49 protein-coding genes, 2 tRNA genes and 1 riboswitch (2 of these 52 cut by a window edge) are annotated in these 57,671 nt (G+C 53.9%); of the genes, 5 read left to right on the plus strand and 46 right to left on the minus strand.

Annotation, left to right across the window (positions count from 1 at the left end; genetic code table 11):
• The 30 genes from HMPREF2958_RS06710 to rpsB form a co-directional block, all read right to left on the minus strand.
• On the minus strand, nt 1–315 hold the 5' end (the start) of the coding sequence (locus HMPREF2958_RS06710) for an epoxide hydrolase family protein (protein ID WP_070697463.1). Its footprint begins 759 nt before the window's first position; 315 of the gene's 1,074 nt are visible here — the first part of the coding sequence; it begins with the start codon at nt 313–315; the stop codon falls past the left edge of the window.
• A gap of 152 nt (nt 316–467) precedes the next feature.
• Complete coding sequence (locus tag HMPREF2958_RS06715) at nt 468–1,799, minus strand: M16 family metallopeptidase (RefSeq protein ID WP_070697464.1); 1,332 nt, start codon at nt 1,797–1,799, stop codon at nt 468–470.
• A gap of 174 nt (nt 1,800–1,973) precedes the next feature.
• A complete protein-coding gene (locus tag HMPREF2958_RS06720) occupies nt 1,974–4,193 on the minus strand; it encodes a polyribonucleotide nucleotidyltransferase (protein WP_070523159.1) in 2,220 nt (739 codons plus the stop codon).
• Nucleotides 4,194–4,473: 280 nt separating this feature from the next.
• Nucleotides 4,474–4,743, minus strand: a complete 270-nt coding sequence (rpsO, locus tag HMPREF2958_RS06725; protein ID WP_004006251.1) for a 30S ribosomal protein S15 — start codon at nt 4,741–4,743, stop codon at nt 4,474–4,476.
• 207 nt (nt 4,744–4,950) lie between these two features.
• A complete protein-coding gene (locus tag HMPREF2958_RS06730) occupies nt 4,951–6,393 on the minus strand; it encodes an amino acid permease (RefSeq protein ID WP_070697465.1) in 1,443 nt (480 codons plus the stop codon).
• 228 nt (nt 6,394–6,621) lie between these two features.
• The gene (locus HMPREF2958_RS06735; protein ID WP_070697466.1) at nt 6,622–6,927 is read right to left on the minus strand and encodes a hypothetical protein; all 306 of its coding nucleotides are present in this window, start codon (nt 6,925–6,927) and stop codon (nt 6,622–6,624) included.
• 166 nt (nt 6,928–7,093) lie between these two features.
• A complete protein-coding gene (gene mtnN, locus HMPREF2958_RS06740; RefSeq protein WP_210400885.1) occupies nt 7,094–8,011 on the minus strand; it encodes a 5'-methylthioadenosine/S-adenosylhomocysteine nucleosidase in 918 nt (305 codons plus the stop codon).
• Complete coding sequence (locus HMPREF2958_RS06745) at nt 8,008–8,469, minus strand: S-ribosylhomocysteine lyase (protein WP_070553654.1); 462 nt, start codon at nt 8,467–8,469, stop codon at nt 8,008–8,010. The genes mtnN and HMPREF2958_RS06745 overlap by 4 nt, the downstream gene beginning before the upstream one ends.
• A gap of 236 nt (nt 8,470–8,705) precedes the next feature.
• A complete protein-coding gene (locus tag HMPREF2958_RS06750) occupies nt 8,706–9,647 on the minus strand; it encodes a hypothetical protein (RefSeq protein WP_246828068.1) in 942 nt (313 codons plus the stop codon).
• Between the two features lie 386 nt (nt 9,648–10,033).
• Entirely contained in the window at nt 10,034–10,999 is a 966-nt protein-coding gene (locus HMPREF2958_RS06755) for a bifunctional riboflavin kinase/FAD synthetase (RefSeq protein WP_070553659.1), read from the minus strand.
• Between the two features lie 105 nt (nt 11,000–11,104).
• The gene (locus HMPREF2958_RS06760; protein ID WP_070697468.1) at nt 11,105–11,803 is read right to left on the minus strand and encodes a DUF4345 domain-containing protein; all 699 of its coding nucleotides are present in this window, start codon (nt 11,801–11,803) and stop codon (nt 11,105–11,107) included.
• A gap of 28 nt (nt 11,804–11,831) precedes the next feature.
• Nucleotides 11,832–12,317: a hypothetical protein gene (locus HMPREF2958_RS06765; RefSeq protein WP_141755799.1), complete on the minus strand. Its 486-nt coding sequence runs from the start codon at nt 12,315–12,317 to the stop codon at nt 11,832–11,834.
• 105 nt (nt 12,318–12,422) lie between these two features.
• Nucleotides 12,423–12,794, minus strand: coding sequence for a hypothetical protein (locus HMPREF2958_RS06770; RefSeq protein WP_013398736.1), 372 nt, complete (start codon nt 12,792–12,794; stop codon nt 12,423–12,425).
• Entirely contained in the window at nt 12,791–13,870 is a 1,080-nt protein-coding gene (truB, locus tag HMPREF2958_RS06775; RefSeq protein ID WP_070697469.1) for a tRNA pseudouridine(55) synthase TruB, read from the minus strand. The genes HMPREF2958_RS06770 and truB overlap by 4 nt, the downstream gene beginning before the upstream one ends.
• A 4-nt stretch (nt 13,871–13,874) precedes the next feature.
• The gene (gene rbfA / locus HMPREF2958_RS06780) at nt 13,875–14,315 is read right to left on the minus strand and encodes a 30S ribosome-binding factor RbfA (protein ID WP_048753064.1); all 441 of its coding nucleotides are present in this window, start codon (nt 14,313–14,315) and stop codon (nt 13,875–13,877) included.
• Nucleotides 14,316–14,430: 115 nt separating this feature from the next.
• Nucleotides 14,431–17,229 (minus strand): translation initiation factor IF-2, encoded by a 2,799-nt coding sequence (gene infB / locus HMPREF2958_RS06785; RefSeq protein ID WP_070697470.1) that lies wholly within the window; start codon nt 17,227–17,229, stop codon nt 14,431–14,433.
• 230 nt (nt 17,230–17,459) lie between these two features.
• Nucleotides 17,460–17,753 carry a YlxR family protein gene (locus HMPREF2958_RS06790; RefSeq protein ID WP_083313718.1) on the minus strand — a complete coding sequence of 98 codons (294 nt, stop codon included), beginning with the start codon at nt 17,751–17,753 and terminating at the stop codon, nt 17,460–17,462.
• A gap of 176 nt (nt 17,754–17,929) precedes the next feature.
• The gene (gene nusA, locus HMPREF2958_RS06795) at nt 17,930–18,967 is read right to left on the minus strand and encodes a transcription termination factor NusA (RefSeq protein ID WP_004006237.1); all 1,038 of its coding nucleotides are present in this window, start codon (nt 18,965–18,967) and stop codon (nt 17,930–17,932) included.
• Between the two features lie 130 nt (nt 18,968–19,097).
• A complete protein-coding gene (rimP, locus tag HMPREF2958_RS06800; protein WP_070697472.1) occupies nt 19,098–19,763 on the minus strand; it encodes a ribosome maturation factor RimP in 666 nt (221 codons plus the stop codon).
• Nucleotides 19,764–19,828: 65 nt separating this feature from the next.
• Complete coding sequence (locus tag HMPREF2958_RS06805) at nt 19,829–21,646, minus strand: proline--tRNA ligase (protein ID WP_070697473.1); 1,818 nt, start codon at nt 21,644–21,646, stop codon at nt 19,829–19,831.
• Nucleotides 21,647–21,808: 162 nt separating this feature from the next.
• The gene (locus HMPREF2958_RS06810; protein ID WP_070697474.1) at nt 21,809–22,795 is read right to left on the minus strand and encodes a GNAT family N-acetyltransferase; all 987 of its coding nucleotides are present in this window, start codon (nt 22,793–22,795) and stop codon (nt 21,809–21,811) included.
• Between the two features lie 143 nt (nt 22,796–22,938).
• A complete protein-coding gene (gene ispG, locus HMPREF2958_RS06815; RefSeq protein WP_080974366.1) occupies nt 22,939–24,081 on the minus strand; it encodes a flavodoxin-dependent (E)-4-hydroxy-3-methylbut-2-enyl-diphosphate synthase in 1,143 nt (380 codons plus the stop codon).
• Nucleotides 24,082–24,307: 226 nt separating this feature from the next.
• Nucleotides 24,308–25,741, minus strand: coding sequence for a M50 family metallopeptidase (locus HMPREF2958_RS06820; protein ID WP_070697475.1), 1,434 nt, complete (start codon nt 25,739–25,741; stop codon nt 24,308–24,310).
• Between the two features lie 136 nt (nt 25,742–25,877).
• On the minus strand, nt 25,878–27,206 hold the full coding sequence (gene dxr / locus HMPREF2958_RS06825) for a 1-deoxy-D-xylulose-5-phosphate reductoisomerase (RefSeq protein WP_070697476.1): 1,329 nt from the start codon (nt 27,204–27,206) through the stop codon (nt 25,878–25,880).
• A 62-nt stretch (nt 27,207–27,268) separates the two neighbouring features.
• Nucleotides 27,269–27,862, minus strand: a complete 594-nt coding sequence (locus HMPREF2958_RS06830) for a DivIVA domain-containing protein (protein WP_004006230.1) — start codon at nt 27,860–27,862, stop codon at nt 27,269–27,271.
• A 90-nt stretch (nt 27,863–27,952) separates the two neighbouring features.
• On the minus strand, nt 27,953–28,831 hold the full coding sequence (locus HMPREF2958_RS06835) for a phosphatidate cytidylyltransferase (RefSeq protein ID WP_070697477.1): 879 nt from the start codon (nt 28,829–28,831) through the stop codon (nt 27,953–27,955).
• Nucleotides 28,832–28,840: 9 nt separating this feature from the next.
• Nucleotides 28,841–29,398 carry a ribosome recycling factor gene (gene frr / locus HMPREF2958_RS06840; RefSeq protein ID WP_070697478.1) on the minus strand — a complete coding sequence of 186 codons (558 nt, stop codon included), beginning with the start codon at nt 29,396–29,398 and terminating at the stop codon, nt 28,841–28,843.
• Between the two features lie 201 nt (nt 29,399–29,599).
• On the minus strand, nt 29,600–30,343 hold the full coding sequence (gene pyrH / locus HMPREF2958_RS06845; RefSeq protein WP_004006227.1) for a UMP kinase: 744 nt from the start codon (nt 30,341–30,343) through the stop codon (nt 29,600–29,602).
• A gap of 377 nt (nt 30,344–30,720) precedes the next feature.
• Nucleotides 30,721–31,551: a translation elongation factor Ts gene (gene tsf / locus HMPREF2958_RS06850; RefSeq protein WP_004006226.1), complete on the minus strand. Its 831-nt coding sequence runs from the start codon at nt 31,549–31,551 to the stop codon at nt 30,721–30,723.
• 131 nt (nt 31,552–31,682) lie between these two features.
• On the minus strand, nt 31,683–32,477 hold the full coding sequence (gene rpsB / locus HMPREF2958_RS06855; RefSeq protein ID WP_004006225.1) for a 30S ribosomal protein S2: 795 nt from the start codon (nt 32,475–32,477) through the stop codon (nt 31,683–31,685).
• An 814-nt stretch (nt 32,478–33,291) separates the two neighbouring features.
• On the opposite strand from rpsB, the gene HMPREF2958_RS11160 reads away from it, so the two are divergent.
• Nucleotides 33,292–33,768 carry a M23 family metallopeptidase gene (locus HMPREF2958_RS11160; RefSeq protein ID WP_246828069.1) on the plus strand — a complete coding sequence of 159 codons (477 nt, stop codon included), beginning with the start codon at nt 33,292–33,294 and terminating at the stop codon, nt 33,766–33,768.
• Nucleotides 33,769–33,869: 101 nt separating this feature from the next.
• On the opposite strand, the gene HMPREF2958_RS06860 is transcribed toward HMPREF2958_RS11160, so the two are convergent.
• The 12 genes from HMPREF2958_RS06860 to HMPREF2958_RS06915 form a co-directional block, all read right to left on the minus strand.
• The gene (locus tag HMPREF2958_RS06860; protein WP_070697479.1) at nt 33,870–35,936 is read right to left on the minus strand and encodes a hypothetical protein; all 2,067 of its coding nucleotides are present in this window, start codon (nt 35,934–35,936) and stop codon (nt 33,870–33,872) included.
• Between the two features lie 12 nt (nt 35,937–35,948).
• Complete coding sequence (locus HMPREF2958_RS06865; RefSeq protein WP_239652986.1) at nt 35,949–36,947, minus strand: Yip1 family protein; 999 nt, start codon at nt 36,945–36,947, stop codon at nt 35,949–35,951.
• Nucleotides 36,948–37,194: 247 nt separating this feature from the next.
• Entirely contained in the window at nt 37,195–38,550 is a 1,356-nt protein-coding gene (locus tag HMPREF2958_RS06870; protein WP_070697480.1) for a hypothetical protein, read from the minus strand.
• Between the two features lie 218 nt (nt 38,551–38,768).
• A tRNA-Ile gene (locus tag HMPREF2958_RS06875) sits at nt 38,769–38,842 on the minus strand.
• 73 nt (nt 38,843–38,915) lie between these two features.
• Nucleotides 38,916–40,127: a glycosyltransferase gene (locus HMPREF2958_RS06880; protein ID WP_070697481.1), complete on the minus strand. Its 1,212-nt coding sequence runs from the start codon at nt 40,125–40,127 to the stop codon at nt 38,916–38,918.
• A 191-nt stretch (nt 40,128–40,318) separates the two neighbouring features.
• Nucleotides 40,319–41,182 carry a phage holin family protein gene (locus HMPREF2958_RS06885; RefSeq protein ID WP_037231903.1) on the minus strand — a complete coding sequence of 288 codons (864 nt, stop codon included), beginning with the start codon at nt 41,180–41,182 and terminating at the stop codon, nt 40,319–40,321.
• 546 nt (nt 41,183–41,728) lie between these two features.
• Nucleotides 41,729–41,801: transfer RNA gene (locus HMPREF2958_RS06890), tRNA-Asn, on the minus strand.
• Between the two features lie 89 nt (nt 41,802–41,890).
• Nucleotides 41,891–43,921, minus strand: coding sequence for a DNA primase (dnaG, locus tag HMPREF2958_RS06895; RefSeq protein WP_070697482.1), 2,031 nt, complete (start codon nt 43,919–43,921; stop codon nt 41,891–41,893).
• A gap of 99 nt (nt 43,922–44,020) precedes the next feature.
• A complete protein-coding gene (locus HMPREF2958_RS06900) occupies nt 44,021–45,382 on the minus strand; it encodes a deoxyguanosinetriphosphate triphosphohydrolase (protein ID WP_070697483.1) in 1,362 nt (453 codons plus the stop codon).
• Between the two features lie 110 nt (nt 45,383–45,492).
• Complete coding sequence (gene dusB, locus HMPREF2958_RS06905) at nt 45,493–46,659, minus strand: tRNA dihydrouridine synthase DusB (protein WP_070449133.1); 1,167 nt, start codon at nt 46,657–46,659, stop codon at nt 45,493–45,495.
• A 141-nt stretch (nt 46,660–46,800) separates the two neighbouring features.
• Nucleotides 46,801–47,865: a GNAT family N-acetyltransferase gene (locus HMPREF2958_RS06910; RefSeq protein WP_070697484.1), complete on the minus strand. Its 1,065-nt coding sequence runs from the start codon at nt 47,863–47,865 to the stop codon at nt 46,801–46,803.
• 82 nt (nt 47,866–47,947) lie between these two features.
• Nucleotides 47,948–49,327, minus strand: coding sequence for a glycine--tRNA ligase (locus HMPREF2958_RS06915; RefSeq protein ID WP_070697485.1), 1,380 nt, complete (start codon nt 49,325–49,327; stop codon nt 47,948–47,950).
• Nucleotides 49,328–49,570: 243 nt separating this feature from the next.
• Here HMPREF2958_RS06915 and HMPREF2958_RS06920 point away from each other — a divergent pair, with 243 nt between their 5' ends.
• Complete coding sequence (locus tag HMPREF2958_RS06920) at nt 49,571–49,783, plus strand: RNA-binding S4 domain-containing protein (protein ID WP_070697529.1); 213 nt, start codon at nt 49,571–49,573, stop codon at nt 49,781–49,783.
• Nucleotides 49,784–49,877: 94 nt separating this feature from the next.
• On the opposite strand, the gene HMPREF2958_RS06925 is transcribed toward HMPREF2958_RS06920, so the two are convergent.
• Nucleotides 49,878–50,642, minus strand: a complete 765-nt coding sequence (locus HMPREF2958_RS06925) for an alpha/beta hydrolase (RefSeq protein ID WP_070697486.1) — start codon at nt 50,640–50,642, stop codon at nt 49,878–49,880.
• Between the two features lie 95 nt (nt 50,643–50,737).
• Between HMPREF2958_RS06925 and HMPREF2958_RS06930 the strand changes: the two genes are divergently transcribed.
• On the plus strand, nt 50,738–51,553 hold the full coding sequence (locus HMPREF2958_RS06930; RefSeq protein ID WP_070697487.1) for a MerR family transcriptional regulator: 816 nt from the start codon (nt 50,738–50,740) through the stop codon (nt 51,551–51,553).
• Nucleotides 51,554–51,678: 125 nt separating this feature from the next.
• Here HMPREF2958_RS06930 and HMPREF2958_RS06935 read toward each other — a convergent pair whose 3' ends face one another.
• From HMPREF2958_RS06935 to HMPREF2958_RS06945, 3 genes are all read right to left on the minus strand, one after another.
• Nucleotides 51,679–52,962: a homoserine O-acetyltransferase MetX gene (locus HMPREF2958_RS06935; protein WP_070697488.1), complete on the minus strand. Its 1,284-nt coding sequence runs from the start codon at nt 52,960–52,962 to the stop codon at nt 51,679–51,681.
• Nucleotides 52,963–53,057: 95 nt separating this feature from the next.
• Nucleotides 53,058–54,404: a bifunctional o-acetylhomoserine/o-acetylserine sulfhydrylase gene (locus HMPREF2958_RS06940; RefSeq protein WP_070697489.1), complete on the minus strand. Its 1,347-nt coding sequence runs from the start codon at nt 54,402–54,404 to the stop codon at nt 53,058–53,060.
• A gap of 109 nt (nt 54,405–54,513) precedes the next feature.
• Nucleotides 54,514–54,627: riboswitch (SAM riboswitch) on the minus strand.
• Between the two features lie 143 nt (nt 54,628–54,770).
• On the minus strand, nt 54,771–55,121 hold the full coding sequence (locus tag HMPREF2958_RS06945; RefSeq protein ID WP_070697530.1) for an ArsR/SmtB family transcription factor: 351 nt from the start codon (nt 55,119–55,121) through the stop codon (nt 54,771–54,773).
• A 143-nt stretch (nt 55,122–55,264) separates the two neighbouring features.
• On the opposite strand from HMPREF2958_RS06945, the gene HMPREF2958_RS06950 reads away from it, so the two are divergent.
• Together HMPREF2958_RS06950 and HMPREF2958_RS06955 are read left to right on the plus strand one after the other, a co-directional pair.
• Nucleotides 55,265–56,473 (plus strand): MFS transporter, encoded by a 1,209-nt coding sequence (locus HMPREF2958_RS06950; RefSeq protein WP_083313720.1) that lies wholly within the window; start codon nt 55,265–55,267, stop codon nt 56,471–56,473.
• Between the two features lie 398 nt (nt 56,474–56,871).
• Nucleotides 56,872–57,671 carry the 5' portion of an ABC transporter ATP-binding protein gene (locus HMPREF2958_RS06955; RefSeq protein ID WP_070697491.1) on the plus strand. The gene runs 202 nt beyond the window's last position, so only the first 800 of its 1,002 coding nucleotides appear in the window; its start codon is at nt 56,872–56,874; its stop codon lies beyond the right edge, outside the window.

The raw sequence follows: 57,671 nt of genomic DNA on the forward strand, positions 1-57,671 counted from the left end.
ATACCGTAAGAAAGAATCGGGCCAGCCGTGAATCAGCAGAACTGTACCAAGATTTTGTGGGCTTTGCTCATGAAGGGCGTGCAGCTCTTTGCCCTGTATTGTATAGATGCCATGCCGATACGAGTTCAATATTTTCTGATGTGCCGCCCAATTGTACTCGGTAAGCCAATAGTCCACGAGATTTTTCATAAACTCGACCGAGATTCCTGCGTTATTCTCCTGTTCATCTAGAACAACAGGAAAACGTGCACCCCGCAAGCGGATCTTCAGGTCTTCAAGTACTTCGTGCGATGCGTCAATATATAGGTCTCGCATAAGCTTCTTTCCTCCCCCAGCCTTCTCTCTATGAATACTCCTTACCGTATTACATGCCACCATATAACAAATCCCGCAGGGACATAGACGTTTTCGTCATCAGACACGAGAACATCTACGCACTGCGGGATTTTCGGGAATAATAAAGGGCGTTAGCGCACAATCGTAGTGATCATCTGCTGTTGCCCCAGATACCTGGCAAGGTCGTGCACATCGTCAAGGGTAACCGCACGAATTTTTTCCAATAGCTCATCGGTGCTCGTGAACTTGCCTGAATCCAGTTCGGCACGCCCCAGTCGGGACATCCGAGATCCCGAGTCCTCACTGCCCAAAACAGTTGAACCGGCCAGCTGCCCGCGTACTTTACTAAGTTCTTCCTCAGTAATTCCTGCGGACACCAACTTATCAAACTCATACTGCAAGAGTTCGCACACCTGCTCAGTTTTAGCGGGCAGGCACCCTGCGTACATGCCGAAATATCCCGCATCGGAGTAGGCGCCCGAGAACGCAAACGTGCTGTATGCCAGCCCGCGTTTTTCGCGAATCTCCTGGAAAAGCCGCGAAGACATGCCCGACCCAAAAGCACTCGACAGCACACTCATCGCGTAGCGGCGCTCATCCCCAGCAATAATACTCGGGCACCCCATCACAATATTGGTCTGTTCAAAGCCCTTCTGCACCTCGTGCAGCTCGGAAAACGGGACAATACCGCTCTCCGTGCGCACACGACGCGGTACCGGAGCCACACCCTCAAGAAGGTTCCATCCGTAACGGGTGAGCGCATCCAACACAAGGTTTACGATGTGCGAGTGCTCCAGCGACCCAGCCGCCGAGATGACGAGGCGATCTGGCGTGTAATACTTTTTGTAATGTTCCCACACAGCATCCCGCGGAACCTGCATAATCTCCTGCGGAGTACCACCAATCGGGCGACCCAGGGGGTTCTGGCCCATAAGCTGTTCTACAAAATTCTCGAAGGCAACGTCCGTAGGATCATCCTGGTCCATGGCAATCTCTTCCAGAATTACCCCGCGCTCCTGCTCCAGATGCTCTGGATCGAGCAAAGCGTTACTCACCATATCAGCTAGGACATCAACCGCCATCGGGGTATCATCGTCAAGTACACGCGCATAATAGCAGGTATGTTCCTTCGCGGTGAGGGCGTTTGATTCGCCTCCCACCGCATCGAATGCCTGGGCAATATCAAAAGCAGTTCGAGACGGAGTTCCTTTAAAGAGCAGATGCTCCAAAAAGTGGGTAGACCCCAACATACCGGGTGCTTCATCCCGGGAGCCAACCCCCACCCAGAATCCGAGGGAAACGCCGCGGGTGCCAGGCATCCGCTCCGTTATCACCCGAACACCACCGGGCAAAATCGATCGACGAACTTCATTACCATTTACGCCCTCGTACACCAGGCGACCGCGTTCATAGTCGAGCTCAGCGGTAATCTCATCACGCGCAACGGGAAGAGAAATAGGCATCAGTGAATAATCCTTAGCAAACCAAATGTATATAGCGAGACGTACAAGTCAGAGTAAACGCCAGCCCATCATGAGAACAACCCTCAGGAGTCTCAGGACGAGCTGGCGCTGCTTATCCGACAGAAAAACCAGCAAGTTCCTTAGTCAAGGTGCGGTTTATATCGGGGAGAGTTTCTACTCGGCATCCTCAGCATCAATCACCGGGGAGAGCGAAAGCTTGCCGCGATCGTCAATCTTAGTGATCTCAACCTGCACCTTCTGCCCCACCGAAACAACGTCTTCGGCATCCACCACACGCTTACCACCGTTGAGCTTGCGCATCTCAGAAATATGAAGCAGACCGTCCTTACCGGGGGTAAGCGAAATAAACGCACCGAAATCGGTCACCTTCACAACGGTACCCAGGTAGCGCTCGCCGACCTCGGGAACCTGCGGATTCGCGATCGCGTTGATAGCGGTGCGTGCAGCCTCAGCCGAAGGACCGTCGGTTGCACCGATAAAGACAGTACCATCGTCTTCAATCGAAATATCGGCACCGGTATCTTCCTGGATCTGGTTAATCATCTTGCCCTTCGGGCCGATAACCTCGCCGATCTTAGCGACCGGAACCTTCACCGAGATGATGCGCGGCGCAAATTCGCTCATCTCATCGGGTGCGTCAATAGCTGCGGTGATCACATCCAAGATGTGCAGGCGAGCCTCACGTGCCTGGGTCAGTGCACCCGCCAGCACAGATGCAGGAATGCCGTCGAGCTTGGTGTCCAGCTGAATAGCAGTCACAAATTCGCTGGTACCGGCAACCTTGAAGTCCATATCGCCTAGGGCATCTTCGGCACCCAGAATATCGGTCAGTGCGGCGTAACGGGTTTCGCCATCAACCTCATCAGAGACAAGACCCATTGCGATACCTGCAACGGGCGCGCGCAGAGGCACACCGGCATTGAGCAGCGACAGGGTCGAAGCGCAGACCGAGCCCATCGACGTGGAGCCGTTCGAGCCCAGAGCCTCAGAGACCTGGCGGATCGCGTAGGGGAACTCCTCGCGCGAGGGCAGCACCGGGGTAAGCGCACGTTCCGCAAGTGCACCGTGACCGATTTCGCGGCGCTTGGGCGAACCAACACGGCCGGTCTCGCCGGTAGAGTACGGCGGGAAGTTGTAGTGGTGAATGTAACGCTTGGACGTGACCGGGTACAACGAATCGAGCTGCTGCTCCAGCTTGAGCATATTCAAGGTGGTCACGCCCATAATCTGGGTTTCGCCACGCTCAAAAATCGCCGAACCGTGCACGCGCGGCAGTACTTCAACCTCGGCGGTCAACTGACGAATATCGGTGAGTCCGCGACCATCAATACGCACCTGTTCAGTGAGGATGCGCTGGCGCACGGTGTGCTTGGTAAGAGCCGCAAACGCCACTGAAACTTCATTAGCGCGTTCCTCAAACTCTTTACCTTCCCCGGTGAGGGCTTCCATCAGCTCGGCTTCAAGCTCAGCGGCAGCAGCTTCACGGTCCTGTTTACCCGCGATGGAGTAAACTTCCACGAGGCGCTCGCCCGCGAAGTCCTTCACGGCGGCGTCAACGTCTTCACCATGCCCGCCGAAGTAGGGAAGCTCCAGATCGGGTTTACCGGCACGCTCAACAAGATCAGCCTGCGCCTTGCACAGAGCAGCAATAAAGGGCTTCGCAGCCTCCAAACCTTCAGCCACGATCTCTTCGGTGGGAGCAGCGTGTCCGTCTTCCTTGATGAGCTTCCAAGAATTATCGGTTGCCTCTGCCTCTACCATCATGATCGCAACGTCTTCGCTGCCATCCGCCTTGGTCACGATGCGACCGGCCACAGCCATATCGAATACGGCGTTTTCCAGCTGAGAGTATTTGGGGAAGCACACCCATTGCCCATCGATAAGAGCCATACGCACACCGCCGATAGGCCCGCTAAAGGGCGCACCCGATAGAGCAGTTGATGCGGATGCCGCGTTAATCGCAAAGGTATTGTAAATTTCGTCTGGCTCGATGGTCAGAACGGTTACGACAACCTGCACTTCGTTACGAATGCCCTTGGTAAAAGCGGGGCGCAGCGGACGGTCAATTAGACGTGCCGCAAGAATCGCCTCGGTCGGGGGCCGTCCCTCGCGGCGGAAGAACGAACCGGGAATTTTACCGGCAGCGTACATGCGCTCTTCAACGTCTACGGTCAGCGGGAAGAAGTCAAAGCCCTCGCGGGGAGATTTACCAATTGCGGTTGCTGAAAGCAGCGTTGTTTCGTCATCGATCGTGACGAGCACGGATCCTGCCGCTTGCTTGGCGAGGCGGCCAGTTTCAAAACGTACATGGCGTTTGCCATGAATACCATTGTCAATTTCTACTTCAGAGAATTGGATTTCGGGACCTTCCACGATTCCTTCTTTCTGTGTTCGTGTGCCCGTCGCCGTTTTCGCCCAATCTATCGGCCTTCGATAGGAAACCACGGACGTCGTACCCTGAACCTCTGTTGTGCACAGGAGTATTCCGTAATTCGCTACCGAGGACCGCGCCGGGGCGTGTCTGGAACGAGCACTTTTTATAAACTGTTTATCTGAAAAATGGACGGGTTTCCGTACATGATAACGCGGGCGCATCCCCCGCCGTGCGACGGAGGATGCGCCCGCTTAGCGTTACCTGCAAGGTACGAAAACCTTAGCGACGCAGACCAAGACGCTCAATGAGCGAACGGTAGCGTTCAATATCAATATCCTTGAGGTAGCCTAGCATATTGCGACGACGACCCACGAGGATCATCAGACCACGACGGGAGTGGTGATCGTGCTTGTGGAACTTCAAGTGCTCAGTCAGGTCGGAGATTCGACGAGACAGAACTGCAATCTGCACCTCGGGAGAACCAGTGTCACCCTCGTGAGTTGCGTATTCCTTGATGATTTCCTGCTTGATAGCGGGATCCAATGCCACTGTATAACTCCTAGAGTTAGTGCCGCGTAGCTGCCCGCACGACCGTATGTCGCCGGGGTTTTGGGCGTATGCCCCTCACGTCTTCTGCCGCGGACCGCAGACACGCGTTTAACATATTCTACGCTACTTTTACAGGTTTTGAAAGATTACCGCCGCAGCACATTCCATCCGTATTTAGGCCTAGCATTTCTGCCCGTATTACCGCCTTTATCCGTCCTGAGCATCAGATGCGATCGCCAGTTTTGCATTCTTTGCCAACCGTGGCGCTACCGCTAGGCGATAGTACGCGAGAAGGAAAACACACCATATAGCGCCAACAACAAGAGCCAAACGAGTGTCATCAAAGAACCCAAAGAGCACGACGATGAACGCCATAAATGCAAGCGTTATATAGCTGACGACAAGAGGAAGTCGCACGGGCTGCACTTCGTCTTCGTATCCCCCACGTTTAAAGGCGATGTGCGCCAGCAGAATCATAACCCACACGAAAACGGTCGCGAATGTTGCCAGCGAAGCGACTACTTCAAAAGCATTCTCGAACGCGATATTCACGATCACGCCCACCGCCATAACCACGATCATCAGAAGAGTCGTCATCCAGGGCGCACCGTTTTTTGCAACCTTGCCGAATGATTTCGGGGCCAGCCCCTGCTTTGCCAGCCCGTACATCATACGCCCGGCACCGTAAACATCGGCATTCATCGCAGACACGGCGGCGGTAATAATAACCACGTTGAGGATTGATCCTGCCGCCGGAATTCCCAGGTTCTCGAAGATCTGCACAAAAGGCGAGTTCTCTTTAGTGACAGAATACCAAGGGTAGAGCGACATAATGACGGAGAGAGTCAGCACATAGAAGATCAGGATGCGGAACGGCACAGTACGAATAGCCTTAGGAATCGACGTGCGCGGGTTTTCCGCCTCCCCCGCCGCGATACCGATATTCTCAATACCACCGAAGGCAAACATCACCACGGTAAAACATGCCAAGAAACCAGTAAACCCTTCGGGCATAAAACCGCCATCGAGAGCCCACAAGTTTGTGACGGACGGCTCCACCGAGGTGTGTGCCTGCACGCCGACGAAAAGCAGAATAATTCCGCCCACAATCATGGCGATAATAGCGCTTACCTTGACAATAGTGAACCAAAATTCTGTCTCGCCAAAGGCTTTCACCTTGGCAAGGTTAATGGCGAGCAGAACGAGCAGCACCGATACGATCCAGATCCACGAGGGCGACTGGGGGAACCAGAATTTCATATATACTGCAAATGCTGTCACATCCGCGATGGCAACGAGCGCCATCTCCAGCGCATAACTCCAGCCGGTGACGAACCCCGCCCAAGGTCCCAGATACCGGGTTGCGTATTCCGAGAATGCGCCAGATACAGGGTGTGCCAGCGCGAGCTCCCCCATAGCGCGCATCACCATGAAAACAGCAGCTCCGCCAATCACATAGGCGAGTAGCACAGCGGGGCCCGCCAGTTGAATAGCGGAGGCGGAGCCGTAAAAGAGTCCGGTGCCAATTGCCGAGCCAAGCGCAATGAACATGATGTGACGCAGGGAGAGTCCGCGCGATAGCTGGGGCGCATCCTCGGTGGAGATAGCGCCATTTGCGGTGGTTGCCGCAGAGTTAGCGTTATTCTTCATTTTTCCTCACCTCGCGGGTTAGCGGTGTAACCTCTCGAAAATCTTGTGTTCTGGTTGGTTCTGCGGTGTGGCTTTTGTTGCCGTATGCCGTGCACCTCCCCTATCGAGGTTGTGGGATGCGCCCAGCGTACTCCCCGTGCATCCTTGCGATTTCTTGGTTGCGGTGAACCGTAACGCAAAAAGACGGCGGGTTTGGCAACGATAGCCAACCCGCCGTCTTGTTGAAGACTATTTCTGTTTACGCTTACGTCCTACGATGAGCGACAACAGAGCGGTTACGCCAGTCACGGTATAGACTGCCGGCCACGCGCCAATTTTCTTGGCGAGTGGATGGGAGTAACCAAAGGCAGAAAGGTAAACGCCGGTGAGGAACGTAGCACGCCCAACCCCAGCTTTACGCTTCCAGTTCTTGAAAGCAATAAAACCCGCAAGACCCAGCACGGCACCACCAAGAGGCCGGTTGCCGGTTGTAGATGCGACCCTGTAACCGCCAAGAAGACCAGCCGCAGAGGCTAAGGTCGGGCAGATTTTCATGGTGCTCTCCTGAGTCACGAGTACGTTATTGCTGTGTTAACCATACGCTATGACGGCTTAAATGTGAATTCTCTCGGAATTTTTCTTGTAATGAGTGTTTCTGTGCAACCGTCTGAACGCTTGGGATCTGAAAAGCATCATGGTCTTCTTAAGTAGATCCGTCCACTTAGTCTTCAAGGTTCAACTCAAGAGCGGGTAATTCCTGCTGCGTCCAGAGCTCAGCGGCGATCTGCAGCGCATATCGTGCCGAGCGGGGAGCCACCACATCGACTGAAAGATGAAATTCTTGATCTGCTGCTGGGCCGCATAAATCAGAGATGCAGCGTACCGCCATAAAAGACACATCATAGTTACTGCAGATCTGCGCGATCGCTGTGGTCTCCATATCGGTGCTGAGTGCCGTGTCGAAGGCCTCTCGGGTGTCCTTCACGTTGTGCTCAGTCACGAATGAGTTACCCGCAAGCATCCGCCCTTGGTGCACCGCCCAGGAACCTTCCTCCTGTGCCGATTTAAGAGCTGAAAGCGCCGCTTCAATAGCCTCTTCCCACTCCGAGTCACGATCGCCATAGGATACAGGCATCCCGGGAATCTGCCCACGTTCGTACCCGAAAATGGTTGCGTCAGCATCGGTGTACAAGTAATTTGACCCCAGTACTATATCTCCAACATTGACATGCTGCGCAAGACCGCCGGCGGTTCCTGCACTGATCACCCCTAAACAGTTAGTCGCGTAATTGATAGCTTCCGTGACGGCGGATGCGGCATTGACTAACCCAATTTTGGAACGGACCAGCAGAAGGGGAACCTGGTCTTCTTCAAGCATGAGATAGCGTGGGTAGAATTTTGCCACGCCTTCGGTAAAGGAAGGCTGTGCCTGCTCAGTCGCGGCAAGGAACGGGGCGAGTTCTTCATCCATCGCAACCTGAATAACGATCGCGTTTGAGAAGCTCATCATGAGGTCGTTCAGGTTCTCCAGGTCGGCATACATTTCGTTAAAAATATCCGCCGGAGTAAAGTCTGTGGGGAACATCTGCGCAGCTTCTTTGGAATGCCCCTGTTCGTCAGAGTGATGCTGTTCACTCACGCCGCCATCACCTGCTCCCAGTCAGCACGTGCGGCGAGGAATTCACGTGCAGCATTCTGCGCCCCTTCAAGGGTGTGGTTAGCGCCCCAACCGCACTGTATTTCATTCGCGGCGGGTACCTCGGTAGCCGTGAGAATATCGCGTAGAGTCGCTTCCAGGATGGGCAAGAACTCCTGCGGCTCTAGCCCCAGGGTGAGGGCGTAAAACCCAGTCTGGCATCCCATCGGTGAAAAATCGATGAGCTTATCGGTGTGGTTGCGCATGTGCTCTGCGCTCATATGCTCGATCGAATGTACGACGGGCATTTCAAGATGGCTCTTGTTAGGCTGAGTGAAGCGGACATCGTATTTGATGAGGGTATCTCCACCGGGCAATTCCTTGCGGTCTGCAATCCGCACATAGGGGGCCACAACGGCACGATGATCAAGGTTGAAAGACTCGACGTTCATTTTTTTCATGCTTATATTCTCTCTTAAGCACCCGCTTCGTCGGAACCCTATAAGATGCTCTCCCTAAGAGAGTTCCTGTATTCTCACTGCATAAATGCCGCTGAGCTCGGTCTCATGACGCAAGAATACGGCGGCATCGCGTTATTGCAATACCGCCGTATTCCATGTACAGAATGCACTGCTGCACTAGCCCTCTTTATATAAGTGCCAAACAGCTTGATGGTGCATAGCTTTGCTGGAGGATATTACTCTTGGGTCCAGTTACCGCCGAAAGCCCAGTATCCACTAATCGGCACCGCATGCTTATTGGCAGAACTACTGCACTCTGCAACACGGGGGTCTTTGAGTGCGTACGAGTATGCGCCCACCACGCCAACCTGATCGTTATCTCCAGCCCAACGTTTGGGGCCGCCGTTATAGGTTGAATTGCAGTTGTTGTTGTAGTAGCGCTGATTAATGTACGAGGCGGACATTTCTTGAAGCGAGTACACACGAATAGTCACCGTAATAACTGTTCCTGCACTTACCGGTCCGAAGTCAAGGTACACCTGTCCGCGCCAGCGGCTACCCTCTACTACGGAACGTGCCTGAGAACGGGAGAAAGGGTAAAACTTGCGGTCCTCATAACAGCCGTAAGACCCCGTATTTTTTGACGGCATACCATCAATATTTCTGTAGTTGAAGCTCCCCCACCCAAAGGTTCCCTGCTTGATAGGTTGGGCACCAGTAACTTTATACCCAACACCGTTAAATTGGGTATCGAGTACAGCATTATTCTTTGCATTTTGTTCACCTACTGGAGTTGCCTGATTAACCCAAGGAGTCGCCTTAAAGCTCCGCAAATCTTCTGTGATGCGGTAGGTAAAGGTGAAATCATGGTAAGGGTTTCTCTCAATGGGTGTATTAACAGCATAAGGGTTACGACCATTGTCATATGTATCGGCAAATTTATAAGATACACCAGCACCCCCTTGGTTCCCCCAGTCCGCGACGGTAATATTCGGATTACCATTGTCCGAGAATTCATTAGAAACGCTCGTTTCCACAACATTCTGAGTCGCAAGCCATGAACAATCCGGCACGCTGGACGCATATGCGGGTATAGCAGAGGAGGCTAGTACAACAGGGGCAGCCCAAGCGGTACCTTTTGCCAAGGTACGCCGGGACAGTGTTTTCGAGGTATTCACAATATTCCTTTGTGTTGAGTAGGTGATTGCCATCCCTGATTTACGCAATAAGTCAGGGATATATTCTCCAGGTAGATTACTCTCTAATATATCTTATGTCATCAAAGACCCAAGATATATTGCATGTATCAATAAGCTATCGGGAATTTGTAATTTTTAGTGTATCTCATGCACACATCAGCAAGAGACGAAATTAGATATTTCTCTCGAAGTAAACAAAAATATTACAATTAAATTCTCAGGGTGCGGTTTATCTATACACTTATACAATTAATATAAAAAATATTTTAGACCTTCACGATAAACATGAAAGTTGCAGAATCAGTTATGTTTTATTTTGGTCTTCATAAGATTACAGACGGCAGAAAACGCCAGAGTCTTATTACCTAAGCGTAAGACCCTTCGGCAAGCACATCGCGCGCCTGCGCAACGTCCTGATTAATCTGTTCGATCAAAGCATCAATGCCATGGTACGCAACCATAGGGCGCAGGTGCTTCACAAATTCCACGACCACATGCTGCCCATAAAGGTCAAAGTCCTCAACACGTTCTTGAGGGCGGTTAATAACATGCGCCTCAACCTGACGATTTTCAATGCCGTCAAAGGTTGGGTTTGTACCCACGGATATAGCCGCCGGATGCTTTTCACCAGATTCATCGGTCAACCATCCGGCATACACACCATCAACCGGGATAAAGCCGCGCGCCTCCAGCTCCAAATTTGCTGTAGGGAACCCCAGTTCACGCCCACGCGCTAAACCGTGCACGACTTCCCCGTACATCAGGTGCGGACGACCAAGCAGCCGAGCCGCACCTTCCATGTCCCCCGCGTTCAAATATTCGCGGATGCGGGTTGAAGAGCATCGGGTTTTTTCATCGGCCATCAAATCATCAACCACGATGACCTCAAACCCGTATTTCTTGCCCAGTTCGCGCATTGTGTTTAAATCGCCCGAATTCTTGTGCCCGAAACGCACATCATCGCCGATCACGACATAACGTGCACGTAGGGCATCAACAAAGACGGACTTCACAAATTCTTCGGGGCTCTGCTTCGCAAACTCTAGGTCGTAATGCAGCAGTAGGTAGTTCTGCAGGCCAAGCTGGCACATGAAATAACGTCTTGACCCCTGACCCATGATTTCCTGATGCTTCAGTTCAGGATGATGCACCTGCATAGGGTGCGGATCAAACGAAACAGCAACCGAAACGAGCCCGTGCTCATTCGCTACCTCGACAACACGTGAAATAACACGAGCATGACCAATATGCACGCCATCAAAATTGCCGATAGTCACTACGGACGGACCGAAATCCGCTGGAATATCGCTCAACTCGGTATAGAGGGTCACGGGCTCTCCTGGTAAGAAATAATGTACCTATACATCCTAAACCAGTCTGAAGACGTATGTAGAATTACCACCCCGATAAACCTGAAGGATTTTCGAGACCCAACGCTAACGAGAGGATTTCCCCTGTTGCGAAGCCTGAAGCATATCCTGTCGAATCTTATTGGACTTATTAATCCAGGCGTACCAAATCAACAGGCATGGAGGAATGACCAGCTCAGTCACCATCAGCACGATCAGCGACCAATGCGGAGTACCGTGGGTAGCCCACGACATAATACGTCCCACGCCGCCCAAGAAAACCACCAAACAGGATATCACCAGCATATTGACCCACTTGAACTTCACTGCGATAACGAGGAATGAGAGCCCCAAACCGAAGTATATTGCGGCGAAAAACGCATAATTTGATTCCAGAGAAGCATTTGCCGCCAGACCATCATTCTCTGGCACAGCACGGGCGCCTGAGAAGATCTGCCACCCCGCATAGAGCATAACCAAAGCACCGTAAAGTGCGGTCACAGCACGAAAAACCCCTTGGTTCTGAGGCTTGGCGACGTCCTCCACCGTACGCACGGCCGTCGTTTTCTGCGATCCTGCAGGGGCAGCAGTATTTTTTGTTCCGCGAGCAGATTTCTGAGCATTAGATTCAGATCCGATTTTCTGTGCAGGCTGTTGAGCCGATGCAGTGCGCGCTTTCTGCGGATACTCCGACTGCGCTGAAATCACCGGCTGCGGCTGAGTTACCGGTTCAGAGGTTGAATGCGGTTTTTTCTCGGCCTTCTGCGAGTTCTTATCACGAGTCATAGTTCTCTCCTTTTAGTTTTCGCTATCCTCACCGAGAATTCTGCGACCTGTTCGTAGTGCGATGCGCTGCCCGGTACAGCCACCACAACCCCACCACTGGCAGTACCAAGGGGATATACCCATATCCCTGCCCGAGATGCGACCACACGGATGCTAAGGGGAAAAACTGCGGAGCGACATACGAGAAAATTCCTATGCCAAGGACCCCAAGAAGCTCCACTACGATGGTGATAACCGCAAGCTGCCTAGCACGTTCTCCACGCTTTGCTAAAGAAACAGCAGCAATAGCATAAATAATTGCGGAAAGAAGCGAAAGCAGAATCGCCAAGGGCGCCTCATCAAATTTACGAATCAGCTGATAACACGCGCGAGCGCCCGCCGACAGTGTAAAAATCCCGTACACCACAGCGATAACTTTACCCGGACCGGAGGCATGCCCAGCTGAGGAAACAGCATCGGATTTAGAATTGCCTTTTGTGGTGCGGGAACCCCAAGGGTTCAAAGTATTATTCACATCGTGTCCTTCCCAAGGTGTGTGCGCAGAAGGTGTCTCTAGATGCTTGCGTACGTGCTCTATGTTCAGGCTCTGTGTCCCAGCTATGTGGAGTAAAACCTGTGTCTAATAGTAATACCACAGCATATTCATTCGGTGAACCATCACGATGAGCACGGGCCCTGGAACCGCCAGTAGCAGAGTCGCCCATCGCGTACGCTCGCTGAGAGAATAGAAGAACGCGCCGGCGGGAATAAGCATGGCAGTAACGAGGTACCCGTAATACTCCAGCCAGTCACCACGAGGTCCCGGTCCCACAGCCTGCATGATAATCGACCCTACCAGGTATACCACTAAAAATGCTTCAAGAATGAGCATCGGGCCTTGTGAATAGTCATCGGGTTCATAACCACGGAAATACTGTACCAAAGAGGCCAGGCACGATAACGTACCGAGTACCACAGTAATCCAGAACCACCAGTCCAAACCAGCGATCATAGCCGCTCCCCCGCTTCCCGCGAGAAGTCAATTCCTGCTTCAAATACGAGCACGGGCGCCGCACATCGGGTTCCCCGAAACTTCACATTCTCTATAAGAGCCACTAGTGTTCCGTCCGGCGCAAATGCGGCAGTTATCCCCTCGGTACTGGCATGCTGAGACTCCGGGCGTGTACCTAAAGCAAGAATATCTGAGCCTTCCTCACCGGCTGTAATGCGTCGACCAAATGAAATATCGGTCGCCTCTTGCGTCGAAAGCTGCCGAACGTTGAACAGACGCCGTGCCGCCTCCTCAAGAGAAAGTACAGGTAAATCCAGCGGCCCATCAGCGTTCTCACGCTCCTTCATGAGTTCAGCTAAATCAAGCGCCTCACGCTGATACACATTCCCTACACGAATGCGGTTCAAAGCGCTCAGATGGCCCCCAACGCCCAACGCTGTACCCACATCGCGAGCAAAAGCACGAATATAGGTTCCAGAAGAGCAGGAAACCGTAATATCTACCTCAACAACTGGTACACACGCAGGAATATCAAGCCCCTCGGCAACAGTATATAGTCGAGTATCAAGTTCGCTATCGCGCACCTCATGAACAGCGGCCTCATGAATCGTGATCTTTCGGGCAGCAAGTTCAACATCCTCGCCGTCACGAACCCGAGCATAAGAACGCACGCCCTTAACCTTAATCGCCGAAACGGCAGAGGGAACCTGCATAATATCGCCCGTCAAAGATCGTACAGCGTCTTCAATCTTCTCCCGAGTCAGAGCCCTCACAGCCTCCGCGCGAGCAATCCCGGTGAGCTCTCCCTCAGCGTCCTCTGTCAGAGTTGCGGCCCCTAACACCAGGCGAGCCTCATAAGTTTTATCCTGACCAACTAAATACGTCAAAAGCTTTGTCGCTTTATTCAAGCCCAAAACCAACACACCGGTCGCCGCCGGATCAAGAGTACCTGCATGACCAACACGCCGCGTACCGGCAATCCAGCGGATCTTCGAGACTACATCATGGCTCGTCATGCCAGCGGGTTTATCCACCACCAGTAGACCTGACGGTCCACGTTCCCGAGCTTTCGCCACTGTATTAGTCTTCCTCTACTTCGGCCTGCTCAGGTTTCTTGTATGGGTCTGCCTCGCCCGCGTACTGGGCCCCTGCGGATGCGGCAGCAAGTTCAGCATCGCGCTCACGGGTTTTCTTTAAGAGGTCTTCGAGGTGGTAAGCGTTAACCGGTACTTCGTCTGGTACGAAGGTGAGGGTTGGCGTCAGACGCGCGGTAATATTTTTTCCCACCTCAGAGCGCAAAATGCCTTTAGCGGATTCCAACGCCTTTTTTGTGTTTTCTTGTTCTTCTTCAGAACCGTATACGGTGTAGTACAGGGTTGCGTGCTGCAGGTCATTCGTGACCCGGGCATCGGTAACCGTCACAAAACCGAGGCGGGGGTCTTTGACTCGGCGTTCAAGCGCCTGCGCCACAATCACCTTAATACGGTCAGCGAGACGGGCTGCACGTGCTGCATCAGCCATAGTTTTCTCCTTGTGGTCAAGTACAGATAGGGAAGCGCCCGCCCCGCATCCCGCATCTTCCGGTACAACACCGGAACGAAGCGAGATACGGGGAGCGGGCGCGTTTCTGCGGGTCTTAGACGCGCGGTTTCTCGCGCATCTCCCAGGTTTCGATGACGTCGCCTTCCTTGATGTCGTTGAAGGAACCGAGTCCAATACCGCACTCGAACCCTTCACGTACTTCGGTAGCATCGTCTTTGAAACGACGCAGCGACTCGATGGTGAGGTCTTCTGACACCACAACACCGTCACGTACCAGGCGTGCCTTGGAATTACGCTTGATAATGCCGTTCTTGACCATCGAACCTGCGATGTTACCCCACTTGGAGGAACGGAACACTTCACGGATCTCCGCCGAGCCGAGTTCGACCTCTTCGTATTCGGGTTTGAGCATGCCCTTGACAGCCTGCTCAATTTCCTCAATCGCACGGTAGATGACCGAGTAGAACTTCATCTCGACGCCCTCGCGGTCTGCAAGCTCAGAGACACGCTCTGCAGGACGAACGTTGAAGCCAATGATCACTGCGTTGTCCACGGTTGCCAGGTTCACATCGTTCTGAGTAATAGCACCTACACCGCGGTGGATGACGCGTAGCTGAACTTCGTCGCCGCCCACATCAATCTTCATGAGCGACTCTTCCAGAGCTTCAACAGCACCGGAGACATCACCCTTAATAATCAGGTTGAGGGTATCCATCTTGCCCTCAGCCACAGCGGCATCGAAGGATTCGAGGGTTACGCGCTTACGACGCTTCGCGAGCTGTGCGTTACGGTCTGCGGCCTCACGCTTCTCAGCAATCTGGCGTGCGGTGCGTTCTTCTTCGGTCGAGAGGAAGGTATCTCCCGCACGGGGCACGGTCGAAAGACCCAGAACCTGAACGGGACGGGACGGACCGGCTTCTTTCACTGCATGACCGTTCTCGTCGAACATTGCGCGCACGCGACCGTGTGCCACACCGGCGACAATCGCATCGCCCACATGCAGAGTACCGGACTGCACCAAGACGGTGGAGACCGCACCGCGGCCCTTATCCAGATTCGCTTCAATGGCAACGCCACGAGCTTCCTTATTCGGATTAGCGCGCAGTTCCAGAACGTCGGCAGTCAAGGTTACGGCTTCAAGCAGTTCGGTAATGTTTGTGCCATTCCGAGCCGAAACGTTCACAAACATGGTGTCTCCACCGTAATCTTCAGGTACCAGACCGTACTCGGTCAGCTGGCCCTTGACCTTATCGGGCGATGCGCCTTCCTTATCGATCTTGTTGATAGCCACGACGATCGGCACATCAGCCGCCTGAGCGTGGTTCAGCGCCTCAACGGTCTGCGGCATCACGCCGTCATCCGCAGCGACCACAAGAATGGCAACGTCGGTAACCTTCGCGCCGCGGGCACGCATAGCGGTAAACGCCTCGTGACCGGGGGTATCGATAAAGGTAATCGCGCGGTCTTCACCTTCGACGGTGGTGTGTACCTGATACGCACCAATATGCTGGGTAATGCCGCCAGCTTCACCCTCAATGACGTTGGTATTCCGAATAGCGTCCAGCAGTCGAGTTTTACCATGGTCAACGTGACCCATCACAGTCACAACCGGAGGACGCACTTCAAGAACGTCATCACCTTCCGCCTCTGCTTCGGCTTCAAGGTCGATGTCAAAGGATTCCAAGAGCTCGCGTTCTTCGTCCTCGGGAGACACGATCTTTACGACGTATCCCAACTCGGCGCCCAATAGCTCGAAGGTTTCTTCATCGAGCGACTGGGTTTGAGTAGCCATTTCGCCCAAGTGGAAGAGCACGGTAATCAGCGAAGCCGGGTTAGCGCCAATCTTCTCGGCAAAATCCATAATGGACGCACCGCGACGCAGGCGGACCTCAGTCGAGCCATCACCGCGAGGTACTACCACACCACCAGGTGCGGGTGCATTCATCTGCTCGACTTCATTGCGGCGGGCTGCCTTCGACTTACGGTTCTTACGCTTAGAACCGCCACGGCCGAAAGCACCCTGTGCATTTCCACGGCCACCGGGACCCGGACGCGAAGGACCGCGGTTATAGCCGCCTCCGCCACGACGGTTACCGCCTCCGCCACCACCGCCGGGTGCACCGGGACCGGAACCAACGTTCGAGACCTTGGACGGCATAATGGACGGGCTAGGACGGTTGCCACCGCCGGAACGAGGCGCGTGCGAGCGCGACCCCGATGCGGAACGGGGACCGTTGCCCCCACCGCCGGGACGAGGGGCATTATTGCCTAAACGCTGACCGCGGGGTGGACGAGGACCACCAGAACGCTGTTCGCCGCGTTCGGGTCGTTTCATTCCCTGCTGTGAGGAGAAGGGGTTGTTGCCCGGACGAGGGCCAGGCTTCGGGCCCGGTTTTGGAGCCGATGCACCAGGTTTCGGTGCGGGCTTTGGAGCAGCAGGCTTCGGTGCCTCTGGACGAGCCATTCCCTGCTGTGAGGAGAAGGGGTTGTTACCCGGACGAGGACCCGAAGAAGATTTAGCGGCGCCCTTGGCACCGGGCTTGGGAGCCGCAGATTTAGCTGCAGGTTTTGCACCCGGTTTAGGGGCAGGTTTCGGTGCCGTAGGTTTAGCGGCAGATTTCGCGTCCGCCGACTTCTTTGGAGCGGCGGGATTAGCACTAGCAGTTTTAGCTGTGGAAGCTGCAGACTTCCCTGACGCTTTAGTTGGTTTTTCAGCTTTTTCAGGTGCCTGAGCGGGGGCGGGGAACGCTTCACGCAGTTTCTTAACCACGAGCGGGTTAAGGGTCGAGGATGCGCCCTTTACGAATTCGCCTTGTTCGGCTAGTTTTGCAATAACTTCTTTTGACGTTACACCAAGTTCTTTAGCAATCTCGTGTACGCGAGGCTTAGCCAAATTTTCTCCTGTCCTGGCTCGCACCAGGACGGTGCGAACACTAGTGATGTGTGTATGCGCGCACTAGGATCTCGGTTACGCCTAACACACGCGTGGGCATAAATTTGCCGGGGTGTGAGCACAGATGGGTACTCATGTCGCGGCACTCATTAGATATCCATCAGTTTTCTGACTCGCTTTCGTAATCTGCAAGAAGTCGTCAAACTCGTTGACTTATAGGGATGTGAGTTTCACTCATAGCCCGTAGTTTCGGGCTTGCGCTGAGCGAAGTATTCGGTCAAAACCATAAGGTCTGCGCGAGCAATTGAAACTTTAAAGGCGCGGGCGAAAGCATTTTTACGAAAAGCCTGTTGCTGGCAGGATTCACGCATATGCAGCCACGCACCGCGACCGGGCAAGGCGCGGTGCACATCCGGAAGGATGCGCATCCGTTCTCCGTCGCCGCCGAAACGGACGATACGGAGCATATTCCGCGGACTATCGCGGAGGCGACAGCCAATACAGGTACGGAGAGGTTCACTCATTGCTCTCCCCTCTTCCCCATCAAAACTGTCACAGTCGTTTAGGCACACCACTGAGGTGCACGCACCAAACGCACATCTTAAGTGTAGCCCCTCATCTGGGTCACGTCCGTATTCGGTTTCACGAATGCGGAAGACCCTTCAGGGGCTACAGGGTACTCCTACTAGAATACCGGTTACTACTCGTTTTCGTCTAAATCAAGGCTGCGGGCTACTCGCTCAGCCACCTCTTCTTCGGCACGAATCTGAGCATATTTTGATTCCGCCAAGATATCAATACGCCAGCCGGTTAGTTTCGCGGCAAGGCGCGCGTTCTGGCCTTCCCGCCCGATTGCCAACGAAAGCTGCTCATCGGGGACAATCGCACGAGCAGAATATTCGCGGGGGTCCGCAATAATAACTTCGGTCACCTTAGCGGGCGAGAGCGCAGCCGTAATAAACTCCGCAGGATCCGTCGAGTAATCAACAATGTCGATCTTCTCGTCGTTAAGTTCAGCGGCAACAGCACGCACGCGAGCGCCCATATCACCGATGCAGGCACCCTTAGCGTTGATACTGGGGTTCGTTGCGCTTACCGCTATCTTCGAACGATGCCCTGCCTCGCGAGCAATGGAGTTAATCTTGACCGATCCGTCGGCAATCTCTGGAACCTCATGCTCAAACAGGCGAAGCACCAGGTTCGGATGCGACCGCGAGAGCACAATCGAGGGCCCTTTCTGCCCGCGGCGCGCCTCTAAGAGATATGCACGAATACGGGTTCCATGGGGATATTGTTCTCCGGGAACCTGCTCATTCGCGGGGAGTACGGCCTCAATAGTTCCCAAATCGACTTGAACCATGCGGGGGTTATTCCCCTGCTGGATAACGCCAGATGCTAAGGTTCCTTCTCGGTCTTTAAATTCACCGAGTACGGATGCATCTTCGGCATCGCGCAGACGCTGCGATAAAACCTGACGCACCGTCGCCGCAGCAATGCGCCCAAAGTTATTGGGCGTATCATCGAACTCATCGATTTTCTGGTTGTCGTCGTCAAGTTCCGGCGCAAGAATAGCGAAGTCGCCGGTGGTTCGATCGATGACGGCTCGGGAGCCTTTAATGGCGCCGGGCTGCTTCATATAGGCAAGCACCAGAGCATTTTCAACCAGCGAGAACAGTTCCTCCAAAACGAGACCTCGTTGCTTTGCAAGTGCATGCAGAACGCCTAAGTCGATCGTCATATTGTTGTCCACGCTCTTCAGCCTTTCCCTGTAGCACGGCGCCGGGACGCTTTTTCTGCGCCCCGGCTCCCGAACGGTTTGCTTTATGTTTGTTGAGTGTGAAAAAACAAACAGAAAGCCTATTTTGTACCTATTCTACAGTCTCTTGAGTAGAATTGAAATCAATTTCAACATTAGCGTGCCCAATATTTTCCCAGGGCACAATCATAGCGTCATGGTACGTCTGCTTCTGCCCTTTCTTAGTCTGTTTCTTACGCCGGAGCACAGGGCCTTCGTCCGTAATCTCGTCAAGACGAGCCACGTATTCCGTGCCGTCTGTCTGTGTCACCGCCACAAGTCGGGTGCGAGCACGTTTCCAATGACGGCGCTCGGTGAGTTCTCGGGTAGCTCCAGGAGAGGAAACTTCCAACATGTAGGGGAAGAACTCATCATGCTCATCAGCTTTATCCAGAGCCTGTGAGATAGCCCCCGAGATTTCCGCAAGGCTGTCCAGAGAAAGAGAATCTGTCCGATCTTCCGTATAGTCCACGGTAATTTCTACCGTTCGGTTAGCTGCCGGACCACTGATCTTAATCCTTTCAAGCACTAACGAAAACTCGCTGAGCACAGGTTTGATAGCTTCGTTTACCTCGTCCTCATGTAGAGAGCGTGTCCCAATTTTTGCCGGTGCCGATTTTTCCGACTCTGCGGATTCGAAGAGACGAGTCACACCCCTGGCGGTTCGTGATGCGGCACGGCGGGAGCGAGCATTGGGGGTACCGTCTTTCTTACCGGACCGTTTAGGTTTATACGCCATATCTTCCTTCTCTTCTCGATAATCTTGTCGAGGATGATGAACGCGTCTATGCCTGGGAATAGGACCTAAGACCGGATCTCGGCGAGGATTTCGCGCACCGCATCCGATACAGCAATATCGCGTGCCTCTCCGTTTCGCCGGTCTTTGAGCTCCAAAGTACCGTCTTTGAACCCGCGACCAATCACTAAGATGGTGGGTACGCCCAGAAGCTCGGCATCGCCGAATTTAACGCCCGGGCTGGTTTTCAGACGGTCGTCCAAAAGCACCTGCACCCCGGTGCCTTCAAGTTCGGCGCTCAAGGTTTCTGCGTACTCGTGGGATTGAGCGTCTTTATTCGTGATGACGATGTGCACATCGGCGGGTGCCAAGTTACGCGGCCAGATCAGACCCTTCTCGTCATGATTGCCCTCAGCGATTGCGGCAAGCGCACGGGTTACGCCAATACCGTAAGATCCCATCGTCACGGTCTGGAGTTTACCGTTCTGATCGAGTACTTTCAGGCCCAGTGCCTCGGCGTATTTACGACCAAGCTGGAAGATATGTCCCATCTCAATGCCGCGTGCGGCAATAAGCGGTCCGGAGCCATCCGGTGCTGGGTCGCCTTCGCGTACTTCACACGCTTCCAAAGTACCGTCTGCATTAAAGTCTCGCCCGTAAACGAGATTTGCCACGTGTTTGCCGTGCTCGTTAGCGCCAGTAACCCACGAGGTACCGCGAACCACGCGCGGATCAACGAAAAACGGAATACCGGTAGCAGTTTGACGCTCTTCGGTATTCTCACCCAACATGGGCTGATCGAGAGTAAGACCCGGGCCAATATAGCCCTTGACGAGCTGCGGGAATTTCTTTAGATCTTCCTCAGAAGCTGCCTCAACCTCGACTTCGCCGCCGATACCCATGAGCGCACCAATGTTAACCTCGACGCGTCCCAGATCAACTTCGCGGTCACCGGGTACGCCCACGGCAAAGAGTTTACGCTCCCCAGCGGGGGTAATGACTGCGCCCACAAAACATTTGAGCGTCTGTTCAGCGGTAAGTTCACCACCGGTCACCTGCGGGTGCAGCTCGTTCATCTGGGTTACAAGAGTTTCAATCGTGGGAGATTCGGGGGTATCGAGCACGATAGCTGCGGGCGTATCCGTGAAATCAATGTCTGCAGGCACAACAGTGGTGACTGCCTCCACGTTTGCGGCGTAGCCACCGGCGGAACGCACAAAGGTGTCTTCACCTACAGGGGTCGGATGCAGGAACTCTTCACTGCGTGAACCGCCCATAGCACCCGATTGCGCGGTCACGATGACCGTATCTAATCCCAAGCGGTTAAAAATACGCTGGTAAGCGGCTCGGTGAGCCTCGTAAGCTTCATTCAAGCCTTCGTCGTCCACAGTAAAAGAGTAGGAATCCTTCATGACAAATTCGCGCCCACGCAACAAACCGGCGCGGGGTCGCGCCTCGTCACGGTACTTATTCTGGATCTGGTAAATATACAGCGGCAGATCCTTGTAGGAGGAATAAAGGTCTTTCACCAACAGGGTGAACATTTCTTCATGGGTGGGCGCCAGAAGCATATCGGCTCCCTTGCGGTCCTGCAGGCGGAAGAGATTATCACCGTATTCTTCCCACCGGTTAGTCGCCTCATAGGGTTCTCGCGGCAACAATGCCGGGAAGAGAACTTCTTGGGCTCCAATTGCGTTCATTTCTTCACGCACTATATTTTCTACCTTGCGCAGAACCTTCAAACCCAAGGGCAGCCAGGTATACACGCCAGGAGCGGCACGACGAATATAACCTGCGCGCACTAAAAGCTTATGGCTTGCTACCTCAGCGTCTACAGGATCTTCACGCAGGGTCCTCACGAAGAGGTTGGACAAGCGAAGTACCATGTGTGTTCTCCTTGGATTTGATACTAGACCTTCACCGCATCCCACATTCCTTAACCCGAAAGCGGCGGCGAACGGCGATGAATAATATAACAAGTCTATAGGTTTCCGCGCTCACAGGCGAAGCATAGTTGGTATAAAAACCAACATGTATATTTTCAGACGCTAACAAGTAAAGATAATGGTCGAATATTGCCCAATATCTTCCCACCCGGTGCGCTGATAAAGAGAGAGCGCCCGATCGTTGTAGTTATTAACGTAGAGGCTCAGATGCGGGTGCCTCTCTCGGAAAAGCTCACAGGCCGCAGCAAGAAACGGAGCCGCAAGCCCCAGACCGCGATAGTCGGGGTGCACCCAAACGCCCTGTATCTGCGCAGCATCCAGATGCGATATACCCAGATCAGCTTTGAAGACCACCGCGTCGAGATCGTTAGTGACAATCACGTTTTTGCCTTCAGATACCATCGACCGTACACGGTTTCTGTAGTTGCTGCCGTACCGTGCGATGGGTTCAATACCGACTTCCTCATGGAACATAGCGGCTGCGGCGGGCAGAACATCATCGTAATCTGACAGAACAGTACAGCGCACATATCCTCCAGGACTCTCTGGAACCGACTGTAACGAGGGCAGATAGCCGGGCAGTTCAGGCAGAGAGGCCGAATAGAGTGAGAATAGATTTGTTTCTGGGGGCAGGTACAGTAGCGGCTGTACCGTCCGAACAGAGAAAGGACTCGCGAGGCGTTTCCTCAAGTGCTCCCAGATTGGAAGCACACATTCACTGGGACCAAAAAGAGACTCAATGCTGCCCCGAGAACGGTAAATGAGGTGAGCAAGAACCTCGGCATGTGAGCGCATTCGATCGTCGTCAGGTAACCAGATGGGAACGGTATTGCTGCCCAGCAACAGCGCGCTCAGCAAGATGCCATCTTCGTAAATCCCCACGAATCCGCGATACTGTGCTGGCAGCTTATTCCCCGTCAGGCGTGCTCCGGATGCCGATGCTAGCGGCAGCCCGTAAATATCGTAATGCTCAATAGCGTAGAGGTTCCCCAGCGTATCCGCATAGAGAAGCTCTTCGAGGGCATCTGCATCGCGCCGATCGAGAGCTACCACTTGGGGGGCGGATGAGGAGAAAAACTTTTTGAGCACGCTTTCGATTCTATCTAACGAGAGAGCTATCGCGGTTTTGAATGTGTCACAGCAAAGCGCCCCGCGTCCGTTGAAGGCGAGGCGCTTAGAGATTTCAGACTCGTCGCGTTTATATTCAACGCTACGGACGAGGTACAGCCGTACTATTTGACGGTAACAGCGGGGGCGCCTTCGGGCACGTACTCCCCCGAGGCTTCCATCTCGGCGGCAATACGGGTTGCCTCTTCAAGAAGGGTTTCCACGATCTGATCTTCGGGAACGGTTTTAATGACTTCCCCTTTCACAAAGATCTGTCCCTTACCGTTACCGGACGCCACTCCTAAGTCTGCTTCACGTGCCTCGCCTGGACCGTTCACCACGCATCCCATCACGGCGACGCGAAGCGGAACCTTCATATGCTCCAAGCCCTTGGTCACGTTTTCGGCGAGCTCCCACACATTCACCTGGGCGCGACCGCATGAGGGGCACGAAACAATGTCGAGCTTGCGCGGGCGCAGGTTAAGGGATTCCAGAATCTTAGTTCCTACCTTGACTTCTTCCACCGGAGGGGCCGAAAGCGAAACACGGATTGTATCGCCAATCCCCTGAGAGAGGAGGGTGCCGAATGCTACCGAACTCTTGATGGTTCCCTGGAACGCGGGACCTGCTTCGGTTACGCCTAAGTGCAAAGGCCAATCGCCGCGTGCGGCAAGCTGCCGGTATGCCTCAACCATAACCACCGGATCGTTATGTTTAACGGAAATCTTGAAGTCGCGGAACCCGTGCTCTTCAAAAAGAGAGGCTTCCCATACAGCGGATTCAACCAGCGCCTCCGGGGTGGCGTGGCCATATTTTTCGAGCAGACGTTTATCGAGTGAACCAGCATTCACGCCGATACGGATAGAGGTACCGTGATCTGAAGCCATCTCGGCGATCTCTTTTACCTGGTCATCGAATTTACGAATGTTACCGGGATTCACACGCACCGCGCCGCATCCGGCTTTAATAGCCGCATACACGTACTTGGGCTGAAAGTGAATATCCGCGATCACCGGAATATTAGACTGCTTTGCGATGATGGGTAGTGCCTCAGCGTCTTTATCGGTCGGGCATGCCACGCGCACAATATCGCATCCGGCGGCGGTTAGCTCGGCAATCTGCTGCAGGGTTGAACCGATATCGTGGGTCTTGGTGGTCGTCATAGACTGTACCGAAATGGGAGATTCGGAACCGATACCCACGGTACCTACCTTGAATTGACGGGTCTTGCGGCGAGGCGCAAGAACCGCAGGGGCAGGCTTCGGCATACCAAGGCTAACCGACAAGGCAATCCTCCAAATGTCATAAAAATTGGGGCGCGGGATGCGCCGCTCAGCTTCCTATTGTGCCACCGTCGCGCGCAGAACCACTAATACGGATACCCTAACCGCGAGCAATATCACGATGAGATGAAAAAGCGGTAGTCCCGCTCACAATTCGTTTACGTACACGATCCTCACTAGACGCTATGCGGTACATAGCTTGCTCCGCCATTTAGAACAGCCGCAGGGGTTTAATAAAGTCGGCGGCAATAATCACAATGGACATCAGAATGAAAGCACCCGCTACAACATAGGTAAGCGGCAGAAGCTTGACCGGGTCAAACGGACCGGGATCGGCACGGCGGGTAAGCTTGGCGAAGCCACGTCGAATTGCCTCCCACAGGGCACCAAAAACATGCCCTCCGTCCAGGGGAAGAAGCGGAAGTAGGTTGAAGGCGAAAAGCATCAGGTTCATTCCGGCTATCAGCGAGACTAAGGTCGCAGTTTTTGCTTTCAGATCGATACGGTCTGTCGAGGCCACTTCACCAGCAATCCGGCTTACCCCCACTACGGATACTGGGGAGTTCGCATCGCGTTCCTGATTAGAGAAGAGATTTACTCCCAGCTCCCATACGCGCTGCGGCAGCGACCACATGGAATGTGCAATACGTCCCAGAGTGTCGCCCACATTGGGCATAACATCGCCCAACGAGCCTGGAACCATCTCCGAAGTTGGTGAGATACCGATAAAGCCGCCGGTCATCATCTTGAATGACCCATCGTCGTTACGCACATATTCTCGGGTCTTTTCATCCACGACCGGACGCTCCAAAAGCGCCGGGGTCATGGTGAGCTGCTGTTCAGCACCATCGCGTTCAATGGTGACGGTTACGGTATTATTCCCTGCCTGACGAATGTTAGAAGAAACCTGTTCCCAGGTGCTCGTACGGTTGCCGTTGATAGCAACTATACGGTCATCTTTACGCAGTCCTGCCGCTTTCGCGGGAGACGGTGCCGAAGAGTCAGTACATTCGGAATACGAGATACGGTCTTCGGTGATCGTTGCTTTTGGCACGCAATCGGAAACCGATGCCACTTTATTAGTTGCAGACAGGGTTCCAAAACCGCAGATGAGAATGGCGGTGCATACGATCCCGATGAGCAAATTCATGCTAGGCCCGCCCAGCATGATAATCATGCGTTTATACACGGGAAGTTTATAAAACAGACGATTTTCATCTCCGGGTTTCAGGCGCTCTAAGTCAGCCTCACGGGCCGCATTCGCCAAAGACCCAAAAGGACTAGTAGTTCCGGCGCGAAGAGTTTCGATCTCGGGTTCGTGTTCTTCCTCCACGCCAGTGGTACCCTCGGCGTTCCCCTCTGCGGGATGCTCCATCGCCCGTTTCGCGCGTTCCTCATGCTCGGGCGCAGGCGGATACATGCCGATCATCGAAATATATCCGCCTAAAGGAATGGCTTTAAACCCGTACTCAGTTTCACCGCGGCGGAACGAAAAAATAGTTTTGCCGAAACCAATCATATATTGCGGTACACGCACCTTAAAGAGTTTTGCAGGTACCAGGTGTCCCACCTCATGCAGAGCAATAGACAGTGCAATAGCTATCGCCATAATGATGACGCCTGCGGCGTAGAGCAGAATCTCCACGTTTCTCCTTCGCAACAAAAGGTACGGGTTCTCAAGCGGTTTCCCGCGAAGTTTCTAGGGTACTCCCCTAAGCTGTGAAATTATAGGGTACGTGGCGCTCAGGTTATGCGCCGCCTAGGAAAAACCTTCGTGATGGTTATGACGGCGTCTTCGTGGCGTAGAGCTCACGAGCGTATGCGCGTGCCCAAGCTTCGGCGTTCAGAACAGCCTCTAAGCTCATGTCGGCTTCTGCCGTAACCTCGCTACTGGCGGCGTGCGCCTCCAAAACACGCGCCACGGAATCCACAATATCGGTAAACCGAATTTTACCGGCGTGGAAAGCGCTAACCGCTTCCTCATTAGCGGCGTTAAAAACGGTGGGAAAGGTTCCGCCCCGCTTGCCCGCCTCTTTAATCATCTGCACAGCAGGGAAAGCCGTCGAATCAAGCGGCTCAAAAGTCCATGTTTGCGCCTGAGTCCAATCACAGGGAGCCGCTACCTGCGGAATGCGGTGCGGCCACGTCAGTCCCAGAGCAATGGGCAGAAGCATGGTCGGCGGGGACGCCTGGGCGATAGTCGCGCCGTCTACGAACTGAACCATCGAATGCACAATCGACTGCGGGTGTACCGCAACATCAATGCGGTCAAGATCAACCCCAAAAAGATGGTGTGCCTCTAATACCTCAAGGGCCTTATTCACCATAGTTGCCGAATTGGTTGTGACCACCAGCCCCATATCCCAGGTAGGATGCGCCAGCGCCTGCCGTGGGGTAACGTCATGAAGCATGTCACGGGTATATCCTCGAAAAGGTCCACCTGAGGCCGTGAGAATCAGCCGGTCTATCTCGGCGTCGGTGCCGCTGGCTAACGCTTGGGCAAGAGCCGAATGTTCCGAATCCACGGGAACCATCGGGGCTTCTAACGGTGAGGCATCAACGGCAGCACGCACAAGCGGTCCACCCGCGATCAGAGATTCTTTATTTGCAAGGGCAACCCGGTGTCCCGTTTTGAGGGCGGTCAGTGTGGGTTCTAAACCGATGGATCCGGTAATACCGTTGAGCACCACATCCGCCGGATGCGCCGCCGCCTCAACGCTGGCACGTTCTCCCCAGACGATGCGCGGACTGTACCCACTAATGCCCACACTGCGGGCGGCCGCATCAAGGTATTCTTGCAACCGTTGTGCATCCTGCGCCGTGCCGCTGGTGGCAACAAGCTCGGCACGTACCCGAACCGCCTGCTGTGCTAATAATTCGAGGGAGCGTGAACCGGCGCCGAGAGCTACAACCTTCAGCGGTGCATCCTCAGCATCGACGGTGGTGCCCGCAAGACGCGCAAGATGCTCTATAACCTGTACTGCTTGGGTGCCAATAGACCCGGTGGAACCGAGTAAAGTAACCCTTCGAGCATCGCAAAGTCCATGTTTAAGAGCATCAGTGAGGGTTTCGCGGAAGCCCCCAACCCGAGTAGAGGAACCAAACTTCATGTTTACTAGTATCGCATGCTGCCAGCACGGCCTCAGAAGGTCCTGCGGCTACCAGCAACGTCTTAGGTCAGATCTTGGATAAGCTCGATACAGCGATCCATAAAGGCATCAACCTGGGTTTCTTCATAGCTCACCGAGCCGGTCGCAGACCTAAAGACAGCGTTACGAATAACGGATGTATCAAGCGGTTCTTCGCTATTGAGTTGAGCATAGATATGATGGCATACCTTATCAACATCACCCACAAAATACCCGGCGTGCTTGCGTTTAGAGGGGCGGCGGAAGCGTTCACCATCCGGCCGCTCTAGTCGCTGTGCCAGAAGCTCACCCGCGTCTACGAGGGACAGCTCCCAATTGCTTAAACCGTACTGTTCGATATAACGGCTGCGTTCCAGCTTGGCAAAACGTTCTTCTATACGCTCTAGAGCGCGATCGACGTCCCCTACCGCATAGCCGCCGGGCTCGGTACGAAAAACAACCTGGCGAATAAGCCGCGACGTGTAGATATTAGCGTGCTGCTGTACGGCGCCGCTTAGCTGTTCGTAATCCTCGGCTAGTCGAGCAAAGAGACGATCGACCTCGGTTCGTTTATAACCAGGTTCGAGTTCTGCCGCACGGCCGAAGCCGTTATCTGTACGACTAGTATTCGTTGCCAAGGATTCTCCTTATCATCAGGCAGGGCACACGACGTGAGTGGCTCGTGTGCGTACCCTACGCATAAAGTTTTCGCTATCTTGTGTTCCACTCTAGAGAGGAAGCACAAAGGTAAAAATCAAACACCCAACCGCGGCCGCAAAAAGTACCGAGTCCAGACGATCCATCATGCCGCCGTGCCCAGGCAGGATATTTGACATATCCTTGATGCCTATTCGACGTTTAAAAACAGATTCTACAAGATCACCCGCCGTAGAGGCGATGACCATGACTGCAGCGAGTGATATTCCCCAGTACCATTTCTGCCCCAAAATACTTAGCGCAATACACGCTACCACGGCAGACCCAAGATAGGAACCAGCAAAGCCCTCCCAGCTCTTCTTTGGAGAAATGGTAGGTGCTATAGGATGTTTACCCCATATAACACCGGCAATATACCCGAAAGTATCGTTGCTGACTGCCATGAGAAGGATCATCAGGATGCCTGCCCAACCGCGCTCGGTGCTAAAGTACACCATCGAAATTCCGAGGGTCAAGGGTACCCATCCCAAAATTAGAATGAGACCCCTCAAAACTTTATACCGTGAGGCTGTACGTTTCCTGGGTACCACCAAGGTGACACAAGCAAGTACTAAGGCGACAGCAACGCAGGAGATCCCCAAACCAGTGAATCCCCAAATATACGCTGAGACTGTGGGGATCGGAGCCAGCACCGTCACCAGGGTCAGGGGTAAATTGTAGTCGCGTTTTTTGTTGAGTGCGGAGGCAAGCTCCCAGCTTCCCAGCCCGGTAGAGATCGCGCAGAGAAGCACAAGAAACGGAGGAAAGAAAAGCCCTGTAGTCAGCACCGCGCCGAATGCTACGCCTACGCCGATAGCGGCGGGTAAGTTGCGCCCCGCTCGGGATGCTGTTTTCCCTGGGGCGGGGGCTGTTTCGCTCTTCTTATCCCCCGTATCTTCTCGTGTGTTCATCTCTGAGCCTTAAACCTCAAGCAGCTCAGATTCCTTGTGCTTGTAGAGCTCATCGATAGTATCTACATGTTTCTTAGTGAGGGCATCAAGCTCTTTTTCGGCACGGGCACCGTCGTCCTCACCGATCTCGCCGTCTTTCACAAGCTTATCAATGACGGTTTTAGCATGGCGGCGCACATTACGTACCGAAACGCGAGCTTCCTCGGCTTTGTGGTTGACCAATTTTATGTATTCTTTACGACGCTCAGAGGTCATCTCGGGCATAACCACGCGGATAGCGGCACCGTCGTTGCTGGGGTTTACACCCAAGTCAGAGTCACGCACTGCTTTTTCGATAGCAGCTAAAGCGCTCACATCAAATGGAACAATCTTAACCGTACGGGCATCTTCAACGTTGAACGACACCAGCTGCTGCAATGGAGTCGACGCGCCGTAGTAGTCTGCGGTAATAGAGCTAAAAATCGCAGGGTTCACACGTCCGGTGCGGACCTTGGCGAATTCTGTTTTGATAGCTTCAATGGTCTTATCCATCTTCTCGCCGGCTTCGGCAAGGGTTTCTTCGATCACGACGGAATCTCCTTTATAGGGGAAGTCGGCTCATGCCGATTTTGGTAGCTACGGCTACGGGAAACACCAAACGGTGCAAACCGCGACCTAGTTATAGTTTAGTCGCCCGAGACTATCTCGGGCGACTTCTCACCGTTTTTTCCTTATGGCTAAGCCGTTGAACGACTTCTAATGCAAGGAGTATAACGGCATAACGTTTCTTTAGCGGGTTACAAGAGTACCCATCTTCTCCCCCAGAATAGCGCGGGTTACGTTACCTTCACCCTGCATGCCGAAGACGCGCATCGTCACGTTATTATCGCGACATAGGGAGAATGCGGTCTGATCCAACACGCGAATATTGCGTTGCATAGCTTCATCGTAGGTGAGGTTGTACAGGCGCTCAGCCTGAGGGTCTTTATTCGGGTCGGCGGTGTAGATGCCGTCCACACCATTTTTTGCTACCAGAACTTCGTCAGCGTGAATTTCCAAGGCTCGCTGGGCAGCTACGGTATCGGTCGAAAAATAGGGCAGACCGGCACCGGCGCCGAAAATAACCACACGGTCTTTCTGCATATGGCGAATAGCGCGGCGAGGAATGTAGGTTTCTGCAACCTGCGGCATAGTAATAGCAGACTGTACGCGGGTATCAATACCTTCTTGCTCCAAGAAATCCTGAAGAGCCAGAGAGTTCATCACGGTGCCGAGCATGCCCATATAGTCTGCGCGGGAACGATCCATACCTGCCTGTGAAAGCTCGGCGCCACGGAAGAAGTTACCGCCGCCAATCACGATGGAGGTCTCTACCTTACCCACAGTTGCTGCAATCTGCTGTGCAATATTACGCACAACCCCGGTCGAAATACCAACTTCTCCCCCGCCGAAAACTTCGCCTGAGAGCTTGAGTAGAACACGGCGACGACCGGTGTCGTCTCGATGGATTGGGTGCGTGTGCGAGTCGGTCATAAATACCCTCCAACGGATAAAACTTATGCTGATAACGGGGTGAACACTCAATAGTCCTTATCAAGGATACGCTACGGAAACACTGTCTTGTGGTACACCCTTCGATATTTTTCTCTCTCATTCGACATGCCAGAAGGCGTAGAGATTGAGAGACTAAATGCTCCGGGCATATAAAACCCTATAAAACCTCAGGTCAACACTGTATCTGCAAGATAATCTATACAGAAAATAGGTTCTGGAACTTTCTTTGCGCTAGGTGCGCAACCTGCACAATATTTATACAAAAAAGTCGGATGCTCACCCTTCACAGGGCAAGCATCCGACTTTAGCATATAGCCTCAGATAAAGGCTGTCTGCTTGAGGAAAGCTCCTAGAAACTAGGCACCAACGCGGAAACGTGCGAAACCGGTAGCGGTTGCGCCAGCCTCAGAGAGAGCCTGTGCCACAGACTTCTTGGTGTCTTTTGCGAAGTCCTGGTCAAGCAGGGTGTTCTCTTTGAAAAAGCCCTTGAGACGACCCTCAACGATCTTATCCAGAATCTTCTCGGGCTTGCCCTCAGCAATTGCGGTCTCACGTGCAACACGCTTCTCAGCTTCAACCTGGTCAGCCGGGATAGACTCAGAGTCCAGGTACTTGGGGCTCATCGCTGCGATGTGGACTGCTACGTCGTGCGCAATTTCATCAACGTTATTGCCGGAAACAGCAAGCAGAACACCAACCTGTGCGGGCAGGTCCTTAGAGGTCTTGTGCAGGTAAACTGCCACGTTCTCGCCTTCAACACGTGCTACGCGGCGCACCACGACCTTCTCACCCAGCAGGGCGGCAGCATCGGTGGTGAGCTCTTCAACGGTCTTACCCTCGAAGGATGCGGCCTGCAGCTCTTCCAGAGTGGATGCGTTAGCCGCGATAGCAGCCTCCAGCACGTTACGCCCGAAGGTAATGAAGGGTTCGGACTTAGCCACGAAGTCGGTTTCAGAATTGACCTCAACCATGTAACCAACGCCGTTTTCTACGCGAGCTGCAACCAAACCTTCAGCGGTTGCACGACCTTCACGCTTGGTGACGCCCTTCAGACCCTTCACACGGATAATCTCCATTGCCTTCTGCTGGTCGCCGTTAGCCTCATCGAGAGCTTTCTTGACGTCGAGCATACCTGCGCCGGTCTTCTCACGCAGTGCCTTGATGTCTGCTGCAGTGTAGTTCGCCATGTGAACTCCTCTTTTTCCTTAATTTAAGATGTAGGCGTGATAACGCCCATGAGCTATGAGCGGACGGCACCTTACCCGCCACAGGGTAGGTACCGTCCGTACTGCTTTTCCCATCGTGGAAAAGCTAAAGCCTACTTAGCTTCAGCCGCCTGAGCTGCCTCGTGCTGCTCTAGCAGTTCGCGCTCCCACGCAGCCATAGGCTCTTCAGCAGCCTCTGCCTTACCGGTCTTCTTAGCATTACGCTCAATGAGACCTGCAGCAACAGCGTCTGCCACCACACGGGTGAGCAGGTTGACGGAACGGATCGCATCGTCGTTACCAGGGATGGGGAATGCAACTTCGTCAGGGTCACAGTTGGTGTCAAGAATAGCTACCACGGGGATGCCCAGCTTCTGAGCCTCGTTAACCGCCAGGTGCTCCTTCTTGGTATCAACAACCCATACGAGGGAGGGAACCTTGCTCAGGTTACGGATACCGCCCAGGGTCTTTTCGAGCTTCTCAAACTCGCGGCGCATCAAGAGCAGCTCCTTCTTGGTGTAACGAGAACCTGCGACATCGTCAAAGTCGATCTGCTCAAGTTCCTTCATACGCTCAATGCTCTTAGCGATGGTGGAGAAGTTGGTGAGCATACCACCAAGCCAGCGGTGGTTAACGTAAGGCATATTCACGCGGGTAGCCTGCTCAGCAATAACTTCCTGTGCCTGCTTCTTGGTACCCACAAACAGAATGTTGCCGCCGTGTGCAACGGTGGATTTAACAGCCTCAAAAGCCTTATCGATGAATTCGAGGGACTGCTGCAGGTCGATGATGTAAATGCCGTTGCGTTCGGTGAGGATGAAACGCTTCATCTTGGGGTTCCAACGGCGGGTCTGGTGACCGAAGTGAACGCCGGAATCCAGCATCTCACGCATAGTTACGACGGGCATGTCGTCTCCTTTATATCAGGGTGCCGCGCTGACCTCCCATCTCGGGCTAGCCACACGCGCGCATAGTAGTTATCGGTTTATCCTAGTGGCGATTAGACATTCGGGTTGCCCCGTGTCTCAAGCCCTGACCGCTTGTTCTAAGCGGACCGAAGGTCTTTTATCACCTGGTATTTAGGTTCCAGGTGCTCACGCCACGCGTCGTCAGCGAGCCTTTCCGTTACCAGGCTAGGCACACTGCAATAAAAAATTGTACCTGATATTTGGGTCTTAAGTCTTTAGTACCATGAGCTTTTCGTCCGTATAAACGTGGTTTTTGTAAAAATTGTTGCTACCACCTCACTTGAATCCGTAGAATCACGAGTCTTCATATTTTGGAGGTTTGTGAAAAACGCTGAACTGTCTCACCTGTTTTTCACGAAAACGCTAAATACCGTCTGTGGATATCGAATAAAAATGTCCCGAAAGGGTAAGTTTTCCACAGTACAGCCTCGTACATATCTTTATGCGTCTTCGACTGTGGTGTGCTCGAAGAATGATATGTGATTGGTTAGGTGCGTGGATGCACCGCGCGGGTCTGGCGGCACAGGCACGTATTTTTACGATGTCCAGACGACACTTTGTATCTGCGCTGCGGCGTACTCCCCTGTTTCTTCTAGCATGCTGGCGCTCAGGGCATCCTATAAAAGTCCGGGTGCCTTCTCCAATATTCTTGCGGGTTTTAACGATCCAGATCATAGTCCTTACCGTGGCATTATCTTTAGGCTTCGGGCCATACGTCAGCGGTATAAAGTACCGACACGGTCCCCTACAGATCATGCACACTTCTGCGCGTTCATGGATTTCACCTATATCTGGAAAACCTCATGTCATTCATGCCTTTATCAAGCCCAGTCAGCGGTGGTCGGCAGGGCATCGCGGAGTCGATCTTGAGGCAACAGAAAAGGACCAAGTGCGCGCTCCAGCGCCTGGAACCATAGTTTTCTCGGGAACTGTCGTCGATCGACAGGTAGTAGTCATTGAGCATCCGAACGGGTATAGGTCGAGTTTCGAGCCTGTCACCGATCCTCTGCCAGTCGATACTCACGTTCAGGCGGGGCAAGTTATCGCTCGGGTGGATGCGCATCCCACAAAACCTCGGTGCTCTACCACATGCCTTTACTGGAGCGTTCGGCGCGGCGGCGACCACAAGAACGGAAGCGGCAAAAACGCAGAATATATTAACCCTATGCTTCTGTTGGGACCAGCAGAACCGACTATACTACTTCCCGTTGACGAGAGTTTCAAAGCCTGAAATATTACCTATATGTCGTGAGCCCCGCATCGTGTACGATGCGGGGCTCACTGTGTGCCTGACCAACCGGTCTCTGCTTTGCTATACGTTATGGCACGGCACTACTGCAAAAAGTCCTGATCACTATCACCCGAAACGGGTTTCTGCTGTGACTTTGCAGCGTGCTTCGGGGCCTGTTGGGCGGGCAGCGGGATAGTACCGTCCGTTTCAGCCGCATAGGAGCTTCCGGACGAGAACGCAACGGTCGGCGAATCGTCGCCGTAATTGAGAACATCCGAGTCTGAAGCTGTGTAGGCTGCTGTCGGCTGCACCGCTTGCTGTGCAGCTCGGCGTTCGCGTGCCTTCTGGCTTGCGCGACGAATGCGCTTGCGGAAGATGAAGAGCACCAACAGAATCAGCAGAAGCAGACCGAGCAAAATAGCATCCACCACAAAGTCCGTCATGGTAAACCCATGCGCTGGAATGGTGAGGGATGAGGTATTGACATAACCCTCCGAGCTATTAACCGTAACGTTACGCCCGTCGCCAGAGAGATGTGAATCTTGGCGACCAAACATAGAGTTGCTTCCCTGCAGAGCATCGGTTTTAACCGAGCTCATGATGGGGAGTTCAAACTTGAAATCGTAGTTTTTGGGCTGTAGCTGGCCAAAACGCTCCTGCAGGTTAAACTTGGGCGAAACCGTATAGTCTGCTCCGAAGAGATTAACCCCGCCAGGATGATGAATCGTCATTTCAGAACCGGGTAGGTAAGCACCAATACGGGTATTGAATTCCGCAGAATCTTTGCCTCGTATCTTTGCTGAATATATCGTATTATCGCCGTCAGTACGTTCCTCAAATGTCGCTTGAGCCTCATCAGACCCTTGAACGAAAGACTTAAGGGCATCCCCAGCCTGCGCGACATCAGAACTCTTAAAGGCAAGTTCAAACTTCGCTTCAACAGAACCGTCCATACCCAGCGCAGAAGTCACGTTTAGGCTTTCAGGCTGAATCGTGCGCGAATTCTTTAGGTTGACTTTTATTACCCTATCCGACGCGGATGCGCTTGAGCTTGAGCTATTCGACGAGCCGTAGTCCTGGTCAAAATTTTTACCGTCGTCAGAGAAGCTAAACTTCACCCCGTAGTTGGTTCCCGGTGAACACACACGGCTGCAATCAACTGAACCTGTTATATGCTCAATGATCTTCGCCCCAGAAGAATCAGTTTTAACTTCTTGGGAACTTTCTAACGCGGTCTCTTGAGTACCCAGAATTTTCTGAAGTTTAGCATTGAGATCCTCGAAAGAATCGGCAGTAAATTTTAAGTTGCGACCGCTTTCATCTTTACCAGATTGCGTGGACGGTAAGCTCCGGTAAGACTTTTTGGCGATTTCTTCGTCAATACCTTTGGTAAGCTCAGCTCCCTCAGGTTTCACCGAGTTAAGATAAGTGTCTACAGCACTTACCCGGTCAGGTACCATGATCTCTTTTGCGAGAAAGACAATCTTGGCGTTATATTTACCGTCCTTCTTATCGACCGCAATCACAACTTCATCAAACCCATTATCTTTGAGGTCTTTAGCTTGAACCTCGTTGGAGGACTCTGTTGTTTTAATTTCGCGACCTTCAAAGGTAACGCTGTTTTTCCCGCTGGACTGCAGGACGTTGTCTTTGCGTTTTGCTTCGACCAAGCCGTCTGTTACAAGTGCTTCGGGAAGCCACTTGATAAGGTCCTGCGAGGTGAAGTTTTCGGAAACTTCAACGCCCTGAACCAAGCCGTCTTTGCTGTTGCTAATCAGAATCTGAGGTTCTTTGTCAAAACTCGAAGCTCTCAAAATAGCGGAGACTTTAGTGCGGTATTCATCTACGCTATTAAAATTCACTTTGAAGGTGGCCTGAGCGTTATCGCCTTCGGTTCGAATGCCCTCGTAATCAAGTTCTTGAGGTTTGTGTTTCTTAATCGAAGCATCAAGAGCGTTAACGTCACCCTTGAGGTAATCTTTATTATCTTTCAAGCTGAAAGACACTGTAATGGTGCGGGAGCCCTTCTCGGAATTTTCAAGCCCGAGATTTGTCTCAACTTTTGCACCACAGGCAGACATAATGAGCGCTAGAACCGCCAGAAAGACGGCAAGGAACCCAAGTCTTCCTTGCCGTCTTGACGAGCGCTGCTGTAGTAGCTGGCTCATCTTACAATGCTCCTAGAGGCTTGATGCCAAGGGGTTAGGCATCATCTGGAACGCAATGTTGTATACAATGAGGGCCACAAGAACCCATGCAGTTGTAAGAAGAGCGTGCATTAACACAGGAGATTTCTCAAAACGACCCAGGCGATTCAGCCCCAGGTAGATAAGAGACTCACCGATCACAATCGAGAACGCAAAGATTGCTACCAGAAGATATATCGTCAGGGTGGGGTTCTCTGCAAAGTTCTTCCCATTTGTACCCATCGTGAGAAGAACAAAGAGGTAGAGCAGAAGATAGGAGCCAACCAAAGGAAGAGCCGCAACACCTGCCGCGCTCATGCAGTCGTTGAAACTCGACTGAACTTTTCCGATACGAGCGGTCAGCATGAGCTGCAAGCCGCGCAGAACGTGAATCGCAAAAATTGCGACAAAGAAAATCAGGAAAATCATGACGGTCTGCCCGAAGTTTCCTCCCTGAGAGGAGCTCCCCCGGCTACCGTAGAATGATCCGCGGAACATGTAGAAAAGCCCAAGAAGACCGCTGACCAGCTGCGTAATGACCAAAGAGCCTGCGAAGGACTGTGCTGCTACAGCGATAATCCATCCCCAAGGTTGGCTGTCCTGCAGTCTTTTATGTGCGTCGCCCGGCTGGCTCTTAAAGACATCAAGGAAGCTGCCCCAAACATTCTTGAGAGCTTCAGCAAAAGGGTTTGGCGCTGCCGGTGCTGCTGGCTGGGCGAAACCAGCATGTGGGTCTCCCTGAGGCTGTGCAGGGTTTTGCGGGTTAAACCCGTTCGGCTGGGGAATCTGCTGGTTCGGAGCACCCGGAACCGGGTTTCCAAACTGATTAGGATCCTGCTGGTATTGTCCGCCCTGCTCCTGGGGAGGTACAGACTGGTGCATATTAGGGTTCCCATACGGTTGAGCGGGGTTGGGATTCTGGTACCCGTCATTGCCATAGCCTTGAGGATGTTGTGGCTGACCTTGACCGGACTGCGGAATATTCTCACTCATCATCTGATCCTTATCTCGGATTTTCCTATGCAACAAGCCGATATACACTCGGGACGTTGCTTCAAGAAACCAGATAAGTCTGAAGATCTCATGGCTAAGCCTTATTCCAGGAAGAAGGCGCTGGAGCAACAGTACTCCGTGTGTTTATCAGCGATGTCTCGCGTGTGCATGCGAGGTTACTTTTTACCCTACCTTAAATCTCGCCTTTACTCACGATAATTCGTCATATCTTCAGAAAATAAGGTATTTATTCTTCTTCTAATTTCTTCACGCGACGAGTCACCACGATGGGGATAGAGATCAGCACCACGATGAGCATGGATGCTACGACAATCCCAGCAATCATAATTGGCCTGTAGTTGCGGGGAGCCTTCTGCATATGAATTTCCATTGTGGCGGTGTTAATACCCTTGGCGCGCACATGAATTGCCCCATCGGACTGATCTACAACAGTATTAGCAGGAGGATTTACAACTGCCATACCGTCCGGCGCCACCACAATATATTCACTGTCGCCACTGAATCTATCGGTGACTTTAGCATCCGCAACGAGCTTGGCACGCAACGTCAGCTGATCGTTCTCACCCTTCTCAAGACTTACCTCGCTGCCGGGCATATAGTTGTTGAGCAAACGTTGGAAATCTTGAACTTTGATATTGCTGATCCGGGTAGTAAAGGTACGCCCTATACCCTGCTCATTACGCTCCATATTATGTTCACCGGTCTTTGTATTGGAGGCACCAAAGATCTCATTAATACTCCGGCTAAAAAGCATTGCGTCGAGCGGGCTAAAGGTATATTGGAAGCTCGCACTCAAAGAAGACTCGGAGCTGATGTAGAAAGTGCTTGAAAATTTCTCAGGAACCACTCGGCGGCTCATCGTATAGCTAACAACCGAAGATGTACCAGAATCGTATTTTGCTGCCTCGTTGACGCTGTACAGAGCTTCGTCGCCGCTCTTACCCCAGGATGCGGGCGCCGCCACAAGCCCCAATGGCGGGGATGACATGCTCGCATCACAAATACCGGCACAATCAATATGCACATTCGCGGTTGATAAAAGCTCTTGATTTTCTCCTGTGGACTCACTGAAAGAGATGGAATTATTCTTGGTTCCGAGAAGCTGTTCGAGGTCTCTATTAACCTGGTCGATACTATTCGCAGTAAATGTTACGTGCCGACCCTGCGCTTCTTTCGGGATAAGAGCATCTTTACCCACAAAATACGGCTGATACGAATGAATATCGGACTCTACCTTTTGGTTATCAACTTTGACGGCCTCCAGATAGGTATCTAGGTCTTGAAGCTCGCTTTGCCCAATCTCACCTTTAAAATCTCCGAGAAGCAAGTGCCCCTCAAAGGTACCGTCTTCCTTGAGCTGAAGCACAAAAATAAGATTGCGAACATGGGGCGAAGGAACATCCTGCTGATCTGCGCGAGCCACTGTCAGGAAGGCCGAGCCGTGATCGTATGTAGGCCCCGGCGCAAGAACGGGTGCCGCCACGCCAAGAACAGAGGCGAGGGTAAACGCGGTGGCAAAACGCAGAAAGCGGCGCTCATATAAACCGTGTAGCGCTCTCATGCAGGATTTATCGGTGGTCATTATTCCTCTTTTGAGTGAGCCGGAGTCTCTAGCAGGGGTTCCGAGAGAAAATGGTGCTTTTAAAAAGTAGCTGGCAAACACTTTATCTCTCAAATGTTCGTATCTAATGTAGCGTGTTTATGCTCTCTGTTCTAACTCGCGTAACTCGAACCCCGATATAAAGCGAAAAGACCCCGCTCGGCGACATGTAATAAATGAGTCATACCGAGCGGGGTCTGTAGGGAGTGTGGGACTTGAACCCACGACCAAAGGATTATGAGTCCTCTGCTCTAACCGGCTGAGCTAACTCCCCCTAGAGGCTTAGCGCGTAAGCCACGTCTCTAGAGTACCTGAGGGGTACAGTTTTGGCGAATCTTAGACACACCTTATTTTTCAGAACGTTGGGCAAGAAAACGCTCATAGGGGGCATCCGATACATATAATTCCTCAAAAATGCGCCAGGTATTCTCCGCACTATGGAATTCCACAATACGGCGGCTCTCACGCCCCATCTGCTCGCGTTCAGCGGCAGGTAGACGAAGAATTGCTGTAAGTTTATCCGCCAAATCCTGCGGATTATTAGGCTCAAAGAGGTATCCGTTAACGCCTTCTTCCACGAGATGTGGAAGCGCTAGGGCGTTTGCCAAGACTACGGGAGTGGACGCGCTCATAGCCTCCAAGGAGACAAGCGACTGCAGCTCTGCGGTCCCAGGCTGACAGAAAATATCCGCCCTCTGGTAAACACCCGGCAGTTCTTCGTCCGGAACAAACCCACGGAACGTTACTCGGTTTTCAACACCGCATTCGCGTGCCTTCTGTTCGAGGGTTTCACGAAGCTCGCCGCCTCCAGCGATATCAAGGCGAACGTGGTCAAGGTCTTCGGGGAGAAGAGAGAGCGCCTCAATAAGCACATCCACGTGTTTCTCTTCAGCAAGACGTCCCACGAAGGTTACACGCAGTTCGCCGGGTGCTTTGCCCAAATCTGCGCCCTCAGCAAGCTCGTAGTCGCTGATTTCAATGCCGTTAGAAACGGGCATAACGGGGCGAGTAAATCTTCCAAGATCTCGCATCGCATCGGCGCCGATCTGAGTCGGAGTTGTCACCACCGCCGCATATTTGAAAAGACGGCGCATATCCGCCCAGGTAATATGCGCATACACCTTTTTGATGGGTTCCGGGAATGGCAGGAATGGATCTAAATTTGCGGGCATAAAGTGGTTGGTGGCGATAACTCGAATTCCACGCTTATGTGCCTGCTTCAGTAATGCGCGCCCGATAATGTAGTGGCACTGCACATGAATAACATCCGGCTTAACTTCATCAAGGATACGACCCACCTCGGCGTGGATTTCCCAGGGAATACAGATGCGGTTGGTCTCATGAGTGGGGGGCAGATGCGAACGCAGACGGTGCTCGACGATGCCACCCTCTACGACGGTTCGGTAGCTAGGTCCACGGCTGGGATTTGCGGCAACCACGTGTACTTCGTGCCCGCGTTTGAGCATAGAGGTCGCTAGGCGGTGCCCAAATTGTGCCGCGCCGTTCACATCGGGGGGATAGGTCTCAGCACCGATCAGGATCTTCTTTGCCTGCTGCATCGCCTGTTCTCCTTGGTCTGACTTCTCAGGTGTATGGGGTGTTCTTCATTATTTTATCGGGTGTTATCGCGTTCCTCAGCATAAATAGGCCTTGGAGTTCTCTGAGAGTCGCCTCTACACGCACTCAAAAATGGCCCGCCACCGCGGAGGTGACGGGCCAATATACGGAGTTTGTGGTGCAGGCACTTGCGTTAGCGTCGCACAATCTTTCGGAGGAAGAGTACGACTGCAGAGAGCGATGCGCCCAGAGTTGCGAAGGACTTCCACCGAGCCTTAACAACCTCAGGCTTGGATGCATTGCTGACCATGTTGCGCCCAACGGTAGCCGCGCTGCTGGGCGCGTTCTGCACACCGGTCTTTGCGGAGTCTACGGTTGATTGGGTGAAGGATTGAGCGTTCTGTGCGTACTTCTGCATATCATCACGCAAAGCTGCAAGGTGTGCGCGACGTTCTTTAGTGCGCTGCTGAATCTGCTCAATGGTGAGCGGCTTGGGTTCTTCTTCGCCGCGTGCCTTACGCTCCTCAGCTTCTTGGCGGGCCTTCTCTGCAGCGGCCTCACGCTCTGCCTGCTTGCGCGCTGCACGTTCAGCCTGCTCTTGTTTCAAACGGGAGGCTGTCATTGCGCTGCCTTCACGAAGCACGCCGAGATCGAAGAGAACGCCAAAGATTGCCGATTCGGGAGCAAAGGGCAGCTGGGCTTTAACTTTTTTATATCCGATAAGCCCTAAAATGGCGAGAATAATAAGGAAGACGCCTGCCCAAATCAGCGCCGAGGCCCATAAAGGTACAAGCTGTCCAAGGAGGAAGATAAGCAGACCGATAATAGCGATGACCATGAAGCACGCAAAAACAGCTGCGACGGCGAGGAAGGCTGCACCTTTGCCAAGAGCGACACCTTTGGTCTTAAGTTCGTGCTTTGCAATCTGGACTTCGTCTTTGACCTGGTTAATACCTAGGGTTTTAAGTACCTTAGCGGCATCAAAGAGACCCGCGATACTTGACTTAATCCCTGCAATGCCTGCTCGTATGCCTTGGGGATTAGTGTTTGTGGTCATGCCCACCTCTCCGTGATTGTTCTGTGTGGAGCTTCTGTTTGGCACCCCACGGTTATTATTCTAGCTCTATTCTTACCGCAGGTGTGTTGTTACACAGTCGCCCCAGCGATCACACCGGCCAAACCGTATGATTTTTCTGCTCCCATCGAATCTTCAGAAGGCGGCAGTATACGGTTTTATGGTGCGTAGGGTATCTTTCGCATTCTACCGTGTGCTGTGTAATTTCTCGAAAACTTTTATGCGTATGCATTCATATAGTGTTCGAGACAGAGATGTTTGATGCGCGAGAGGGTTCTTGTGCGAGGGTATTTAAAGACCCCAAGCGTTGAGAAAATATGGAGTGGGTTACTGGCAAAGTCCAGTCACCCTATGAGAAAAGCCTCAGAGTTAAACTCCGAGGCTTTTAAATGCTCCCCCGACTGGACTCGAAATAGACGAAGCCCGATAGGAGGCGCCCCAGCGCCTCTGCAGGGCGAAGTGGGTTACTGGTTCATTCCAGTCACCATACAAAAAAGCCTCGGAGCTTTGCTCTGAGGCTTTTAAATGCTCCCCCGACTGGACTCGAACCAGTAACCCTTCGATTAACAGTCGAATGCTCTGCCAATTGAGCTACGGGGGATTATCCCGTTACGGCGTTTATCCGCAACGAGTAACAACTATACCGGCTGTTTGTTGCCTCCGCAACTTAGGGTATAGTGATGTACCTTACTAGTTTTTTGTGAGTGTTCTGCGGCGCATTTCAAGCTCTAAAAGCTCTCGCTGCACGTGCGCATACTCTTCACTGTCGGAGGCCGAACTGAGTTGCTCCAGGCGCATCATGAGGTCGGATTTCTGTCGGGTGATCTGGTGGATAAAGAGGCTGTTGAGAGTACCCTCAATAAACCTGGGGAGGTGCTCTTCGTGGGCTATGGGCAGCGCCGCTACGCTCAGTTCGGCGATCGCGGGGTGTACCTCGGCGATAGTACCGGAACGCACTACGTTGAGCCACTCAACCCCGGCAGCGGGCGCTACCGTGGAGGCCGCGTGTATGATGCCGCGAGAAATTTCGCGGTGCATACGGTAGCGGAATTCTACGCGGGCGAATTCCTGCCACTGGGATACGCTCATCAAGTGAGGATGCTGCAGGGCGATTTCGAGTGCGGCCTTTTCGAGACGAGCCACGGGGTCGGCAGGGTCGGGGGCGAGTATTGGCTCTCCCCCGGCGGTATTTGCCACGCTAGTATCGCTGTGAGTGGGCGACATAGTATTTCCGGGGTTCACGGACCCTTCTGGCTGAGACGCAGGGTTTCCAGCAGATGCGTTCCACGGTTGAGCTGAGTAGTTCTGCGGATCCTGCTGACCGTATCCAGATACCTGCTCATACCGGGGCGTTTGGGGCTGCTGAGCCACCGGTTCGTAACGTTTTTTCTGCTGCGGATGGCGCTGGGCGTAGGCGACCGCACGCTGTATTTCCTCAAGTTCCATACCGAGCTGTCCAGAGACTTTACGCATATAGGCCGGGCGCAGGTCACGGTCCCTGATCCCGGCGATAATGGGCGCGATGGCGCGCATCGCCAACACACGCCCCTCTAGGGTTGTCAGGTCGAAGCGTTTGAGGGTTGTATCGATGACAAATTCGAAGAGCGGACGGCGAGAGGCGATAAGGGATCGTACCGCCGCATCGCCCCTGTGCAGGCGAAGGTCGCACGGGTCCATACCTTCTTGGGCGACCGCCACGTATGTTTGTGCCACAAAACGCTGATCCTCTTCAAACGCTGCGAGCGCGGCTTTCTGCCCCGCGGCATCGCCATCGAAGGTAAAGATAATTTCTCCGCCAGAGCCGTCATCGGTGATCATGCGGCGTACCACTTTGATGTGCCCCGCACCGAAGGCGGTGCCGCAGGTTGCTACGGCGGTTTTGATGCCTGCCAGATGTGCCGCCATAACATCGGTATAGCCTTCGACGATGACGACCTGTTTGGTTTTGGTCATCTCACGTTTGGCGAGGTCGATGCCGTAGAGCACTTGCGATTTTTTGTATAGCGGCGTTTCGGGGGTGTTGAGGTATTTGGGGCCTTGGTCGTCGTCGAAGAGACGGCGTGCTCCGAATCCGATGGTTTCGCCCGCTACGGTGCGGATGGGCCAGATGATGCGCCCACGAAAACGGTCGTAGAGGCCGCGGTTTCCTTCAGAGAACATACCGGTAGCGCGCAGTTCCTCGTCGGTAAATCCTTGGGAACGCAGATGTTTGAGCAGATTGTCCCAGCCGCGGGGGGCGTATCCGACCCCGAAGGTTTTGGTGGCGGCTGGGTCGAACCCGCGAGCGCCAAGAAAGCGTTGTGCTTCCCCTGCGTTCGCTGAGTAGAGGCTGCGTTCAAAGAACTCTGCGGCGATTTTGTGGGCGTCGAGAAGTCGGCGGCGCAGGCTTGCTTCGTACCTGTCTCGCGGGTTTCCGCCTTCATAGTGCAGGGTGTAGCCGATACGCGCCGCTAAGCGTTCAACGGTTTCGGTAAACCCGGTGTGTTCCATCGCCATGACGAAGGAGTAGACGTCACCGGATTCGCCACATCCGAAGCAGTGGTAGGTGCCCATTTGCGGGCGCACATTGAAGGAGGGCGTGCGTTCGTCGTGGAACGGGCACAGCCCTTTGTACGCGCCGATACCTGCACCTTTGAGGGTTACGTATCCCTCAACGATTTCGCGGATATCGGTACGGGCGCGTACTTCATCAATGTCTTCTTTGCGGATTAGTCCAGCCATCGTCTCATTTCTGCTGCACCGTGCTGTAATAGCAGTTTTAGAAGGTATTTCATGCCCGTCTATCACGGGATTTCTGTCTCTGCCGTGTGGAAAGCTGCGCTACCACAAGGGCTTCTCCCCCAGCATCCAGGGGGTTCCGTTGATGCGTTTATAAAGCACAACCGCCGACCTATCGGTCAAAGATGCCACTTGATCAATGACGAGGCGCAGGCGCGCATCGTCGTCATTAGCCCCCAGCTGCGCGTAGTCCGTTCTGAAGATGCTGTCGATGTACTGCGGGTTTGCGCGCTGGGAATCTTCGTAGAGCGCTTCGACTAGGATACCCAGTATTTCGTGCTGGTGTTCGTAGTGGGGTTGGGCGTCACGAACCGTCATAACGAATGCTGTTGCGATCCCCTTCATGACGGCGATTTCGTCTCGGGTGTCTTCCGGTACGATCAGTTCAGCGCTGTAGCGGGTTAGCGGGGTGTTCCGCCCGTAACGTTCGCGGGTTGCCTCCACAGCGCTCCAGGCGAAACGACCGATGAGTTTACTGGTGAGTCCCTTGAACTGTGCCAGGGAAGCGCGCGAACCGGTCATGCACGGAACCCACCGGTTCAGGGTCTCTAACCGGCTGAGCGCCGCATCCAGTTGTTCGTCAGTAGCGGCTGGCAGATACCATTGGCGGGTCATGTCGAAGACGGCCTGCCGATGCTTCGCCTCACGCAGCTGTTCTAACTGCACGTGCCCGCCGAAGACCGCATCTTCAACGTCGTGCACCGAGTATGAAATATCGTCGGCAAGGTCCATAACCTGCGCTTCCAGGCATTTGCGCTGGGACTCTACCCCGGCGTCGTGCGCGCCCTCGCGGAACCATTCAAAGACCGGCAGGTCATCCTCGTAAACACCGAATTTGTGGGTTTGGGTACCATCTGCGCGACGTGGTGCATCTGTGCGCGTCCACGGGTATTTGCAGGTGGCGTCCAGGGATGCTCGTGTCAGGTTCAGACCCGCAGATACGTCATGTTCGGCGATCACTTTCGGTTCAAGGCGGCTGAGCAGCCTAAGGGTTTGGGCGTTGCCCTCGAACCCGCCCATATGGGCGGCGATCTTGTTCAGGGCACGTTCACCGTTATGTCCAAAGGGCGGATGCCCCAGGTCATGAGAGAGGCAAGCAGTATCAACTACGTCTGGATCGCATCCGAGCATCCGGCCCACTTCGCGCCCGACCTGGGCGACTTCAAGGGAATGAGTGAGACGGGTACGCACGAAATCGTCCGTATCCGGGTTCATGACCTGGGTTTTAGCGCCTAGACGCCGCAGCCCAGAGGAGTGAAGCACACGTGCACGATCGCGTTCAAAGGGGGTGCGATCCCGGAACGGATGTATTTCGGGCACCCAGCGTTCCGAATCGTCGGGGGTGTACCCTGCGGGCAGGTTCCATTCCCAACGTTCCTGCCCCTCTTCGGCAATGCGAGTCATCGCTCCTCCGTTCCTGCTTCCGGTGCGTCTGGCACCTTGTCTACTACCTATATAAGCACTATTTCACCCAGACGCAATGTTTTTATCAGACTACGACAAACTCCGACCGATTATCCGCCCGAGATATCGAGTTCCGCCTCCACGAGTCCCAGCCTTTCAGCATCCCCCAAAATACGAGAATTAAGCCACCCATCCGGCAGATGCGGTTTCTTCGGGCTCCCGGCCCGGCCGCGCGAACCTTCAACCGCAGCCCCCGGATACCCGATACTGTGATCAAGCTGCCCCAGCAGTTCACGGAAAGTCGCTAAATCAGGTACGGTCGCCATCTTGGCACGCAACTCACCGCCCACCGGGTAACCCTTGAAATACCAGGCAACATGTTTACGGATCTCACGCAGTCCCTTGTACTCATCCGCAAAAGTCTCAACAAGCAGCTCGGCATGCCGGTAAATCATTGCGGCAACCTCACTCAGAGTAGGTCGGATACGCTCGGTACTACCCTCAAAAGCATTCTGCAGATCGCCGAAAAGCCACGGGCGCCCTTGGCAGCCACGCCCAATCACCACGCCGTCCACACCGGTCTGTTCGACCATGCGCACGGCATCTTCGGCAGCAAAAATATCGCCGTTGCCTAAGATAGGGACGTCTGGAATCGCCTCGCGAAGCTGCGCGATGGAGTCCCAATCCGCTGTTCCCGAATAGTGTTGGGCAGCGGTGCGCCCATGCAGGGCTATGGCGGCGACCCCCGCATCCCGGGCTATCTTAGCGGATTCAAGGAATGTGATGTGGTCATCATCGATGCCTTTACGCATCTTGATGGTCAGGGGAATATCGTTGCGCGAAGCCTCTTTGACCGCCGTATGCACAATCGCAGTAAAGAGATCGGTTTTCCACGGAAGCGCCGCGCCGCCGCCGCGTTTTGTGACTTTCGGCGCCGGGCACCCAAAGTTCAAGTCGATATGATCCGCACGATCTTCTTCTACGACCAGCCGAATAGCCTTACCCACGTTAACCGCGTCTACCCCGTAAATCTGGATGGAGCGAATCTGCTCATCCGCATCGTGTTCGATAATACGCATCGACTCGGGTTTGCGTTCCACGAGGGCGCGCGCCGTCACCATCTCGGTCACATATAATCCACCGCCGTACTCGCGGCACAGACGACGGAACGCCTTATTCGTCACACCCGCCATCGGGGCGAGCACTACAGGCGTTTCAACAGTCAGTTTACCGAGGTTCAGCGGCGGTAATTTCAGGTGGGAGGCTTCAGAATTCACCTCTATATTGTGGCATACACACGCAAATCGGCACGGATGCACATACCCCGGTTCACGACAGGCGCACCGGTCAGCGTTCGGCAAGGTTGTCAAGCCCTCACGCTGCGAGTTTTCTGGGGCCTCTTCTGGGCACTTTGTTCTTTAGGAAGCGGAACCCGGATAATCGCTTGCGTAAATATAGGTTGGGTCGCCTTCCACGCTCGCGGTTCCAGCACGCAGAAGAACGTCGGTCACCTCCACGAGAGCGGTCATCGAGTCATCTACCTCAACCACCACCGGGTACTGCGCCGTCAACAGCGAAAGAAGCTGCATAATGGCCTCGACCGCGCCTTCGTTCTGCATGTCATATCCGAGCAAAATCTCAGTTGCGGTATTCTCATCGACCAGCGCGGCGGCGGGGTCAGTCTCAAAAGGATGATAACTCACCGCAAAGGCAATGATTTCGCCTTTCTTCCCCTCTTTCTCAGCCTGCTGAATGTTATCGCGCAGTACCAACGCCCCGAAGGCGCGCGCCTCATCTGAGAGGAAATACCGGTTTACGGTCCCTAACCCGACCTCGGCGGGAACATCCCAATCGTGTGAATCGCGGTAGAACTCCCAGAGTTTTGAGGTCAGCTCAACCGAGCCGGTCGCCAAATCCTCAATTGCCTGGGTGGGTTTGCCGTTCTCATCCTCACGCAGGGGCACTGGCGGAATCGCGCCCGCATCAATATGGACCAGGCGCGAGCGCTGAATCATTTTCATGCCCTTTGCCTGGGCAAATTCCTCGCCGGTGCTAAATGGTGCCAGCTTCACGCGGAGGTTCGGAACCTGCCCATTTTCGGCGGCGATCTCACGCAGCCGGTCTAAAAGCTCGGTACCTAACCCGGCGCGGCGGTGCCCTTCGGCAACCTCAAGATAGGTCCACAGGCGTTGTGGATGCAGAAGTGACGCGGTCACCACACCAGCGGCGATAGGCACACCCGAGTCGGTGACCACAAGGGTTCGGCTAAAAGGGGCGTCCGAGGCCTCTCCGAACGATGCGCGCTGCTGCGCCTCCTGTTCGCTTCGCGGATCTCCCCACACCTGCAGAAGTTCTAAATCGTCGCCTTCGCGCCATGGACGAAATTCGTAGGTGTTCATGGGATGCCTTTCTTCCACAGGGTGCGCGGGTTTCACCGCGAGGATAGGGTTCTCACTATTGTACGTATCGGCTAGGTTCTGCACCAGATCCTAGTGACTGAGTGAAAATACCGGTGGGGCTCTCTGTTGCAGAGAACCCCGCCCATGTACATGTCGAAAAAAGATCCTAGACAGCTAGACGCGCCGCCAGGTATGCCTTCACCTGATCGAGTGCCACGCGCTCCTGGCTCATGGTGTCACGCTCACGGATGGTGACCGCCTGATCCTCTAAAGTATCGAAGTCTACGGTAATGCAGAACGGGGTGCCGATTTCGTCTTGACGGCGGTAGCGGCGACCGATAGCCCCCGCCTCATCGTAGTCGATATTCCAGGCACCGCACAGATCGGCTGCCAACTTGTGGGCGGGCTCGGAGAGTTCGGGTTTCTTCGACAGGGGCAGAACGGCAGCCTTCACGGGCGCCAGGCGCGGATCAAGTTTGAGAACCACGCGCTTATCGACACCGCCCTTAGTGTTCGGGGCTTCATCCTCAACGTAAGCATCGACGAGGAACGCCATCATGGAGCGTGTCAGGCCAAAGGAAGGCTCAATGACGTAGGGTACGTAGCGTTCGCCGCTGGCCTGATCAAAGTATTCGAGCTTCGCGTTCGAGTGTTCATTGTGCACGCCCAGGTCGTAGTCGGTGCGGTTCGCCACGCCCATGAGCTCACCCCATTCGCCGCCTTGGAAACCAAAACGGTACTCAATGTCGATGGTGCCCGCTGAGTAGTGCGCGCGGTCGTCCTCGGGAACATCGAAGCGGCGCATGTTGTCGGGGTTAATGCCCAGGTCGACGAACCAGTTCCAGCAGTCTTCAACCCATGCGTTGAAGTGCTTATCTGCTTCATCGGGGTGAACGAAGTATTCGATCTCCATCTGCTCGAATTCGCGGGTGCGGAAGATGAAGTTGCCGGGGGTGATCTCGTTGCGGAATGCCTTACCGATCTGCCCGATACCGAAGGGAGGGCGTTTGCGGGCTGCGGTCACCACATTGTTGAAGTTTACGAAGATGCCCTGCGCGGTTTCGGGGCGCAGAAAGTGCAACCCTTCTTCGTTATCGACAGGACCCAGGTAGGTTTTCAGCAGCCCTGAGAAGTTCTGCGGCTCGGTCCATTCGCCGCGGGTGCCGCAGTTCGGGCAGACAACCTCACCCATATTTTCGGGTGCACGCCCCTTTTTAGCCTCGAAAGCCTCAATCAGATGGTCTTGGCGCTGGCGCCTGTGGCACGAGAGGCATTCCACCAGCGGGTCCATAAAGGTTGCCACGTGCCCGGATGCTTCCCACACCGGGCGCGGCAGGATTACCGAAGAGTCCAGCCCAACCATATCCGCGCGTGAACGCACGAAACGCTGCCACCACTGCTGACGGATGTTCTCTTTCAGTTCCACGCCAAGGGGACCGTAATCCCATGCGGAGCGGGAACCGCCGTAGATTTCACCCGCCTGGAAGACGAAACCGCGGCGCTTAGCGAGCGCAATAACGTTGTCGAGAGTGGACTTTTCTGCCATGTTTACTCCTTTATGCCCCGCCACCGGCTGTGGCGTGCGTGAGTTCAGTGTTCTTCCGCGCGCGGTAAGCGCCGGGATATACGGTCACAAGTACAAGATACTAGGGTATCATTGCATGCCTGCGTTACCGTGTAGTTTCTGGGCAACGGTAGACAGTGTTTAGTTAGAGCGTGTAGATGAGGAACACGTGGCGGGTTAGTATGACTGCCGCACATGGCACCCTCCCGCCGATACACTGGTGACATGGAGAAAATCTATATTCGTGACGAAATGATTCGTCTGGGGCAGTTTTTGAAGCTGGCCAATCTGGTCGAAGACGGTGCGCAGGCACGCGAAGTAATCCAGCATGGGCTGGTAAAGGTCAATGGGCAGATTGAGAAGGCGCGGGGCAAGCAGCTGCATCCGGGCGATACGGTGAGCTTCAACGGGGTGAGCGTGCAGATCGCTCGGGACTAGGGCCCCGCCCTCTCTTCTCTTAAAGCATCTTGGGTTGTATAACGCACCGCCAGATGGTGCGTTATACAACCCAAGATGCGTTATTCAGGTCCTTTTAGTCAGCTGACCCTTGCTCTGATGCCCCAGCGTTACCCGCAGCATCTGCAACTTTTTCGGCACGGATTCGGGGCGCGTGTCCCAGCACCTTCACGTCGATGAACTCGCCTACGTGCCGTATTTCCAGGGCACTTACCCCGTGCCCGGCGCCCGCATACAGAACTTTGATGCCGTCGGTGTAAGCGCGAATCCACTCGTAGGTGTAATCCACGAAGGGCTGCGGAATAATAGGGTCTTCCTGGTCCCTGCCGTAGAAAACGGGTAGCTCGGTGGCTTTGAGCTCGTCATCCTTGAAATAAGGAGAGTCCGATTCGACCGCGTATCCGGAGAGCCCCACCAGTGCAGCAAATTTTCCTGGGCGATGCCGCACCATAGAAGTTGCCACCGCCATGCCTTGCGAGAACCCCACCAGCGCGACCGAAGCGTAGTGTGATTCTTGCTGCTCGACCCACTCCAGCACGTAGTCGCTGGCCTGTTCTATGGTCCGCACATCCGCGTTGAGCTGCTGATCCAGCGGGTACCACTGGTAACCTATGGCCTCGGCGGGAATGTGGGCCCCAGTTGCGTCCGCCGAAAACTGGGTGCCTACCGGCTGCGGGGCGCGCATTCCCGCATAGGTGATACCCTCCTGCGGCAGATGTTCAGCCAGCGACAGCAGGTCTTTCTCGTGCGAACCGTACCCATGCAGCAGAAGCACCAGGTGGGTTCCGGCGCGTTCATCCTCGGGTCGGGAATATTCGACAATGTACGTATTTTCACTCATATCTTCATCTTACCGAGGAGCCTGCCATAAACAACCGAAATAGATTTCCGCTCAAGGCTTGACCCTCACCCAACGTCAGGATCTACAGTAAAAACATGGACGCGAACACTACACCAGATGGCGGGCAGCACGAGTACACCGTAGGGGAGGCTGCATCCCTGCACGGGCTAACCGTGCGCACGCTTCACCACTGGGAACAGCGGGGTCTGATCAGCCCCGCGCACGATGAGCTCAACGGATACCGCTACTACAGTGATGCCGATCTTGAGCGCATCACCGTCATTATGGGGTATCGCGCCATTGGCATGAGCCTTGAAGCCATTCGCAGCGTACTGCAGGACGAAGCAAACAGCACCGAGCATCTACTCGCCCAGCGAGATATGCTCCAGCGCAAAATGGCCGCCTATGAGCGCATGCTAACAACACTAGATCAACTTTTGGAGGATGCAATGGCACCTAAGAACGAACAGCTCACCGCTGCAGAAAAAGCAGAAATTATGGGCGACGGGTTCAACCCCGCACATGAGCAAGAAGCGCAGGAGCGTTACGGGCACACCGACGATTGGGCTGAATACCAACGCCGTACTGCGGCCATGAGCCGCACCGACTGGGTGAAGGGTAAGCAGGAGCTTGACACGGTTGAGCAAGCCCTCGTCGAGGCTTTCACTCGTGGCGTGCAGCCGGGCAGTGAGGAAGCGAATGCGCTTGCCGAGCGGCACCGCACCTCACTTTTCTTCTTCGAAGTAACCCCCGCCAAGCACGTAATTCTGGCACGCGGTTATGTTGAGGATGCCCGCTTTAACGAGCACTACGAGAAGCTCGCTGCGGGACTGGCTGTCTGGCTACGGGACATCATCTACGAGAATGCCCGCGCTCACGGCCTTGACCCCGAGAATGTGACCTGGTGCTAACCTCGTCCATTCACAATTATCGGTACCGTACACAAAGCCTTGTGGGGACTTATTTCACGCCGAAATATAGTCTTCACAAGGCTTTTATGTGCGGTTTCTGTGTTCAGATGTATCAAAAACGAAAGCTAGTTCTGTTTTTGTGTTTCAAGAGGCGAACCGAAAAGAGCGGATATATCATGAAGAGATTTTTCTTCATCGACAGCGCGCTCTCGCTCGGGAACCGGGACTCCGAGAGCCTTAGCGAGAATCGCCTCCAATTGGCGGGATTCGACTAAGAAACCGTCATGTCCGTGGTCGGATTCGATAATATCGACCTTTACGGGAACCGGCAGCGCCTCCGCCAGACGATACGATTCGTGCGGAAAAAACAGGCGATCGGTGCTTACGGCGGCGATAGTCCACTTACAATCGCTGAGCGCAAGCGCATGCGAGAGGCTGCCGCGCCCGCGTGCAACATCGTGTGAAATCAGGGCCTCGTTCACGGCAAGGTAACTATTGGCATCGAAACGCTCAACGAGCTTATCGCCATGGTGGTCCAGGTAGCTTTCGACCGCATATCGTCCGCGGTTCTCACCGATGGACCCGCCGTCGGTGGATTCGCCGCGGTTTGCCTGCCGCCCAAAGCGATGCTCCAGCTCGGCTGGGCTGCGGTAGGTGGTGTGGGCTATGCGCCGCGCCAACGCGAGCCCGGCCGTGGGTGCCGCTCCCCCATAATAATCGCCGGAAGCAAAATTGGCATCAGCACGGATGGCGAGGTTCTGGGTGTGTGCCCAGGAAATCTGTTCGGCAGTGGCGGCGGGACCGGCGGCGATGACTGCGCATCCGCGTACCAGCTCGGGGAAGGTTGCCGCCCATTCGATAGCGCGTGCTCCGCCGAGCGATCCGCCGATGACATGGTGAAAACTCTTAATCCCCAACCGGGCGATAAGTTCGGCTTCGGCTCGTACCGAGTCGCGAATAGTGACGTAAGGGAAGCGTGATCCCCAGGGTTTTCCGGCGCCCGGGTACCCCTCGGGTACGATGCTTGCCGGGCCGGTTGAGCCGTAGCATCCACCCAAGATATTGGGGGCGATCACAAAATATTTGGTGGTATCGACCACCGCGCCCGGCCCCACGATGCCTTCCCACCAACCATCACTTTCGACCGCACGGATACTGGGTGCAGGCATATCCGATGTGGGAATCCCGCGCGAGACATGGGTGTCACCGGTGAGGGCGTGCAGAATAAGAATCGCGTTGTCCCCAGCTTCATTAAGAGTTCCCCACGTCTCGTAGCTAATGTTCACCTGTGGAAGCACGGTACCGTTTTCGAGGGTGAAATCACCGATCGCCATCTGCCGCAGGTACCCCTGAGCGCTGGGATACTGCAGCTGCGACAGATAGGTGGCGTGTACGGTATTTTCCGTCATGTTTTCTCCTCGGTAACCAGTAGTTGGTAATGGCAGGCGAGAAACCGATACCGCGACCGGGCACTTACTGTGCAGCCCGGTCGCGGCGGTGCAGGTTAGGCGTTCAGAGTTGCAAAACCCAATTCTAGGTCTGCGATAATATCGTCAATATTCTCGACCCCTACGGCGAGGCGCACAAAGTTTTTGCTCACCCCAATTGCCTCTAGCTCTTCCTCGGAAAGCTGCGAGTGAGTGGTGGATGCGGGATGAATCACGAGCGAGCGTACATCGCCGATATTCGCAACATTGGAGTGCAGCTGCAGAGCATCCACAAAGGTGCGAGTCTGTTCCAGGTCTGCGTCTTTGAGAGTGAATCCCACAACGGCGCCCGGCCCTTTCGGCAGGTACTTCTGGGCTCGCTCATACCAGGGCGATGAAGGCAGACCGGCCCAGATCACCTGATCGACCAGCGGATGCTCCTCCAACCAGTTTGCGACCTTGGTCGCGTTCTCGATATGGCGTTCGATGCGCAGGGAGAGGGTCTCCAGACCGATACCAATGTTGAAGGCGTTGGTTGGAGAGATCGCCGCCCCGGTGTCGCGCAGAAGCGAAACTCGCGCCTTGAGAATATAGGAAAGGTTCGCACCAAAAGCAGAGTCTTTGCCCAAGTCACGGGCATAAACTAAACCATGATAGCCAGGTGCTGGCTCGTTGAACTTGGGGAATTTTTCGGGATTGGCTCCATAGTCGAAATTCCCGGAGTCCACGATAACGCCGCCGATTGAGGTGCCGTGCCCACCCAGATATTTTGTGGCGGAATGGATTACCACATCCGCACCAAATTCGATGGGGCGCACAAGGTAAGGAGTGGGAACAGTGTTATCGACAATTAGGGGAACGCCATTGTCGTGGGCGATCTGGGCGATAGGCTCGATGTCGAGCACATCGTTCCGGGGGTTAGGTACGGTTTCTCCGTAGAAGAGTTTCGTATTGGGGCGAACCGCATCGCGCCATTGCTGCAGGTCGTCCGGGTTCTCAACAAACGTAGTTTCAACGCCGAGGTCGGCAAGCGTATATTTCAGTAGATTGTAGGTTCCTCCGTAGATCGAGGGGGAAGCCACGATATGGTCGCCCGCGCCCGCAATGTTGAGAATCGCATAGGTAATAGCCGCTTGACCTGAGGCCAGCAAAAGCGCCCCTACTCCACCTTCAAGGGATGCGATGCGGTTTTCGATAACCTCTTGGGTGGGGTTGTTCAGACGGGTATAGATAGGCCCAAGCTCAGCTAGAGCGAAACGGTTAGCGGCCTGTTCTGCGTTCTCGAAAACGAACGAGGTGGTCTGGTAGATAGGTAACGCCCGAGCTCCCGTTGCAGCATCCGGTGCCTGCCCCGCGTGAATTTGGCGGGTTTCAAATTTCCAACCGGCGGGGTTGGCGGGAGTCGGGACTGTAGTGTTGCTCATGCGAAGCTCCTTGTGATAGTTCAGGGGGCCGCATGCCGATTTCGGTACAGAGTTCTTAGGCTTTCTTCTCTGCAAACGAAAAAACGATGTACCAGAATCGGGCACATCGGTCCCGCGCTTGCGTTGTACTTTGTGTTCAACGCCTGGTCCTCACCCAGGGCACCCCACCGCGGAGGAGGGTTGCCGGCCAGCTAGCTGGGGCTTATCACTGGCTCTCATGACCTGCATCTAGAGTTTCATAGGAAGCGCACACGGTCAAGCGGGATGCGTGTTTTCGGCGCATTGTTGCAAAGATGACGTTTTATGAATTGCCTTTGCTCTGACCTTATTTTAGGGGTTTGTGTACTCTAAGCCCGATTAGCCGAGTCAGGCACTTGTAGTATCCGCAGCAGATTCATCCCATTGACCTTGGCCCGGTGGTAGTCCAACAGAGTCTAAAAGACCGGGGAAAAGATTCTCAATCACGCTGTCTCGGCGCGTAATTTTACGGTGCGTTCCCAGCACTTCGGTGTGCATGAGCCCTGATTCTCGGAGCACTTTGAAATGATAAGACATCGTAGATTTGGCGATTCCATAGTCAAAATCACCGCAGAACTGTGGCCCGTGGTCTGCAATGCGTGCGAGAACATCTCGTCGAATGGGGTCTGACAATGCACCAAGGACACGATCCAACGTCACGTCATCAGAGGTGGGGTGATGCAGCCGTTCCTTACCCATAACCACGCCTTTCCGGGTTTTTCGCATAACGTATTGAGCCTGCAGGACTCTGTGACAGAATATTACCTCTTGGGCTTGCCCTTTAGCATAATATAGATTTATTTTAATTTCGACGAACATAGAAATAATATCAAAGGTACACCATGAATTCTCACAATACATCTCATCAGCTACCTCAAAATTCTGAGGCAACCATGCGGCTTGTCTCATTCAGCACTCTCTTTGTCATCGGCACAGACACTCTGCTCACCGCCCCTCTGCTGCCACTGCTCAGCAAGGAGTTCAATACCAGCACAGAACAATCGGGGTGGTTCGTCTCTGCATACGCTTTAGGGTATGCCGTTTTCGCACTCATTGCAGGCCCATTATCAGACCGCATTGATCGCAGGCGCATTATTCTTACCGGTTCCATCGGCTTTACGGTTTTTACAGGCTTATGCGGTTTAGCATGGGGGTTTTGGTCTCTTTTTACCGCCCGGTTTCTTGCGGGAGTGTTCGCTTCTCTGATCTCACCGCAGATTTGGGCATCTATCCCCATGACAGTGCCGAAACAAGCCATTATTAAAACTATGGGGTACGCAACTGCTGGGCTTGCCATAGCCCAAATCGCCGGTATTCCTGTGGGTTCCTTCCTCTCTACTTATGGTTGGCAGATACCATTTTTTGCAATCGCCGCAGCGTCTCTTCTTCTCTTGGGTATACTCTATTCACGTTTTCCCAGCATTCCCCCTGTGGCTGCGGCGCAAGATGGAAATTTTCTGACTCCCTACCTGCACGTTTTAAAAGCCCCTTCACTTTTGCTATCCCTCCTGGCGTACCTGATTTTCCAGACAGGAGTATTCGCATCTCTATCTTTCATAGGTTCATGGTTTGCGCGAGACTTTGGGGCATCGCAGACAACCATCGGTTTCGCCATGCTTGTAATCGGATGTGGCAACGCTCTAGGCTCCCTCACAGGGTCACGATTCGTCGCGCACATAGGTATGCAAAAGACTATGCTCGTGGGGCTTATTGCACTCAGTATTGTGTATCTCTCAGTGTCATTGACAGCTAATTTCTGGACTGCTTTAGGTATTTTTACGCTTGCACTTTTTCTCGGAGGAGTTATGCTCCCCATCCTCATGGGAGAGCTGCAAAGCCATACCGCTATAGCTCGCGGTACTGTATCATCCCTCTCAAACACGGCAATGTACGCTGGAACAACTATCAGCGGTGCCGTCGGCGGTACATTACTTACACAGTTTCCGGGGTATAGCGGTATAGCCGTCATGAGTGCATGTGCAATCGCAATTTCTCTTGGTGTCTATGCACTTGGCGGAGCGTTCCGGCCGAAAAACGGGGAATCGTTTTAACTTCTTCGAATAAAATCAAAAAAATTTAATCACAGCATTCCGTGAGCCATGCTACACTGATGGAAACCTTGAATCTAGGAGTGATGAGGTATGACCTCCCGCTAAAGTCGCACCGGCTCGCGGAATGCCCGCCCAGATGGTGGGCTCTAAAAATTTCAGAAATAACCCTGCTTTGGTTCGATACATTCCAGGAGCGCATAGTGAGCACCTTGAACACCAAAGTTCTGAGGGTTTCATTGTTATACCTTCCGCACCTGCAGTCGGTGACTTGGGATTATTCAGGCACTACGAAGTGCCTCTCTCACGACTATTCATCTCACCCGTCCCACGTATTGCAGGCGTACAAACACCATGTTCAAGCGGCTTCGGGTGATTAAGCACCACAAGGTTTTATCACAATGTCTACAATTCTTGACGCGGCACAGCTATGCCGCACCTTTGGCAAGGGTGAACACGCTTTCACCGCTGTCGATAATGTTTCACTCAGCATAATTTCCGGCGAAATTCATGCTCTGCTCGGTCCCAATGGAGCGGGGAAAACAACGGTTGTGCAGATGTGCGCAACACTGCTGACTCCCACGAGCGGAACTGTGCGCATCGACGGGGTGGATGCGCTTGCGCACCCCCAGCGTGCGCGCGCGTCCCTAGGGCTTGCGCTCGGCGGGGATACCGGGTTCTATCCGCGAGCATCCGCCCGCGATAATCTTCTCTTCTTTGCCGACCTTGCCGGGGTTAGCGCGCGCAAACGCCGTACCCAGGTGGCGAGCGCTTTGGAACGGGTCGATCTTGCAGATGTCGCCGCGAAGAAGGTACAGGAGTTTTCCCGCGGCATGAAACAACGTCTGCACATCGCGCGGGCGCTGCTGGGCGAGCCGAAACTGCTGCTTTTGGATGAGCCGACGAATGGGCTTGACCCAGATATTTCACTGACGATACGCCAGTTGATTCGTTCCCTCGCTGATGATGGCACCGCTATTTTACTCACGAGCCATCTGCTGGGCGAGATTGAGGAGTTAGCGCATCGAGTGACAGTCATCGGGGCCGGTCGTGTGGCGGTTTCGGGCACAGTGGCGGATATTACTGCGCATGCCGGGATTTCCGCTACCACCGTGGGGCGTGTGGGTGCGAATGCTGGAGCGGTGCTTCAAGAACTTGCTCGGTCTTTGGGCGATGCGGGAACAATGTTACTGACCCCGCG

Source organism: Rothia sp. HMSC036D11 (assembly GCF_001814205.1).
GTDB classification, from domain to species: domain Bacteria; phylum Actinomycetota; class Actinomycetes; order Actinomycetales; family Micrococcaceae; genus Rothia; species Rothia dentocariosa.

Excerpts from the sequence above, each read along its gene's own strand:
- rimP (WP_070697472.1), bottom strand. The coding sequence starts at position 19,763 with ATGGCGTATAAACCTAAACGGTCCGGTAAGAAAGACGGTACCCCCAAT.
- HMPREF2958_RS06715 (WP_070697464.1), bottom strand. The coding sequence starts at position 1,799 with ATGCCTATTTCTCTTCCCGTTGCGCGTGATGAGATTACCGCTGAGCTC.
- HMPREF2958_RS06925 (WP_070697486.1), bottom strand. The coding sequence starts at position 50,642 with ATGAGTGAAAATACGTACATTGTCGAATATTCCCGACCCGAGGATGAA.
- HMPREF2958_RS06835 (WP_070697477.1), bottom strand. The coding sequence starts at position 28,831 with ATGAACACACGAGAAGATACGGGGGATAAGAAGAGCGAAACAGCCCCC.
- dnaG (WP_070697482.1), bottom strand. The coding sequence starts at position 43,921 with ATGGCTGGACTAATCCGCAAAGAAGACATTGATGAAGTACGCGCCCGT.
- HMPREF2958_RS06945 (WP_070697530.1), bottom strand. The coding sequence starts at position 55,121 with ATGGGTAAGGAACGGCTGCATCACCCCACCTCTGATGACGTGACGTTG.
- HMPREF2958_RS06860 (WP_070697479.1), bottom strand. The coding sequence starts at position 35,936 with ATGAGCCAGCTACTACAGCAGCGCTCGTCAAGACGGCAAGGAAGACTT.
- HMPREF2958_RS06745 (WP_070553654.1), bottom strand. The coding sequence starts at position 8,469 with ATGAAAAAAATGAACGTCGAGTCTTTCAACCTTGATCATCGTGCCGTT.
- HMPREF2958_RS11160 (WP_246828069.1), top strand. The coding sequence starts at position 33,292 with ATGCACACTTCTGCGCGTTCATGGATTTCACCTATATCTGGAAAACCT.
- dxr (WP_070697476.1), bottom strand. The coding sequence starts at position 27,206 with ATGAAGTTTGGTTCCTCTACTCGGGTTGGGGGCTTCCGCGAAACCCTC.
- HMPREF2958_RS06730 (WP_070697465.1), bottom strand. The coding sequence starts at position 6,393 with ATGAAGAATAACGCTAACTCTGCGGCAACCACCGCAAATGGCGCTATC.
- HMPREF2958_RS06920 (WP_070697529.1), top strand. The coding sequence starts at position 49,571 with ATGGAGAAAATCTATATTCGTGACGAAATGATTCGTCTGGGGCAGTTT.
- HMPREF2958_RS06935 (WP_070697488.1), bottom strand. The coding sequence starts at position 52,962 with ATGACGGAAAATACCGTACACGCCACCTATCTGTCGCAGCTGCAGTAT.
- nusA (WP_004006237.1), bottom strand. The coding sequence starts at position 18,967 with ATGACGATCGACTTAGGCGTTCTGCATGCACTTGCAAAGCAACGAGGT.
- HMPREF2958_RS06950 (WP_083313720.1), top strand. The coding sequence starts at position 55,265 with ATGAATTCTCACAATACATCTCATCAGCTACCTCAAAATTCTGAGGCA.
- HMPREF2958_RS06805 (WP_070697473.1), bottom strand. The coding sequence starts at position 21,646 with ATGGTACTTCGCTTGTCCAACCTCTTCGTGAGGACCCTGCGTGAAGAT.
- HMPREF2958_RS06885 (WP_037231903.1), bottom strand. The coding sequence starts at position 41,182 with ATGACCACAAACACTAATCCCCAAGGCATACGAGCAGGCATTGCAGGG.
- tsf (WP_004006226.1), bottom strand. The coding sequence starts at position 31,551 with ATGGCGAACTACACTGCAGCAGACATCAAGGCACTGCGTGAGAAGACC.
- HMPREF2958_RS06930 (WP_070697487.1), top strand. The coding sequence starts at position 50,738 with ATGGACGCGAACACTACACCAGATGGCGGGCAGCACGAGTACACCGTA.
- HMPREF2958_RS06760 (WP_070697468.1), bottom strand. The coding sequence starts at position 11,803 with ATGACTCGTGATAAGAACTCGCAGAAGGCCGAGAAAAAACCGCATTCA.
- HMPREF2958_RS06870 (WP_070697480.1), bottom strand. The coding sequence starts at position 38,550 with ATGACCACCGATAAATCCTGCATGAGAGCGCTACACGGTTTATATGAG.
- HMPREF2958_RS06735 (WP_070697466.1), bottom strand. The coding sequence starts at position 6,927 with ATGAAAATCTGCCCGACCTTAGCCTCTGCGGCTGGTCTTCTTGGCGGT.
- pyrH (WP_004006227.1), bottom strand. The coding sequence starts at position 30,343 with ATGACCGACTCGCACACGCACCCAATCCATCGAGACGACACCGGTCGT.
- HMPREF2958_RS06880 (WP_070697481.1), bottom strand. The coding sequence starts at position 40,127 with ATGCAGCAGGCAAAGAAGATCCTGATCGGTGCTGAGACCTATCCCCCC.
- HMPREF2958_RS06940 (WP_070697489.1), bottom strand. The coding sequence starts at position 54,404 with ATGAGCAACACTACAGTCCCGACTCCCGCCAACCCCGCCGGTTGGAAA.
- HMPREF2958_RS06915 (WP_070697485.1), bottom strand. The coding sequence starts at position 49,327 with ATGGCAGAAAAGTCCACTCTCGACAACGTTATTGCGCTCGCTAAGCGC.
- HMPREF2958_RS06900 (WP_070697483.1), bottom strand. The coding sequence starts at position 45,382 with ATGACTCGCATTGCCGAAGAGGGGCAGGAACGTTGGGAATGGAACCTG.
- rpsB (WP_004006225.1), bottom strand. The coding sequence starts at position 32,477 with ATGCCCGTCGTAACTATGCGTGAGATGCTGGATTCCGGCGTTCACTTC.
- HMPREF2958_RS06790 (WP_083313718.1), bottom strand. The coding sequence starts at position 17,753 with ATGAGTGAACCTCTCCGTACCTGTATTGGCTGTCGCCTCCGCGATAGT.
- rbfA (WP_048753064.1), bottom strand. The coding sequence starts at position 14,315 with ATGGCTGATGCAGCACGTGCAGCCCGTCTCGCTGACCGTATTAAGGTG.
- ispG (WP_080974366.1), bottom strand. The coding sequence starts at position 24,081 with ATGCCGAAGCCTGCCCCTGCGGTTCTTGCGCCTCGCCGCAAGACCCGT.
- HMPREF2958_RS06770 (WP_013398736.1), bottom strand. The coding sequence starts at position 12,794 with ATGATCGCTGGTTTGGACTGGTGGTTCTGGATTACTGTGGTACTCGGT.
- HMPREF2958_RS06865 (WP_239652986.1), bottom strand. The coding sequence starts at position 36,947 with ATGAGTGAGAATATTCCGCAGTCCGGTCAAGGTCAGCCACAACATCCT.